The following is a 44,403-nucleotide window of genomic DNA, read 5'->3' as shown; positions in this document are numbered from 1 at the left end:
AGGAGAGCGGGGTCGCGAGGAACGAGCGGCCTCGTTCGACGAGGGAAGGAGCCGGGCAAGAGCGGCCTCACCGCGACGCGCGGCGTCGCCTTCAGCCCGTGAGGCCGCGCCGGGGACTGGACCGAGGAGAGCGGGGTCGCGAGGAACGAGCGGCCTCGTTCGACGAGGGAAGGAGCCGGGCAAGAGCGGCCTCACCGCGACGCGCGGCGTCGCCTTCAGCGTCGCCTTCAGTACTGAAAGTCGCCGGCGGCCACGCGGAGGGTTCTGAACAGGTCGAACATCTGGTCCAGCTTCGTCTCGTCGTACATGGGCATGGCGAAGTCGGCCTCCATCAGGTCGGCGGTCGCCCGGCGGACGGTCTCGCGGCCCCGGTCGGTGATCTCGGCGAGCACGCCCCGGCCGTCGCGGGGGTTGGGCATGCGCCGCACCAGACCGGCACGTTCCAGGCGGCTCACGGTGTTGGTCACGCTCGTGGGGTGGACCATCAGGCGCTCGCCGATCTTGGAGAGCGGCAGCGCCCCCGTCTTGCTGAAGGTCAGCAGCACCAGCGCCTCGTACCGGGCGAAGGTCAAGTCATGCGGTTTGAGCAGCGTGTCCAGTTGCGACAGCAGGATCTGGTGCGCTCTCATGATCGATGTGACGGCGGCCATGGCCGAGGAGGGCCCGAAGTGAACGCGCCACGTCTCCGCGGCACGTTCGATGGGGTCAAACGGGAGATTCAGCTGACCTGTAACCACAGGGCTACGGTAGCGCGGCCTCATCCCGATTCGCCCATATACGTAGAGTCACCGAACTGATGGCTTCACCAAGAACCCGGACGCCAAACGTCACGCTCCGTTATGGTTCCCACATCGAATGGTGAGGCCGTGGCCAAGTGGCCACGATGACTCAGTCCGGCCTGCGGGGGACGCGAGCCGGACCGGCGCCGAGGGGACCGGCATCCGCACATTCACGGCACGGGGGGTGCTTGATGAACGACAACTTGACGGCGTTCGGACGCCGGACGGACTTCGGTTACACCGGCACGGCGTGGGTTCCCACCACGCCGGCCGGTGCGTGAGCACAGGGGCGTTTCACGCGAGGAACTCCAGCAGAGCGGACTGATGGCCGTCGCCATCCTGCTCGTGCTCGGGGTGGTCGCGGCGTGGAGCGTCCTGGTTCCCGGTGTCAGCGCGTGGGAGAACATCGTCGTCGCGGTGATCGGCTCGCTCCGGCTGACCGGTCCGGTGGCGGCCGCGTTCGCCGCCTGGGTGGCGGTGCGCAGGCGGCGCGGGACACGCGGGCGGTCGATGACGCCGTGGCAGGCGGTACGGGCGCCACTCGCGATCCTGGTGGTGTCGGGAGGCGCGTTCACCGCCACCGTCGTGGTCCTGGCGGTCAGAACCATGATCACGGAGCAGGCCGGGCGGCTGCTGCCCAGCGGCCTGGTGATGGGCGCGGCCGGGCTGGCGCTGTACGTCGTCATCGGCTGGGTGATCGGCTGGCTGCTGCCGTGGACGATCACCCCGGTCCTGGCCGGGCTCGGCTGCTACAGCCTGTTCACCTGGCTGTGCCAGGGGCCCGCCTGGGGCGACCGGCTCGCCCCCGCGACGCGGGAGCCGTACGACCCGTTCCAGGGGCTGAACGCGGCGGCGTTCACCGACCAGACGCTCTGGCTGGTGGGGATCAGCTCGGCGCTGCTGCTCGGCTGGGCGGCGGTCGTGACGCGCCAGGCCCTGGTGCTGGCCGCCGCGCTGATCGCGGTGCTGGCCGCGGGGACCGGCATGGCCAGGCTGTTCACCGAGCAGCAGCCGGTCTCGGCCCAGCAGGTCGTCTACAGCTGCCAGGAATGGCCGATCATGGTCTGCGTGCACCCGGGGATGCGCGCCGGCCTGCCCGAGCTGAGCGCGGAGTTCGTCAAGATCGCGTCCCGGCTGGCGGGGACGCCCGGGGAGTTCTCCCGGGTGGAGCAGCACCCCCGGCGCGACACCACCCCGGTCGCCGCGGGCGTGATCGCGATTCACGTCGACGACCTGGCGGCCGGGTTCGCCGAGAAGGCGGCCGACGAGTTCGTCGGCGACCTGGCCGCCCGGTGCGACGCCACCCCCGCGGCGGGCTACCGCGACATCGTGGCCGCGTGGCTGCGTGGCGAGCCGCTGCCCGGCGGGCCGCTCCCGGAACACCGGTACGCCGCGGCGTGGTTCTCCGGCCTCACGGACGTCCAGCGGCGCGACTGGCTCCGGCTCTACTACGCCGATTTCACCGGTTGCCGGCTACAAAGCACTCACTTCGGGGGCCAGGCCGAGCAGACCCCTCAGACAGGGCAGGCCGGGCAGGGGGCGGGGGGCGCCTCGACCGGTCCCGAACCCCGGCCCGGCACCGGCCACCAGGCACCCGGCGGACCCCCGTCCCCGGGAGCGGGCACCCCGGGCGGCCCCCGGCGCGGCCCCTTCGCCGAAGGCGGCGCGCTCCCGTCGCCACGGGGATAGGAAGATCGGCATAGGCTCCGCGTGAGAAGGTCACCGTCCGGGGAAGGAGAGCGCTGTGAAAGCCTCCCAAGAAGCTCCGCCCGCGGCGCCCCAGGCGGCCCGTCGCGGGCGCGGCTGGCGTTTCCTCGCCGGGCTGCTCGTCGTCGTCGTCCTTCTCGTCGTGGGTGCCCGCCTCACCTGGTCGTGGCTGAACCCGTTCGGCGAGGAGACGGTCGACCGCAGCCAGCCCGTGCTGCTGGAGTCCATCCACAACCTCAGCCGCTTCGAGGCCGCCACCGGCAACTTCCAGGTCGTGGTCGACCTGGAGAAGGACGCGGCCTTCCTGCCCGACGCGGTCAAGGGAAGCCGGACGCTCTTCGTCGGAGCCGGCGGCGTCGACGCCTACGTCGACTTCGCCGGCATCGCCGGCAACGCCCTGACGGTCTCCCCCGACCGTACCGAGGTCACGGTGAAGCTGCCCCGCGCCCAGCTGGAGAAGCCGAACCTCGACAACAAGCGCTCGTACGTCTACGCCCAGCAACGCGGTCTCTTCGACCGGGTCGAGGACCTGCTGTCCTCCTCCCCCGCCGACCAGCGCGAGCTCTACATGCTGGCCGAGAGGAAGATCGCCGAGGCCGCCCAGGCCAGCGACCTGCGCAACCGGGCCGACCAGAACACCAAGATCATGCTTGAGGGCCTGCTGAAGGGTCTCGGCTTCGAGAAGGTCACCGTCAAGTTCGCCGACGAGACCTGAGCCCGGTGTCCGCGCCCCGGCACGCGGGCTCGGACACCGGGACCCGGGTACGCGGCCCGGGCACCGGCATCACGAAGTCCGGCGCCACGGCATCACGAAGTCCGGCGGCCCGGACACGCGGCGCGGGCGCCGCGGCACGTGAGCCGCGGCGACCGGGCCCGGTGCCGGAGGCGCGTGAGCCCCGTCAGCCCGCGGCGGCCAGGAGCTCGTCCGCCGCGGTGTAGGGGTCGAGTCCCGCGTCCAGGACGCGGGTGGCGAGCGCGTCGAGGCGCCGGTCGCCGTGCAGGTGGGCGAAGCGGGAGCGCAGGGTGGTGAGGGCGATCGCCTCGATCTCGTCCCTCGCCCTGGCGTGGCGGCGCCGGACGAGCTCGCCCGACGCCTCCAGGTAGGCCAGGTGGTCGCCAAGGGCGTCGACCACCTCCTCACCCCCCTCGCCCCGGTAGGCCACGGTCTGCACGATCGGCGGCCTCCAGGGCCGCTCGACCAGGGCGATCATGTTGCGGAGCTCGCGCACGGTGGCCTGGGTGCCCTCGCGGTCGGCCTTGTTCACCACGAACACGTCGGCGATCTCCAGGATGCCCGCCTTGGCCGCCTGGATGCCGTCGCCCATCCCGGGGGCGAGCAGCACGACGGTGGTGTCGGCCATCGAGGCGATGTCCACCTCCGCCTGGCCGACCCCGACGGTCTCGACGAGGATGACCTCGCAGCCGGCCGCCTCCAGGACGCGCAAAGCCTGGGGCGTGGCCCACGACAGCCCTCCCAGGTGCCCCCGGCTCGCCATCGACCTGATGAACACGTCCGGGTCGGTGGCGTGGTCCTGCATCCGGACCCGGTCGCCCAGCAGCGCCCCGCCGGTGAACGGCGAGGACGGGTCGACGGCGAGCACGCCGACCCTCATGTCCCGCTTGCGGAACGCGTGGACCAGCATCCCGGTCGAGGTGGACTTGCCGACGCCGGGAGAGCCGGTGAGCCCGATGATCCGGGCCCGGTGCGGCCGGTCCGCGCAGAGCAGGCCGGTGATCTCCCGCAGTCGCGGGGAGCCGTTCTCGACCATGGAGATCAGCCGGGCCACGGCCCGCGGCCTTCCCTCCCTGGCCATCGCGACCAGGTCGGAGACCTCCGCGGTCATGCCGAGGGGACGCGGATGATCAGGGCGTCGCCCTGCCCGCCACCACCGCAGAGACCGGCAGCGCCGAGGCCGCCGCCCCTGCGCCTGAGCTCGTGGGCGAGGGTGAGCACGATGCGGGCGCCCGAGGCGCCGATCGGGTGGCCGACGGCGATGCCGCCGCCGTTGACGTTGACCCTGTCGAGGGAGACGCCGAGCTCCTTGGCCGACTGGAGGACGACCTGTGCGAAGGCCTCGTTGATCTCCAGCAGGTCGAGGTCGCCGACCGAGAGGCCCTGCTTGCCGAGGGCGTGCTTGATCGCGTTGGCGGGCTGCGACTGGAGCGAGTTGTCGGGTCCGGCGACGTTGCCGTGGGCGCCGATCTCGGCCAGCCAGTCGAGGCCGAGCTCCTCGGCCTTGGCCCTGGACATCACGACCACCGCGCAGGCGCCGTCGGAGATCTGCGAGGCCGACCCGGCGGTGATCGTGCCGTCCTTGGCGAACGCGGGCCGCAGCCGCGACAGGACCTCGGCGGTGGTGTCCCCGCGCACGCCCTCGTCGGCGGAGAAGACCACCGGCTCGCCCTTGCGCTGCGGGATGGCCACCGGCACGATCTCGTCCTCGAGCGTCCCGTTCTTGATCGCGGCCGCGGCGAGCTCGTGGGAGCGGGCGGAGTACTCGTCCTGCTCCTCGCGGGTGAGGCCGAGGCGCGCGTTGTGCCGCTCGGTGGACTCGCCCATGGCCACCTGGTCGTAGGCGTCGGTGAGGCCGTCGAAGGCCATCGAGTCGACGATGCCTGCGGAGCCGTACTTCACGCCCCTGCGCAGGCCGGGCAGCAGGTGCGGCGCGTTCGACATGGACTCCATGCCGCCCGCGACCACGATGTCGAACTCGCCGGCGCGGATGAGCTGGTCGGCCAGGGCGATGGCGTCCAGGCCCGAGAGGCAGACCTTGTTGATCGTCAGGGACGGCACGGTCATCGGGATGCCCGCCTTGACGGCGGCCTGGCGGGAGGGGATCTGACCGGCGCCCGCCTGGAGCACCTGCCCCATGATCACGTACTGCACCGCCTCGGGGGCGACGCCGGAACGCTCCAGCGCGGCCTTGATGGCGATGCCGCCGAGTTCGGCGGCCGACAGGCCGGACAGCGAGCCGAGCAGTCTTCCGATGGGCGTACGAGCTCCGGCGACGATGACGGAACCAGACATAAGTGGAGCCTCCCTGGCGGGCTTGGGGCGACTTTGCCACCATACCCATGAGTACATCAGCGATCGCCATGGAGGATGTCCCTATGTTCATGCGCATCGATCATGTGGGAATCGCCTGCCACGACCTCGAGGAGAAGATCGCTCTCTTCGAGCGGATCTTCGAGCTCAAGGTGGTGGCGCGCGAGGTGAACACCGAGCAGGGAGTGAAGGAGGCCATGCTGCACATCGCCGACGGCGAGGGCGGTGGATCTTATATCCAGCTCCTCGAACCCCTCGGTCCCGACACGCCGGTCGGTAAATTTCTCGCCAAGCGCGGGGAAGGTGTTCACCATGTCGCCTTCGGCGTCCCGGATGTCGTGCAGGCGCTGGAGAAGATCGACGACAGGGGTGTCCGCCTCCTCGACAAGCAGCCGCGCCACGGCTCCCTGGGCTCCTCGATCGCCTTTCTTCATCCCAAAGACGTCGGGGGAATGCTCACCGAACTCGTGCAGGCCGCGGAAAGGCAAGCCGAGGTCACGCCGAATGCAAGAAACGCTGATACGTAACAAGTCACGCATAAAGCCGGACGAGACCGCCAACTCGGCACCAGCGGAGTACGCTGGCGTACCACCGGACGTGGATCCCGCCCCGGCTCCCGCTTCGGATGCCTGAAACCCCCGTCCGGCCCGTGTAGCCGTCTCGACAACCCAGGATCGAGCCTCCATGCAGTCCGACATCGACGCCCAGCTCAACAACTTCTTTGAAGACGCCCCCGCTCGGGAATTCGACGTGGTGCTCCGTGGCTATGACCGGCACCAGGTCCACGACCACCTGAAGCAGCTCGACGGCGAGCTCCGGCAGTCCCGGGAGCAGGTTCAGGGCCTGCAGCGGGATCTGTCCGACTCCCAGCGCCAGCTTCAGGAGCAGGAGCGCCCGACCTACTCCGGGCTCGGCGCCCGCATCGAGCAACTGCTCCGCCTGGCGGAGGAGCAGGCGACCGAGCTGGTCCAGGCGGCCAGGTCCGAGGCGAACGAGATCAAGGCGGCGTCCAAGGTCGAGGCCGCCGACCTGCGCGCCGCCGCCGAGAACGAGGCGGCCGAGAAGCGCGCCCTCGCCACCCGCGAGGTCGACGAGATGCGCACCAGCGCGGAGCGCGAGGCCGAGGAGATCCGCTCGACGGCCCGCCGCGAGGCCGACGAGCTGACCGCCACCACCGAGCGCGAGGTCTCCAAGCTGCGCGCCACCGCCGACCACGAGGTGGCCGAGAAGCGCGCCGACTCCGAGCGCGAGATCGCCAAGCTGCGCACCACCACCGAGCGCGAGGTGGCCCAGCTGCGCGCCTCGACCAAGCGTGAGCGCGACGAGGTCCTCACCACCGCCAAGCGCCAGGCCGACGAGATGCGCGCCCAGGCCCAGCGGGTGCTCGAGGAGTCCGAGGCCAAGCGGGCCCAGGACGAGGCGGAGTTCGAGATCCAGCTCGCCGCCAGGCGCGAGGAGGCCGAGCGCCAGGAGGCCGAGCGTCACGCCAACGCGCAGGCCGCGGCACAGCAGCTGACGGCCACCGCCGAGCAGCGGGCGGCCACCGCCGAGCAGCGGGCCACCAAGGCCACGCAGCAGGCCGAGCAGACCCGCCGCGAGGCCGACACGCACGCCAAGCAGCTGCTGGCCAACGCGCGCAAGAACGCCGACCAGGTCGTCTCCGAGGCCAAGGCGAGCGCCGAGTCCATCGTCTCCGAGGCGAAGGCCGAGTCCGAGCGCAGCCGCTCGGTCGCCCAGCGCCAGGTCGACGAGTTGACCCGTCAGCGCGACAGCATCACCAGCCACCTCGCGCAGCTGCGCCAGCTGCTCGGTGGCGCGCCGCTCCCGGCCGCCGAGCCGGAGCCCGCGATCGCCGCGGCACCGCCGAAGCCGGCCATCCCCGCCGCCGCCAACGGCGCCGAGAAGCCGGTTCCCGCGCCCGCCAGGGCCGAGGCGAAGGACGACGACGCGGAGTGGTGGCAGGAATAGGCGGCCGCTGACTCCGGGGCGTTGGCGACGGCTACCAGAGAGCCTGGCGACCTTCACGGTCGCCAGGCTCTCTTCCTGTCCTTCCTGTCCTTCCTGTCCCGCTTCCTGTCTCGCCGTCCCCCGCCGGGGTCTCGCCGTCCCCCGCCGGGTCGGCCCGGACTGCCCCCACCAGGTCGTCCCGGCCTGTGGCGCCGTCGCCGCTCACCCGCGAGGTGGCGCTCCCCCGGCAAGCTCGGCGACGAAGCCGGACACCGCCCGGTTGAACGCCTCGGGCTGCTCGACCGCGCTGAGGTGACCGGCCTTCTCGATCACGGCGAGCCTCCCGTCGGGCACGGCCTCGACCATCGCCCCCGCCTCGGCGGGCGAGGCGATCTCGTCCTCCTCACCCACGATCACCAGGACGGGCGTCTTGAGCGCCCGCAGCGTGTCGAAGGAGTCGGGGCGGCCGGCCATGGCCCGCTGCGCCCAGGCGACGGCCGTCGGCGGGGCCGACTGGACCAGCCCGCGCACCCGGCCGAACACCATCGCCCTGCGCTGCACGGTGGTCTGCCCGACCAGTCCGGGAAGCACCTCCCGCAGCAGGACGGACGTGCCCTCCTCCAGCACCGCGGCGGCGATCCGCTCGCGGTTGGACCTGGCGGCCTCCGGGTCGGCCCCCGCCTTGGTGTCGGCGAGGATCACCCCCAGCAGCCGGTCGGGGTGACGGCGGCACAGCGCCATCGTCACGTAGCCGCCCATGGACAGCCCGCCGACGACCGCGCGGTCCACGCCCTCGCGGTCCAGCAGGCGTACGACGTCGTCGGCCATCACGTCGAGGGAGGGCTCGTCCTCGCCCAGCACCGAGCCGCCGAAACCGCGCAGGTCGGGAGTGATGACCTTGCAGACGGTCGACAGCCCCTCCCGCTGGGCCAGCCACATGGCCGACGAGAGGGGGAACGCGTGAAGGAGGACGACCGGAAGCCCTTCTCCCGCCGACCGCGTGTACAGCTGCACGCCGTCCACCGTATTCCCGGGGTCCCCTCCTGGCACCCCCGCTTCCACAACCGTTTATGACGTTGTGGTAACTCCGTCGCCGGCGAACGGGACCCGCCCGGCGATACGGCGACGAAGATCCTGTGAGAGGTCCGAACCGGACAGGCTCCTAGGCGTCCGGGACTTCGGTGGGCAGGGGGTGGGCGGCCGGATTCACCCGCAGGACGATCCGGTCGAGGACGATGCGCACGTACGGCTCGCCGACCCACAGGTGCTTGGCGTCGTCCACCCCGACGACCTCGGCCTGGGGCACCCTGGCGAAGCGCTCGCGGGCCTGCTCGGGACGCAGGTAGTCGTCGAACTCCGGGATCATCGCGGTCAGCGGCCGGCCGAACTCCGCCCACGCGTCGAGGTCGGCGTCGGTGGCCCGGTGCAGCGGCGGGGAGAGCAGGATCGCGCCCTCCACCAGCGGGTCGCGGCCCCACTTGAGCGCCAGCTCGGTGCCGAAGGACCAGCCGAGCAGCCAGACCCGGGGCAGGTCGTTGAAGTCGGCGTACTCCAGGGCGGCGGCGACGTCCAGGCGCTCGTCCTCGCCCCCGCCGAAGGCGCCCTGGGAGGTGCCCCGCTCCGAGGTGGTGCCGCGCGTGTTGAACCGCAGCACGGCCAGGTCGGCGAGGGCGGGCAGCCGGTTGGCCGCCTTCTTGTAGACGTGGCTGTCCATCATGCCGCCGTGGGTGGGCAGCGGGTGCAGGCAGACCAGCGTGGCCACCGGGGGCCGGTCGGCGGGAAGGGCCAGCTCGCCGACGAGCGTCAGGCCGTCGCCGGTGTGCAGCTCGACCGGCTCCCTGCGCGCGGGCAGCACCGTAGAGGCCCGAATCTCCATGTCTCTCCTCGAATCCGCTTCGGCCGGCCGACGTCAGCGCCGGTCGTGGCCAGTCGTGCCGGTCGTGGCCGGCCGGTCAGTATCTGCTTCGGCCGGGACCGCGCCTGACCCGGTTGCGCCAGCACGCGGTGTGCCAGTGCCTGCGCTCGTCCTCCCCGCCCTGCCAGGCGGGCCAGCTGACCAGGTGCGGCAGGCCGGGCCTGATCTCCTGGTCGCAGCCGGGGCAGCGGTAGACCTTGTCCGCCGCGCCGCCGGTGACCCGGCGCACCTGCCAGTCGCCGTCGGGCCACTCCTCGGTACGGTCGACGCCGGGCACGAAGCCGCCGACGGGACGGGCGTGGCCCCGGTTGCCGCCTCGGTCGAAGGGGTCGGCGCGGCGGGCCTTGCGGGGGCTCACGGCAGGTCTCGGATGCTCCGGACCCACGCCGCGCCGAGGCCGTCCGTCCCGGTCCTCCCGGGCGTCCCGGTCACCTCGACCGCCTCAAAAGTGCTCGTCATCGTTCTCCCACCCTGCCCGCCGGGTCCGCCCCACGTGGCGGACCGCCCTTTCCGGCATCGCAACAGTCTCCCAGAGAGGTACCGGCTACCCCAAAAGCCGGTCGGGTAGCCGAAGAGCGGACAGAAAGTACTTGAACGGGAGTTGAGTAGTAATTACCATTTGAGAATGTGAGCGGAGGAGGAGACATGAAGGACGAGCTGACACCGGAGGAGGCCCTGCGGCGGATCGCCGAGGTCGACCGGCGGACCAGGCGGCCGGCGCGCGTCGTCGGCCTGCTCTACGCGGTCGTCGGCCTGGGCACGATCGTCTACTGGCCCGTCATGTTCCTCGGCCCGGCCTGGTCGCAGGTCACGGCCGGGGTGGCGTGGATCCTCCTGACCGTCCTGTTCGTCGGATACCTCGGCGGCATGAGGGTCCAGGACCCGGAGGTCACCTGGGCCAACAGGTCGACCGGTCCCGTGACGATCTCGTACGTCGTCCTGGTCGTGATCGTGTTCGTGTTCGGCGCGTTCTTCCGTCCCGGCGACCCGGGCGGCGGCTGGAGCGCGGCGCTGATCGCGCTGTCGCTCTGCGCGAGCGTCCCGCCCTTCTACGCGGCGTGGCGCGTGCTGCTGGCGGAGCGGTGAGCGTGGCGAACGACGCGAACGGCGACACTGACGGCGCGGAGGAGGCGGGCCGCACGCGTCGTACGGGCGGTGGCGCGGGCCGGGCGGCGCGCGACACGGGGAGCGCCGGGGGTGGCACGGGCTCGCACCCCCGGCACGACCTCGACGACGTCATCCACGCACCCGTCCGGTTGTCGATCATGGCCGCCCTCTCGGCCACCGACAAGGCCGAGTTCCGCTTCCTGCGCGACACAATCGAGATCAGCGACTCGCTGCTCTCCAAGCACGTCATCACCCTGGAGGAGGCCGGCTACGTGCACGTGGAGAAGGCCTTCGTGGGTAAGCGTCCACGCACCTGGCTGGCCATGACCGACGAGGGCCGCCGGGCGTTCCATGACTACGTCTCCGTGTTGAGGCGCCTCACCGAGGGATCCCCCCAATGATCGAGATAGACGACCTGCACAAACGGTACGGCGACAAGGTCGCCCTGGACGGTGTGACGTTCTCCGTGAAACCGGGCGAGATGTTCGGCTTCGTCGGAGCGAACGGCGCGGGCAAGACCACCACGATGCGCATCCTGATGGGCGTGCTCACCGCCGACTCGGGCTCGGTGCGCCGCGACGGCAAGGCTCTGACGTTCGACGACCGGCGCCGGTTCGGCTACATGCCGGAGGAGCGCGGCCTCTACCAGAAGATGAGGGTCGCCGAGCAGGTCGAGTACTTCGGCAGGCTCAGCGGCCTGAGCGCGGGCGGGGCCAGGAAGGCCACCGCCGACCTGCTCGAACGGCTCTCGCTCACCGAGCGCGTCAACGACGCGGTGGACGCGCTCTCCCTGGGCAACCAGCAGCGCGTGCAGCTCGCGGTGGCGCTGGTGCACGATCCCGAGGCGCTCATCCTGGACGAGCCCTTCTCCGGGCTGGACCCGCTCGCCGTCGACGCGCTGGCCGAGGTGCTCGCCGAGCGCCGCGCCGCGGGCGTGCCGGTGCTCTTCTCCAGCCACCAGCTGGACCTCGTCGAGCGGCTCTGCGACTCGGTCGGCATCATCTCCGCCGGCCGCGTGGTGGCCAGCGGCACGGTCGAGGAGTTGCGCGAGCGGGAGGGACGCGGCCGGCTCAGGGTGGTCGTCAGGAACGCCTCCCCCGGCTGGGCCTCGTCCCTGCCGGGAGAGGTCACCGAGAAGGGCGACGAGGTCCTCGTCGCGGGCGTCGACGGCGACGGCCAGGAGATCCTGAGCCTCGCGGTCAAGGCCGGAAGGGTCGAGCACTTCGGCTGGCAGCGCCCCACGCTCACCGAGATCTTCAGGGAGGCCGTCGCGTGAGCGGACTGTGGCTGGTCGCGCGGCGGGAGATCGTCACGCGCGGCCGTACGAAGGCGTTCGTCATCGGCCTCGTGGTCAGCGCCGTCCTGGTCGCGGCGCTGGCGTTCCTGCCCAGGCTCTTCTCCGGGCCCGACTCCTACACCGTGGGACTCGCAGGAGCGCAGGCGCAGGCGCTGGAACCGGCCCTGACCGCCGCGGCCAAGGACGTGAAGCTCACCATCAGGAAGTTCCCCGACGAGGGGGCCGCGGTCAGCGCGATCAGCCTCGACGAGGTGGACGCCGCCGTGGTGGACCGCAACAGGGTGCTCGCCGACGGCGAGGTGGACGACAAGCTCGGACTGCTGCTGGAGACCGCGAACCAGACCACCCAGACCCAGCGGCAGCTGTCCGAGGCGGGCCTCGATCCGGCCAAGGTGGCCGCCGCCATGCGGGTAGCCCCCCTGGAGCAGGTCTCCATCGGCGCCGACGCCCGCTACGCGGGCGTGCGGGTGGGCATCGCGTCCCTGCTGGTCATGGTGCTGTTCTTCCTGCTCATCTACTCCTCCATGTACGTCGCCATGGGCGTGGTCGAGGAGAAGGGCAGCCGGATCGTGGAGATCCTGCTGACCTCGGTCCGCCCCTGGCAGCTGCTCGGCGGCAAGCTCGTGGGACTGGGCGCGCTCGCGCTGGCCAACATGGTCGTGATCATCGTGGCCGGTCTCGGCGCGGCGGCGGCGACCGGCCTCGCGGCCGACCTGCCCCCGGGGATGACGGGCATCGTGGTCAGCGCCCTGTTCTGGTTCATTCTCGGATACGCGTTCTTCGCCGCGATGGCGGCGGCGCTCGGGTCGCTGGTGTCCAGGCAGGAGGACGCGAACAGCGTCCTGACCCCGATGACGATGCTCATGATGATCACCTACCTGGTGGCCTACTTCGCGGCGGTCCAGCCGGGCAGCCCGGTGGCCAGGATCCTGTCGCTGGTGCCGCCGTTCTCCTCGATGGTCATGCCGGTCAGGATGGCCGGGGGCGAGGTGTTCGCCTGGGAGATCGCCGTGGCGGCGGTCCTGATGCTCCTGGCGACGGCGGGCACCCTCATGCTGGGCGCCCGCATCTACAGCCGCGCGGTCCTGCGTACCGGCGCCCGGGTGAAGCTCTCCGAGGCGATGCGCTGACCCGGGGGACGCGGTTCCGGCTCCCCGGCCGTACGGCCGGGGAGCCACGTCTCCGCTCACCGGGCCGCCATCGGGCCACCCGGCCGTCAGAGCACCGGGCCACCAGGTCACCGGGCAGCCGGGCCACCAGGCCGTCAGGTCATCAGGCCGTCAGGTCATCAGGCCGTCAGGTCATCAGGCCGTCAGGCCGTCAGGCCGTCAGGCCGGATCACGGGGATCCGGGCCCCGTCCGGCCGGTAGGGTTCGGTCATGCGTCTGGTCATAGCGCGGTGCAGCGTTGATTACGTCGGGAAGCTCACCGCCCATCTTCCGATGGCGCCCCGGCTCATCCTCATCAAGGCCGACAGCAGCGTCTCCATCCACGCCGACGACCGGGCCTTCAAACCGCTGAACTGGATGAACCCGCCGTGCAAGCTCCGCGAGGAGGAGGGCACCTGGACGGTGACCCACGGCAAGACCGGCGAGAAGCTCGTCCTCACCATGGAGGAGATCATCCACGACACCAGCCACGAGCTGGGCGTGGACCCGGGCCTGATCAAGGACGGGGTCGAGGCCCACCTGCAGGAGCTGCTCGCCGAGCACATCACCACCCTGGGCGCGGGCTGGACGCTCGTCCGCCGCGAGTACATGACGGCCATCGGCCCCGTCGACATCCTCTGCCGCGACCACACGGGCGCGTCCGTCGCCGTGGAGCTCAAGCGCCGCGCGGGCATCGACGCCGTGGAACAGCTCACCCGCTACCTGGAGCTGATGAACCGCGACCCCCTGCTCGCCCCGGTCGGCGGCATCCTGGCCGCCCAGAGCATCGCACCCCAGGCCAAGACCCTCGCCGAGGACCGCGGCATCCGCTGCGTCACCCTCGACTACGACGAGCTGCGCGGCATCGAGCGCAACGACACCCTGTTCTGAGTTCCGGCGCACCGGCGGCCCGCCTTCCGGCGGGGACGTCCACGACGCGGCCCCGCGGGAACTCCCGCCCCAGGGCCGCGGCGGCACGCCCGCTCCGTCAGTCACGCTCCGTCAGTCACGCTCCGTCAGTCACGCTCCCCGGCCGGCTTCCCGTTTCCTGGCGCCAGGTGCGGGGTGTACGTCCTGACCGCTTCGAGCAGCCGGGCCTTCGACGGGTTCACCATCGCCTTCCCTGCCACGGTCACCGTCGGTACGGTCTCGTTCCCGTCCGCGACCGAGCGGACGAACGCCGCCGCCTCGGGATCTTTCCAGATGTCGACCTCGCTGTAGCGCAGCCGCGTGAAACGCAGGCGCGTGCGCAACTTCATGCAGTACGTGCAACCGGGCCGCCAGTAGACGACCACGCCGCCGTGGTCCGCGTTCTCGTACGACGTCGCCCGGCCTCGGCGGGGCAGGTTCGTGACGACGAGCAACGCGACGGCGAGAACAAGGAGCGCGAAGGACACCGGGGACATGGGGGAAGTATCTCAAGCCGCTCGTGACCCGACGGCGTGGGCCTCACCGACCTCACCACCCGGCGCTTCGCGCGAACCAAGCTCGGGCTGTGCCTTCCGGGGCGCCGCCCCGGACCCCGGGCGAAGGGCCTTCCGGCCCCTCGCGCTCCCCGGTCGTTCTGCGGTTCCCCTGACGACGGCCCCTTTACAACGGGAACCCAGCCGATCGTGCGACGGTGACGAAGGCCCCAGCCCGGACACTGCCAAAGCCCGGACGAGATCCCTGAAACGGAGTCCGACGACCGTTACGGCGTGCCGAACTCGCCGTCCAGCACTCCACCAAGGAACGCCGGCCACTCCGCGGGCGTGAAGACCAGGGCGTGGCCCGCTGCTCGTCGAGTTGATGTGCCGCAGCTGGGGTTACCGGTGGCCGGCCACCGGCGGCAAGGTCGTCTGGTGCGTGATCGCGGGCGATCCCGACCACGCGTTCGGTGGCGGAAGACCCGTTCCAGGGTCGCGCGCCGAGGGATGACGAGACCCCGTGTCCTCCGTTCGGTGGACACGGGGCTCCATCGAACGTTGGTGCCGCGCGAAACGCCTGAACGCGACGCTTGGGACATGGACACAGCGGTGAGAGTGAGAGGCCTGACCAAGCGCTACGGCGACGTCCAGGCCGTCGGGGGGATCGATCTCGACATCCACGCGGGCGAGGTGTTCGCGATCCTGGGCCCGAACGGGGCCGGGAAGTCCACCACGGTGGAGATCATGGAGGGGCACCGCACCCGGGACGCCGGGGAGGTCAGCGTCCTGGGCGTCGACCCCGGCAGGCCCACCCGCGCGTGGCGTTCGCGGATCGGCATCGTGCTGCAGACGGCCGACGACGCGGCCGAGGCGACCGTACGGGAGACCGTGCGGCACTTTGCGGGCTACTACCCCGGGGGCAAGGACCCGGACGAGGTGATCGAGCAGGTCGGGCTCGCGGAGAAGGCGGACCAGCGCATCCGGAAGCTCTCGGGCGGCCAGCGGCGCCGGGTGGACGTCGCGCTGGGGGTGATCGGCGACCCGGAGCTGCTCTTCCTGGACGAGCCGACCACCGGGTTCGACCCGGAGGCCCGCAGGCGGTTCTGGGAGCTGATCGAGGGCCTGGCCCGCGACGGCACCACGATCGTGCTGACCACCCACTACCTGGACGAGGCCGAGGCGCTGGCCGACCGGGTGGCCGTGGTCGCCGGGGGGCGGATCGTGGCCGAGGGCGAGCCTGCGACCCTGGGCGGCAGGGCCACCGCCAAGGCCCTGGTGAGCTGGTCCGACGCGGGTGAGCGCCGCTCCCTGGAGACGGACACGCCGACCAGGACGGTCCTGGAGCTGACCGCCCGCTTCGACGGCGAGGTCCCGGAGTTGGCCGTGACCCGCCCCACCCTGGAGGACGTCTACCTCCGCCTGATCGAGACCCCCGCCTGATCGTCTCCCGTACGAACGTCGACCGATCCCCCGAGGTGATCAGCCAGATGAGCCAGACCCTTGCCCGGCCTTCCGCCCCGGCCGTCCGAGCGGGGCAACCCTCCGTGATGCGACTGGGGCTGTCACGGACGGTCGTCGAGAACAGGATGTTCTTCCGCGAGCGGGACGCGGTGATCTTCACCTTCGCCTTCCCGATCATCATGCTGGTGCTCTTCGGCTCGATCTTCGCCGGCGAGATGGAGGGGACCGGCCTGACCGTTTCCCAGCTCTACGTGGCCGGGCTGATCGGGACCGCCGCGATGACGGGGTTCCAGAACCTCGGCATCAACGTCGCGATGGACCGCGACGACGGCACCCTCAAACGGCTGGCGGGCACCCCGCTGCCCCGTACCTCCTACTTCATCGGCAAGGCCCTCAACACCCTGTTCGTCTCCTTCCTGCAGGTCGTCGTCCTGCTGGCCATCGGGGTCGCGCTGTTCGGCCTGGAACTGCCGTCGGAGGCGTCCCGGTGGGTGACCTTCACCTGGGTGTTCGTGCTCGGCGTGATCGGCTCGTCCCTGCTCGGGGTCGCGATCAGCAGCCTGCCCCGGTCGGCCAAGAGCGCCAGCGCGGTGATCGCGATGCCGTTCGTGGTGCTGCAGTTCATCTCCGGGGTGTTCATCCCCATCGGGCAGCTGCCGTCCTGGCTGGTGAACATCGCCTCGATCTTCCCGCTCAAGTGGATGTGCCAGGGATTCCGGTCGGTCTTCCTGGGTGACGCCGGCGCCACGCTCGAGGTCGCGAACTCGTACGAACTCGACCGGGTCGCCCTGATTCTGGGAGCCTGGGCGATCGGAGGACTGCTGCTGTGCCTGCTGACGTTCCGCTGGAAAAGCCGCCGCGACGGGTGAGCCCCGCCGTCTACACCGAGCCCCCCGCCCGGGGGGCCGGTGCCCACGCCTGGAAGTCCCTGAGCATCTGGGAGATGCTCCTGGTCCTCGGGCTCATCCCGCCCGTCTGGATCGCACTCACCGTCGACGCGCCCATGGCCGAGAAGGTGATCGTGGCGGGCTGCCTGGCCGCGATCCTGCCGCTCTACGTCCTGCTGGGCCGCCCGGCGATCGTCGCCGGCGACCGGCTGCGGGGGGCGATCTACATCGCTCTGCTGATCGCGCTGTTCACGCCCCCGGGCCTCATCACGTCGTACACGACATTCGCCCTGTTCGGCCTGTGCCCGCAGTGCTTCATCGTCTTCCGCGTCAAGCGGGCGATAGTCGCCATGATCGCACTGAACCTCTCCCCGATGATCCGCTACCTGTTCCTGCAGGAGAATCCGGAGCCGTTCAACTTCCTGGTGGTCGTCATGACCATCGTCCTCTTCTCCTCCACGTTCGGCATCTGGATCGAGCGGATCACCACGCAGAGCGAGGAGCGGGCCGCGCTCATCGAGGAGCTGGAGAGCAGCCGGGCCGAGATCGCCAGGCTCTCGGCCGAGCGCGGGGCGCAGGCCGAGCGCGAGCGGCTCGCCGGGGAGATCCACGACACCCTGGCGCAGGGCTTCACCAGCATCATCATGCTGATCCAGGCGGCCGAGGCGCAGCCGGACCCGTCCCGTCACCTGGCGCTGGCCGTCCAGACGGCACGGGAGAACCTGACCGAGGCCCGCCTGCTGGTCACCACGCTGAGCCCGGCCCCCCTGAACGACTCGACGCTGGACGAGGCCCTGCGGCGGCTGACGAACCGGCTCGGCGAGGAGACGGACCTGTCCGGCGGGTTCGAGGTGCACGGGAAGTCCCGGCCGCTGAGCGCTCCGGTCGAGGTGGTGCTCGTCCGCGCCGCCCAGGAGGGCCTGGCCAACGTGCGCAAGCACGCGGCCGCGGGGTCCGTCACGGTCTCGATCGCCTACGGCGACGACTCCGTGCGGCTGGAGGTACGCGACGACGGACGCGGCTTCGAGCCGTCCGGCGGCCAGGGGTACGGCCTGCGGGGCATGCGCGCCCGCGTGGAGCAGGTGGGCGGGACCCTCACGGTGACGGGACTCCCCGGCGGGGGGACGGTACTCGAAGTGACCGTCCCCACCGGCCGGCCCGCCCTCCCCGCCGACGACCCCCCAGACCTGCCCGGCGCCGCCGGCGACCGGACCGACCAGCCCGCTCGGAGGGTGTGACACATGCTTCGCGTGATGATCGTCGATGATCACCCGGTGGTCCGCGAGGGCCTTCGGGGCATGCTGGAGGCCGACCCCGGGATCACGGTGGTGGGTGAGGCGGCGTCCGGGGACGAGGCCGTCGTGCGGGCCGGGGAGCTCGCACCGGACGTGATCCTGATGGACCTGCGCATGCCGGACGGGGACGGGGTGAGCGCCACCTCGCGCATCCTCACCGGACGGCCGGAGAGCCGGGTGGTCGTGCTGACCACCTACGAGACCGACGCCGACATCGTACGAGCGGTCGAGGCCGGGGCGGCGGGGTATCTGCTGAAGGACACCTCCAGGGCCGACCTGCTGGCCGCGATCCGCTCGGCGGCGCGCGGGGAGACCGTGCTGTCGCCGTCGGTGGCGACCAGGCTGGTCACCCGGATGCGGGCTCCGACGGCCGAGTCGCTGTCGCCACGCGAGACGGAGGTGCTCTCCCTCGTGGCCAGAGGGCTGACCAACGCGGAGATCGGCAGGGCCCTCTTCATCAGCGAGACCACGGTGAAGACCCATCTGCTGCGCGTCTTCGGCAAGCTCGGCGTCTCCGACCGCACCGCCGCCGTGACCACGGCCCTGGACCGGGGCCTGCTCACCCGCTAGTGCGGTGACCGCACGCGTTCACCGGTCCGGCCCGGTCGGGCGCGCCGGCACGCGGTCACTCCTTGAGGTGCAGGGCGAGCTGGATCCGGTCACGGAGGCCCAGCTTGCGCAGCACGCTGGAGACGTGGTTCTTGACCGTGCCCTCGGTGATGAACAGCCGGGCCGCGATCTCCCGGTTGGCGGCCCCCTGAGCGACCATCCTGGCCACCTCGACCTCGCGGGCGGAGAGCAGGTCCTGCCCGCGGAAGCCGGCGGGGAGCAGGTCCTCCGCCCGCGATCCGCCGCCCGCCGCGGATGCGTGCCGGAGCTCGGCGACCAGCCTGGCGGCCACCGGGGCGCCGAGCACCGTCTCCCCCCGGCCGACCCGGTGGACCGCCGAGACCAGCTCCTCGGGCGAGCAGTCCTTGAGCAGGTAGCCCAGGGCGCCGCCGCGCAGCGCGCCGAAGATGTAGTCGTCCTCGTCGAAGGTGCTGAGCACGATCGCGGCCACCCTCGGGTGCTCCGCGGCGAGCCGGACGATCAGCTCCACCCCGTCCATCCCGGGCATCCGCGCGTCCACGAGGGCCACGTCCGGGCCGGTCTCCGCCACCACCCGCAGCGCCTCCCGGCCGTCGGCCGCCTCCCCCACCACCTCGATCCCGGGCTCGACCTCCAGCAGCTTGCGCAACCCCTGGCGCATCAGCACCTGGTCGTCGACCAGGATGATCCTGATCGAGCTCATGACCGCCTCCCCACCCCGGCCGGAGCGACCGGCAGCTCGGCCCGTAACGCGAACCCGCCCTCCGGGGCGTTGCCGCCGGTCAGCGTACCTCCGAGGGCCCGGGCCCGCTCGGTCAGCGACGTCAGCCCGAAACCCCGCCGGGAGCGCTCGCCGGCGCCCCTGCCGTCGTCGGCGACCACGAGCACGGTCCGCGCCTCGCCGAAGACGAGCCTGACCCTCACGTGCAGCGCCTCGGCGTGCCTGAGCGCGTTGGTCAGCCCCTCTTGCAGCACCCGGTACAGCACCAGCTCGGCGTCGGCGTCCAGCCGGTGCTCGGTGCCCTCCACCTCGAAGGTGACCGTGATGCCCGTGCCGTCGAACGAGGCGGCCAGCCGTTCCAGCGCCGCGCTGCCCACCCGGCCGTCCAGCGCGAGCGGGCGCAGCGCGCGCACCCATCGCCGGGCGTCGGCCAGCGCCTCGACGGTCAGCTCCTTGGCCTGGCGCACCTCGTCCCAGGCGGCGTCCGGGCGGCGCTCGCGGAAACGTTCGGCGTTCTCCAGGTCCATCTTGATCACGGTCAGGTGGTGCCCGATCGAGTCGTGCATCTCCGCGGCCATCCTCGCCCGTTCCTCCGCGACCGCGAGCTCCCTGATCCGCCCCAGCAGGCGCCGCGTCTCCTCGCGGCTGCGGCGCGCCTCCAGGGTGGACGAGGCCATCCCCAGCACGAACGCGGAGAGCATCGCCATCTCCCCGACCTGGGCCAGCCCGTCGAGGACGGACTTGCCGAAGAGCAGCGGAACGGCCGCGAACAGGAACACCGCCAGCGACGTCAGGATGACCGACGCGGCGCGCATGCCGTACAGGAAGGCGAGGTTGGCGACGGCGATGAGGGGGAGCAGCGTGTGGGTGCCCCTGGAACCGGTGGCCCCCAGCAGCAGGGTGGCCACCAGGAACATCGGGGCCACGAAGCGGCGGCCTCGCGACAGGTCCCACGGCAGCACCAGCCACAGGCCCGCGACCAGCGCGAGGTTCAGCCCGGTCAGCACGCGGGCGAGCGGGCCGCTGGGAGAGAGGACGTGGACGACGGCGGTGGCGATGAGCACGCCCCAGAACAGGACGCTGAACAGGAACGGCCGGTCGGCGTCGCGCAACCAGTCCAAACGCAGCATGCCACGACCTTAGGCCGCCGGACTCCCGGCGGTGATCCCCCCACAGTCACAATGACGATGGTCATGGTCGTTTCTATCCGCCGCTCGATGTGCCGTGCGGCGCCCGTTTCTAGTGTTGCCGTCCATGAGAGCCACTCGCCCCGTCTGGGCCGTACTGATAACCATGGCCGCCATGTTCGTCCAGATCCTGGTCGGAACGTTGCCCGTCGTGTTGCTGATGGACCGGGGGGATCCGCTCTACAGGCCGTTGGGCGTGCTCGGCACCACGATCGCCTCGATCGCCCTGGTGTACGCGATCCGCCGTTACCTTGGCCACCAGAGCTGGTCAGGGGTGCGGCTGACGTGGTCCCGGTCGGCCGCGTGGCATGTGCCGGTCGGCCTGCTCGTCGGCGCCGTGCCGGTGATCGCCGGGAACGCGCTCTCGGTGGTCCTGGGCGTGGCCACCTGGGCCTCGTGGGAGCAGGGGGTGGCGCCCACGCTGCCCTACCTGGCGCTCGCGATCGCGATCATCGTGCTCGGCCAGGCGTTCCCCGAGGAGTTGCTCTGGCGGGGGCACCTGTTCGACACGCTCTCGGACCGCCTGTCACCGCGCATGGTCCTGTTCGTCGTGTCGGCGGGCTTCGGCGTCATGCACATCGTCTCCCAGAGCCCGGCCGACGACCTCACCGAGAAACTGCTCTACGTCGTGCTCGCGACCGCCCTGGGCTTCGCCTGCACGGCGGCGCGGGTGCGCAGCGGCGCGGTCTGGATGGCGGTCGGCGTGCACACCGGCTTCCACGTCGGCAACCTGCTGACGCCCACCAAGGATCTCCGCTACGACGTGCAACTCATCTTGCTGACCTGCGCTCTCTTCCTGGCCGGGCTGGCCGTCCTGCCCCGGTCGGGCAGGAGCCCGCACCCCGCCGACGCGGAGCTCCACTCCCGCCTGTGACGACCGTCCGGCCTCTGCGCCGCCCGCCGGGGACGAGCCGGGGACGAGCGGAGCCGAAAACCAGCGGGGGCCGGTGATCGGCGGGACCGTGTTTTTCCCGCTCCGGCCGGAATGAGGCACACCTCGTTCGCGCGAACGGCAGGACCTTGACCGACTACTCAGACTTGTCACCTTCTTGCACCAGGGATGTAAGTAATAACACAACAGCCCTTCCACAAAAAGGATCTTGCACCCATAATGGTTGATTCCGGGGGCCAGAACCATGAGGTGGAAGTGATAAAGCGAGTATCTGTCAACCTCGCGCTGACCTGCGGGAGCTTGACATGAATGGACGGTCCTACCGGGGAATGTCAGCGGAGGAGCGGCTGGCGGAACGCCGGGAGCGCCTCGTCTCCGCGGCGTACACCCTTTACGCCGATCCCGGATTCCCGGAAACGACGATCGAGAGATTGTGCGCCGCGGCACGCATCTCCAACCGCGCCTTCTACGAGTGTTTCTCGGGTCGCGACGAGCTGATGCAGACCGTGTACGACCGGTGCGTGCGCGAGACGCTGGAGGAGATGTCGAAGGCCATCGACCAGGCCCCCGACACCCTGGCCTCCCGGGTCAAGACAGGGGTCACCAGTTACATCAACTTCGTCACCGGCGACAGGCGCCGCGCGCGGATCATGCATCTGGAGGTGCGCCGGGCGGGCGACTGCCTCACCACCTCCAGGCAGTCGGCCGTCGCGGCCTTCATCAAGACGATCGAGTCGAACGTCGCCGACCTGCCGGAGGCCACGAAGGCCAACCAGCGCCTCCTCGCGCTGGGCATGATCGGAGCGGTCCAGGAGCTGCTCATCGAGTGGGTCCTGGCCGACGACCCGCCTCCGGTCGGCAAGCTGATCGACACCGCCACGCACATCTTCCACAGGTCCTTCGTGACCTGACATCGGCGGGAGACTCTTGCACAGGTCCTTCGTGACCTGACACCGGCGGGAGACGAGGACGGGTCCGCCGGGCCCGTCCTCCGACGTGTTCCGGCGCCGCCGTCGCCCCCGAGCTCCGGCGGCCGTCCGGATCAGGCCACCGCGGCCACGGGGAGTTCCACGGTGAGGACCCGGTTGAGCCGGGTCACCGCCAGCACCCGCATGACCCTCGGCGGCACCCCCCTCAGAATGAGGCGGCGTTCCGCGCCCACAGCGCGTCGATGCGTGCCCACCAGCACCCCGAGACCGGTGGCATCGATCATTTCCAGCCTGGAAAGATCTACGATCAGGTCGCCGTGCCCGGAGTCGACCGCCTCGTGCAGCCGCGGGCGCACGCGGGCGACGGTTCCCACGTCGAGACGATTCCCGACGCCGACCACTTGTGCCCGGGGGTTACCAGGGACGCGCATACCTCCTCCTCACGCCTGGCCGCCGAGGAGCAACGGCCCGGCACAACGGCGGTGCGTCGCCACGGCCACCCGGTCACGCACCGCGCTCGTAAGATGTCAAAGCGTACAAGAAGGTGCGAACCTCCCTCGCTCCCGGCATCGACCTTCTGGCGAACATGTGGGTTCCTTGCCCGAATCAAGCGAGAAAACGCGGTTTAAAGCCAACCTTTTTGTTGAGCCGACCGGATCGCAGTGATCCGGTTGGTCGCGCCCAGTTTGGTGATGGCGCTGGACAGGTAGTTGCGCACGGTGCCCTGGGTGAGGTGGAGCGCGGCGGCGATCTCGGCGACCGAGGCCCCCTGAGCGGCCAGTTCCAGGGCGCCGCGCTCGCGTTCGGTGAGGGGGCTCTCCCCCGCCATCATCGCCGAGGCGGCCATCTCCGGGTCGAGGTAGCGCCCGCCCGCGTGGACCTTGCGGATCGCCGTCGCCAGCTCGTCGGCGGAGGCGTCCTTGGGGATGAAGCCGCGCACCCCGGCCGCGAGTGCCCGCCTCAGGTGTCCCGGCCGGCCGAAGCTGGTCAGTATCAGCACCGCGTGGCCCGGCAGCGTCTCGGCGACGCTCAGCCCGTCCATCCCCGGCATCTCGATGTCCAGCACGACCACGTCGGGCCGGTGCTCCAGCACGGCCGCCGCCACCAGGTCCCCCCTGGCCACCTCGGCCACCACCTCGACATCCGGCTCCAGGTCGAGCAGGGTGGCGATCGCCTTCCTGACCAGGTGCTCGTCGTCGGCCAGCAGTACCCGGATCACCGTGCCACCCCCACCGGACCGCTCGCCCCGGCCGGAGGGCCCGGCACCGCGGTCATCGTCTGGACCATCATCCTCCCCCAAGCGGAACCGTCGCCCGCAGCCTGAACTCCCCGGGGCCTCCGGGGCCCGCCGTGACGGTTCCGCCGATGGCGGCGACCCGCTCCGACAGCCCGACGAGGCCGGTACCGCCTCGGCCCTCCACCCCTTCCACCCCGTCGTTCGTCATCGTCAGCACGACACTTCCGTCGCGGACGGTCATCACCGTACGACACTCGGTCGCGAAGCTGTGCCGCAGCACGTTGGTGGTGCCCTCCCTGACCACCCAGGCCAGCAGGGTGGCCACCCCCTCGGGCACCTGGTCGCGCGGCATCTGCAGCGTGCAGCGAATGCCGCCCGCCTCCAGCACCGCGGTCATCGCGCGCAGCTCTGCGGCGAGGTCGACCGTGCGGTAGCCGCGCACCGCCGTGCGGATCTCCTTGAGCGTCTGCCGCGCCAGGATCCGTACCTCGTCCATCTCCCCCGCCGCCCGCGCGGCGTCCACCCCCGACAGCTTGGCGGCCACCTCGCTCTTGACGGCGATCGCGGAGAGGCTGTGGCCGACCAGGTCGTGCAGGTCGCGGGAGAAGCGCAGCCGCTCCTCGGTGACGGCCAGCCGGGCCTGCGCCTCCTTGCCCTCCTCCGCCGCCCTCACCACCTGCCAGAACCGGAGCTGGAGCCGGTTGGCCCACGGTGCCGTCGCGGACACCCCGACGTAGGCGCCGAGGACGGGAAGGATTCCGTCCCGGTGCGGCGACAGGAACACGTCGGCGAACCCGGGACCGGGACCGACGCCCGGAAACGTGAGAAGCAGGCTGACGGCGATCGCCGCGGCGGTGGTGGCGATCGCGGCGGACCTGCCCAGCAGCAGCACGGCACCCGACGCCCAGGCCGGGCCGAGCAGCCCCCAGGACCAGGGGTGACCGTCCTGGGTCAGCAGGAGGATCACCGCGACCACGGCCGAGGCGGCGATCTCGCCTCTCGCGCCGGTCCCGGCCACGGCCGCCTGGAGGATTCGCACGTACAGAACGCTGAAGATCAGCAGGCCCGGCACCCCGACCGCCAGCAGCGAGAGCCGGGACTGCCCGTCCGGGTCCCCCAGCGTGCTGAGAGGGCCGACCCAGGCCAGAACGAGGCCCAGGGTCAGGGAGAACACGGTCATCCGGCGGAGCCCCTGCATGGGGGACCGCTGCCTCCTCCGGGAAAGCACGGAGGAGATGAGGCGCGCGAGGCGCCTCATCCCTTTTTCACCACTGTCGACTGACATTTCGTGATGAAGGCTAACCGTGCCGGGGTTCCCAGCGGAACAGCCACCGGGCCAGCACCCCGGCCACCGCGATCCAGACCAGCAGGATCGCGAAGGAGGGCAGCGCGGCCGCCCACTGCCCGCCCATGCTCAGCGCCGCCCCGCCCCCGGAGATGTGATCCCCGCCCAGGAAGGCGGTGCGCGCGATCTCCACGACCGGAGTCGCGGGGAGCAGGGCCGAGATCTCGCTCAGCCCGCCCGGCAGCGTGTCGCCGGGGAACGCGATCGGGGCGCCGACCAGCACGAACAGGAGCACCGGGAGCACCGTGATCTGGGCGAGCTCGGCGTTGGGCGTGAGGCCGGAGAAGGCGGCGGCGAGCAGGCCGAACAGCGCGACCCCCAGGACGGCGACGATCACGAGCATCGGCACGTTGGCCACCGTGACCCCCTCGGACCGCCACATCCAGACGGCCAGGAGCGCCACCTGGGCGAGATAGAGCGCGAGCGCCCCGAGGGCGCTGCCGGCGAGAATCGCCGGACCCGATGGCTGGCCCGCCCGCAGCCGCTTGAGCACCAGTTCCTCGCGCCGGGCGGTGAAGGAGTTCACCAGGTTGACGAAGACCGCGAACACCAGCAGCAACCCCGGCAACCCGGCCAGCACGAAAAGCTTCCCGGCCACGCCGTCGACCTTCTCGGCTCCGACGGCCTGGGTGTACAGCCAGGCCATCAGGAGCGGCAGCAGGAGCACGTTGAACAGGACCGTGGTGTTCCTGCCCACCAGGGTCAGGTCGACTCTCGCGAGCCTCATCGCGTGCAGCACGTCGGTTCCCATGATCATTCGCCCCTTCTCGCCGGTCCTGCCGCCACCGCTCCGTCGCCGGTCCCCCGGATCGCTCCGGCCGCCCCGGCCCCTTCCCCGTCCGACGTCTCCCCGGCCACGCGCATGAAGGCGTCCTCCAGGGTCCCCCGGCGGACGGCCAGCCGTTCCAGGGTCTCGCCGCGCGTGTCGGCCCAGGCCAGGAGCTGCCGCACCGCCGTGTGCGCGCGGGCCTCGGCCCGTGCTCCGGTCAGGGTGTAGGCGACCTCCGTGTCACCGCCGTAGGTCAGCACGGGGGCCACGCCGTCCAGCGCGGGAAGATCACCGAAGGCCCAGGAGATGCCGGGAAGGCGGAAGGAGATCCGGTCGCCCGACCCGGCCACCACCTCCTCGACGGTCCCCTGAAGGTGGATCCGGCCCTCGTGCATGATGGCCAGCCGGTTGGCGAGGCGCTCGGCCTCCTCCAGGTAGTGGGTGGTGAGCAACACCGTGGTGCCGCCCGCCCGCAGGTCCTCGATCACCTTCCAGGTGGCGCGGCGCGCCTCGGGGTCCATGCCGGTGGTCGGCTCGTCCAGGAAGAGCACCTCCGGCCGGGAGATCACCGCCAGCGCGAGGTCGAGCCTGCGCCGCTGGCCGCCGGAGAGCTGCCGCACCCTGGTCCTGGCCTTTTTGCCCAGTCCCGCCGTCTCCAGGGCGTCCGCGGTCCCCGGATCCGTGCCCCTGTGCCGGCCGAGGAAGGAGGACGCCCCGGAGAGGCGGGCGGGGGTGTCCCCGCGGCCCGCGTCCTGGCTCAGCCCCTTCCACAGGCCGACGGTCTCGGCGACCGTGAGGTCACCGAGGAAACCCCCTTCCTGCAGCATGATCCCCACGCGGGGCCGCAGCCGTCGCCGCTGCCGGACCGGGTCGAGCCCGAGCACGCGGACGCTGCCGCCGGTGGGGGCCCGGAAACCCTCCAGGACCTCCACGGTGGTGGTCTTGCCGGCGCCGTTCGTGCCGAGCAGGGCGAACAGCTCGCCCCTCGGGACCGCGAAGGAGACGCCGCGCACCGCCTCGAAGTCGCCGTACGCCTGCCGGAGCCCGCCGACCTCGATCACGTTGTCGAGGCCGGCGGTCGCGGCGCCGGCCGGATCCGTCACCTGTGGTGTTCTCATGGGGACAATCGTCGTCGCCCCGCGTTCGACCAGGTAGTCGTCGATATCACCGGAAAGGCAGTGATCTCTAATGCGTTCCGGATGACAAATGTCAACTACGGGCGGGGCGGCAGCGCGGGACGCCGGCGGGACGGCCGGGTGGCGGGGTCGGGCGGGGTCGCCGCCGGACGCTCGTCCAGCGCGGCCAGCGCGAGCCGTACCGCCTCCTCGATCTGCGGGTCCCTGCCCTCCGCCCAGTCGCCGGGGGCGATGTCGACCTCGACGTCCGGATCGACGCCGTAGTTCTCCACGCCCCAGCCCAGCTCCTCGAACCAGAAGGAGTACTTGGGCACGGTGATGCGCGTGCCGTCGACCAGGCGGTGGGCGTCCTCGATGCCGATGACGCCTCCCCAGGTCCGGGTGCCCACCACGGGCCCGAGCTTGTGGATCTTGAAGGCCGCGGTGACGATGTCGCCGTCGGATCCGGCGTTCTGGTCGGTGATCGCGACCAGCGGGCCGCGCGGCGCGTCCTCGGGGTAGGTGATCGGCGTCATGCCCCGGGGCAGGTCCCAGGCGATGACCCGGCGGATCAGCTTCTCGATGACCAGCTCGGAGGTGTGGCCGCCCCGGTTCCCCCGTACGTCCACCACGAGCCCCTCGAAGGTCATCTCCCTGCGCAGGTCGCGGTGGAACTGTGCCCAGCCCTCGGCCACCATGTCCGGGATGTGCAGGTAGCCGAGGCGCCCGCCGCCGAACTCCCTGACGCGCGCCCGGTTCCCGGCCACCCAGTGCTGGTAGCGCAGGCGCCGGTCGTCGTGGAGCGGCGTGACGACCACCCGCCGGCCACCGTCCAGGGTGAGCTCGACCGGCTTGTCGGCGGCGCCGACCAGCAACCGCGCGGGCCCCTCGGGCGGCACCGGGCGGCCGTCGACCGCGAGCAGCGCCTCTCCCGGCTGCACGCTCGCCCCCGGCCCGGCCAGCGGCGAGCGGGCGTGCACGTCGGAGGACTCGGCGGGCAGCACCCGGTCCACCCGCCAGCGGCCGTCGTCGCCCCTGGAGAGGTCGGCACCGAGCAGCCCGATCGGCTCGGAGGCCGGGTGGCCCCAGGGAGCGGCGTCGACGTAGGCGTGCGAGCTGCCCAGCTCGCCCGCGACCTCCCAGAGCAGGTCGGCGAAGTCGTCGGCGGTGGCGACCCGGTCCACCAGCGGCCGGTACTCCTCCAGCACGGTCTCCCACTCGACGTCGGCCATGTCCTCGACCCAGAAGTCGGCGCGCATCCGGCGGCCCAGCTGGGCGTAGGCGTGCCGCCGCAGCGCCCGGGGGTCGGCGGTGATCCGGATCCTGGACAGGTCGACGGTCGTGTCGTCGCCGTTCTTGCCTCCCTGCTTGCCCCCGGCCGGGCGGACCGTGAGCGTGTTCTTGTCGCTGACGACGAGCTGCGTGCCGTCACCGCTCACCCGGTACCAGTCGAGCTTGTCGACCACTTCCTCCCACTTGCGCTTGACCAGGTCGTAGCGGTCCAGCGCCGGGCGGGGCGCCTCGCCCCCCACCTCGTCCCTGTCCTCGCCGAGCTCCCCGGCCAGCGGCTCCCGCAACCAGACGAATCCGCCCTTGACCGCCCGCAGGTCCGAGTAGCGCCCCTCGGGCACCGGCACCTGCACGACCCTGGCGGCGATGCCCTCCAGGTCCACGGTGATCGAGCCGTCGTCCTTCTCGCCGTCGCCGTCGCCGGAGCCCGAGCCCGAGTCGGCGGCCCGCCCCGCGGAGCTGGGCGCGAACGGGGACGGCGTGGACGCGGACAGCGGCACCAGGTAGGGCCGGTAGCCGAAGGGGAAGGACATGTCGAAGGAGTGCGCGTCGTAGACCGGGTCGAAGCCGCGCCGCGACAGGAACGCCAGGTACTCCCCCGCGAACGCGGGTGAGACGTCCACGAACCGGCCGTCGGTGACGTCGGTCACGCTCCGGTCCGCCACCCTGGCCAGCCTGATCCTGCGCAGCTGCGGGCCGTCCGGGTGCGACCAGGCCAGCCAGGCCGAGTCGGACGACCAGGTGAGGCCGTTGATCTCCCCGTCGGCCCTGGACAGCTCCACGGCCTCGCCCGAGGCCACGTCGACCAGGAGCAGCCGCCCGTTCCTGCTGGTCACCGCGATCGTGTTCCCGTCGGGCGCGACGGCGAGGTCCCCGACCTCGCCCAGCGCGCCCACGGCGATCCTGCGGCTCTCCCCGCCCCCCGCCGGGGCGATCTCCAGTCCCTGCGTCTCGCCGTCGTCGAAGACCCACACCACGCGGTCGTCACCGAGGATGCGGGGCCGCCCCGCCGACAGGCCGTCGCTGAGCTGCCGCGCCGGGCCGTCCCGGTGGGTCACCCAGTGCACCGAGCCCTGGACCTCCACCGCGCTGGCCCGCCCGGTCGCGTCCACGGCCAGGTCGTGCAGCCGCCTGCCGGCGTTGACCTGGTACGGCTGCCGCCCGCGCAGCGGCGAGCCCAGGGTGACGTCGAGTTTGCGGGCCTCGGCGTCGAGATCGTCCAGGAGATAGAGGTCTCCGGCGTTCTGGTAGACGATCCGGGTCCCGTCGGTGGTGGCGTGCCGGGCGTAGAAGACATCGTGGTCGGTGTGGCGGCGCAGGCCGCCACCGTCCGGCTCGCAGGAGTAGAGGTTGCCGACGCCCTCGTGGTCGGAGACGAAGACGAGCCGCCCCCCGACGAGCATCGGGTTGGCGAGATGGCCGTTGAGGTCGGCCAGGATCCGGGTGAAGTCACCGTCACCGCGCCGCACCCACAGCCGGCCCGCCGTGCCGCCCCGGTAGCGCTTCCAGGTCGCCGGGTCGCGGGGAAGCCCCCCGGTGAGCAGCGCCACCGTGTCTTCCGGGTCCCCCGCGACCGACAGGTCGTTGACCGGACCGTACGGCAACCGCTCGACGCGCCCCTCCCCGAGCACGTAGGCCCAGGTCTGCGAGACGAACGGCCGGCCGGTCGCGCTGATCGCGAGAATCTCGCCGTCCGGCGTCCAGCCGCGGGTACGGGTCCGCGCGTCTCCCCAGTAGGTCAGCCGCTCCGCCGAACCGGATTCCAGATCCGCCAGGTGGACCTCGGGAGCGCCGTCGCGGACGCTGGTCCAGGCGACCTTGGTGCCGTCGGGTGAGAGGCGGGGATGACCCGCGGGGGCCCGGTCCGAGGAGAGGCGCCACGCCCGGCCGCCGTCCGCCGGGGCCGCCCAGACGTCGTCGTCGGCGACGAAGGTCAGCGTCTCGTGGGAGATGTGGGGGAATCGCAGGTAGAAACCAGAAACCATCGACAAATCATATTGTCCACTATCGGGTTGATCGGGAGAGTTTTTTGGCCGATACGCTGAGCCACATGACGCGAGCTGACAGAGACAAGCCGGTGGTGCTCTCGAAGATCTACACCCGCACCGGGGACGACGGCACGACCGCGCTCGGCGACATGAGCCGCACCCGTAAGACCGATCCGCGCCTGGCCGCCTACGCGGACGTCGAGGAGGCCAACGCGGCGATCGGCGTGGCCCTCGCCGCGGGAACCCTGGAGGCGGACGTCACCGCCGTCCTCAGCCGGATCCAGAACGAGCTGTTCGACGTCGGGGCCGACCTGTGCGCCCCGCTCGTGGAGAACCCCGAGTTCCCGCCGCTGCGGGTCGAGCCCTCCTACGTCGACTGGCTGGAGGCCCGGTGCGACGAGTTCAACGAGCGTCTCACGCCGTTGCGCAGCTTCATCCTGCCCGGCGGCACCCCTGCCGTGGCCGCGCTCCACGTCGCCAGGACCGTGGTCCGGCGGGCCGAACGGACCGTCTGGTCTGCGCTGGAGGCCCACGACGACGTCAACCCGCTGACCGCGAGGTATCTCAACCGGCTGAGCGACCTGATGTTCATCCTCTGCCGGGTGGCCGCGGGCGGCGACGAGATCCTCTGGAAGCCCGGCGGCACCCGCTGAGGACGAGGCTCCTAAGCCCGGCGGCACCCCCGAGGACGAAGCTCCTAAACCCGGCGGCCACCCGCCGAGGACGAGACTCCGAAGCCCGGCGGCCACCCGCCGAGGACGAGTTCCGGAAACAGTTCCGGAAACGCGGCGGAACCCGCTGAGGAAGAGGACTCCCGGAGGTCCGGCGCGCCCGCCGGGAAGGTGAGGAGAGCTCAGGCGACGTCGAGGTAGGCGCTGGGCGGGGCGGACTCCAGCCAGGCGACGAAACCGGTCAGCGCGCGGTATCCCATGGCGAGCTCGAAGGCGTCCTGCCCGTTGCGGCACTCGATCGCCGTCACACCCTCGATGAACCCGAAGAACTCACCGGACCCGACCCTGCGACGCCCGGAAACGACAAGGCCGCGCCTCACGATGACGTGGCGCGGCCTTGGAAGCAGACCTATGAGCGGGATCCAGTTGAGGTGGCCGTCGGCGTAGCGGGCCACCCCGACCCGCCAGCCTCGCTCCTTCGACAGGGAGCGCAGGCAACAGAGCACCGATCCCCGGGAGCGGGTCAGTATCAGAACCCGGAGTCCCAGGAGGGCGACGAGCAGCCCCAGCACGATGAGAACATCCACCACCATGTCTGCTCGCCCCCCAAAAGCGCGTACAGCCTAAGAAGCAGAATTTATCCGACTTCTTCCCCAGCCGCGCGCAACCGGGCCCTGGCACGCTTGGCCTCCGCGACCGCGTCCGCGTTCTCCTGGTCGGACTCGACCGAGGCCTGAGCCCGCTCCAGCGCGGTCTTCGCGCGGGCGACGTCGACCTCGGAGCCCAGCTCGGCCAGCTCGGCCAGGATGGACACCTCGTCGTCGGCCACCGAGAGGAATCCTCCGTGGACGGCGGCGACGAGGTCGGATTCTCCGTCGCCTCGCTTGATCGTCAGCAGGCCGCCCTCGACGAGAACGCCGAGCACGGGCGCGTGCTTAGGCATGATACCGATCTCGCCGTCGACGGTCTTGGCAATCACCATGTCGGCCTCACCGGACCAGATCTCACGCTCCGGGGAGACGACGCCTACTCGCAGCTTCGCCACTTTCTCTCCAGTTCCTTATCGAACCAGGCGCCGGTACGGCCGCGTGACCGTACCGGCGCCGAAGGCGACTAGCGGGCGAGTTCCTTGGCCTTGGCCACGGCCTGGTCGATGCCGCCGACCATGAAGAACGCCTGCTCGGGCAGGTGGTCGTAGTCGCCGGCGCACAGGCCCTTGAACGAGGCGATGGTCTCGTCCAGCGGGACGTTCTCACCGGGCTGGCCGGTGAACGCCTCGGCGGCGTACATCGGGTGCGACAGGAAGCGCTCGATGCGACGGGCCCGGTTGACGGTGACCTTGTCCTCTTCCGAGAGCTCGTCGATACCGAGGATCGCGATGATGTCCTGCAGCTCCTTGTACTTCTGCAGGATCCGCTTGGTCTCCTGGGCCACGCGGTAGTGCTCCTCGCCGACGATCAGCGGGTCGAGGATCCGCGAGGTGGAGTCGAGCGGGTCCACCGCGGGGTAGATGCCCTTCTCCGAGATCGGCCGCGACAGAACGGTCTGCGCGTCGAGGTGCGCGAACGCGTTGTGCGGGGCCGGGTCGGTGATGTCGTCCGCGGGGACGTAGATCGCCTGCATGGAGGTGATCGAGTGACCGCGGGTCGAGGTGATGCGCTCCTGGAGGACACCCATCTCGTCGGCCAGGGTCGGCTGGTAACCCACCGCGGACGGCATGCGGCCGAGCAGGGTGGAGACCTCGGAACCGGCCTGGGTGAACCGGAAGATGTTGTCGATGAACAGCAGCACGTCCTGCTTCTGGACGTCACGGAAGTACTCCGCCATGGTCAGGGCGGAGAGCGCGACGCGCAGACGGGTGCCCGGGGGCTCGTCCATCTGGCCGAAGACGAGGGCGGTGTCCTTGAGGACGTTCGCCTCCTCCATCTCCAGCCACAGGTCGTTGCCCTCACGGGTGCGCTCGCCGACGCCGGCGAACACCGAGGTGCCACCGAAGTTGCGGGCGACCCGGCGGATCATCTCCTGGATCAGAACGGTCTTGCCCACGCCCGCGCCGCCGAACAGGCCGATCTTGCCGCCCTGCACGTACGGGGTGAGCAGGTCGATGACCTTGATGCCGGTGGTCAGCATCTCGGTGCGCGACTCGAGGGTGTCGAAGGCGGGCGACGGGCGGTGGATGCCCCAGCGCTCGTTGATCTGGAGCGAGGAGGTCTCGACGTCCAGCGACTCGCCGAGGGTGCTCCACACGTGGCCCTTGACGACGTCGCCGACGGGGACCGAGATGGCCGCGCCGGTGTCGGTCACCGGGGCGCCACGGGTGAGGCCGTCGGTGGGCTGCATGGAGATCGCGCGGACGAGGTTGTCACCCAGGTGCTGGGCGACCTCCAGGGTGAGGACCTTGGCCTCACCCTGGAGCTCGACGTTCACCTTGAGGGCGTTGTAGATCTCGGGCATCGCCTCGACGGGGAACTCCACGTCGACGACGGGACCGGTGACCCGCGCGACGCGGCCCACGCCGGTCTCAACAGTCTGTGCAGTCATTTCACTCTTTCCCCGCTGCGGAGTCAGCCAGCGCGTTCGCGCCGCCGACGATCTCGCTGATTTCCTGGGTGATCTCGGCCTGGCGGACCTGGTTCATCTGCTGGGTGAACACGCGGATGAGCTCGTTGGCGTTGTCGGTGGCCGACTTCATGGCCCGGCGGCGCGAGGCTTCCTCGGAGGCCGCCGACTGGAGCAGCGCGGTGAAGATGCGCGACTCCACGTAACGCGGCAGCAGCGAGTCGAGGACCTCGCCCGCGGTGGGCTCGAACTCGAAGTACGGCAGCGGCGTGTCGGACGGGTCCTCGGCGGTCTCCTCGACCTCCAGCGGAAGGATCCGCTTGACCACGACCTCCTGCGTCAGCATCGAGACGAACTCGGTGGAGACGATGTGGATCTCGTCCACCCCGTCCTCTGCCGAGAAGGCCTCGATGAGCGCGCCCGCGACCTCCTTGGCGTCGGAGTAGGCGGGCTTACGGGAGAACCCCGTCCACTGCCCGCCCATCTCACGGTTGCGGAAGGTGTGCCAGGCGACGCCCTTGCGACCCGTCACGTAGGGCACGGGCTCGACGCCCCTGTCCCTGAGCAGGTTGCCGAGCGCCTCCGCCTCACGCAGGATGTTGGCGTTGAAGCCGCCGCAGAAACCGCTGTCGCTGGTGACGATCAGGACGGCGGCCCTGGCGGGCTGCTCCTTGGCCACCGTCAGCGGATGGTCGGTGCTGGAGGTGTTGCTGACCACGCCCGTGACGGCGCGGGTGATCTCGCGCTCGTACGGCACGGCGGCCTGCATCCGCTGCTGCGCCTTGACGATGCGGGACGAGGCGATGAGCTCCTGGGCGCGGGTGATCTTCGCCGTGGACTTGACCGACTTGATCCGCCGCCGCAGCAGTCTTAGCTGGGCACCCATCGGCTACTTCTTCTCTGCCGTGCGGACTCGCTTCGTGATCTTCTCCTGGCCGACCTCGCCCTCGCCGAGCGCGGCGACCGGCTCGTCGTTGACCAGGTACTCACCGGAGGAGGTCTCGAAGCTCTTCTTGAACTCGGTGATGGCGTCCTTGAGGGCGACCACCGCGTCGTCGGGCAGCTGCTTGGTCTCGCGGATGCCGTCGAAGATGCCCTTGTGCTCGCGGCCCAGGTAGTCGAGGAACTCCGTCTCGAAGCGGCGGATGTCCTCGACCGGGACCTCGTCGAGCTCGCCCGTGGTGCCGGCCCACACCGAGACGACCTGCTTCTCGACCGGGAACGGGCTGTACTGGGCCTGCTTGAGCAGCTCGACCAGACGCTGGCCGCGCTCCAGCTGGGCGCGGGAGGCCGCGTCCAGGTCGGAGGCGAAGGAGGCGAACGCCTCCAGGTCACGGAACTGCGACAGCGACAGGCGCAGCGTGCCGGCGACCTGCTTCATCGCCTTGATCTGCGCGGAGCCGCCGACTCGGGAGACGGAGACACCGACGTTGATGGCCGGACGCACACCCGCGTTGAACAGGTCGGTCTCGAGGAAGCACTGGCCGTCGGTGATGGAGATGACGTTGGTGGGGATGAACGCCGAGACGTCGTTGCCCTTCGTCTCGATGATCGGCAGACCGGTCATCGAGCCGGAACCCATGTCCTTGGACAGCTTCGCGCAGCGCTCGAGGAGGCGGGAGTGCAAGTAGAAGACGTCGCCGGGGAACGCCTCGCGGCCCGGCGGGCGGCGCAGCAGCAGGGAGACGGCGCGGTAGGCGTCGGCCTGCTTGGTCAGGTCGTCGAAGACGATGAGGACGTGCTTGCCCTGGTACATCCAGTGCTGGCCGATGGCCGAGCCGGTGTAGGGCGCGAGGTACTTGTAACCGGCCGGGTCGGACGCCGGAGCGGCGACGATGGTGGTGTACTCCATCGCGCCCGCCTCCTCGAGGCGGCCCTTGACCTGGGCGATCGTGGAACCCTTCTGGCCGACCGCGACGTAGACGCAGAGAACCTGCTTGTCGGGGTCGCCGGAGAGCCAGTTCTCCCGCTGGTTGAGGATGGTGTCCACGGCGACGGCGGTCTTGCCCGTGCCACGGTCACCGATGATCAGCTGGCGCTGGCCGCGGCCGATCGGCGTCATGGCGTCGACCGCCTTGAGACCGGTCTGCAGCGGCTCCTTCACCGGCTGGCGCTGGACCACCGAGGGGGCCTGGAGCTCGAGGGCGCGCAGGCCCTCGGACTCGATGGGACCCTTGCCGTCCAGGGGGACGCCCAGCGGGTCGACCACCCGGCCGAGGAAGCCGTCGCCGACCGGCACGGACAGGACCTCGCCCGTCCGGCGGACCGACTGGCCCTCCTCGATCTTGCTGAAGTCGCCCAGAACAACGACACCGATCTCCCGGACGTCCAGGTTCAGTGCCAGGCCACGCGTGCCGTCCTCGAACTCAAGCAGCTCGTTCGCCATCGCCGAGGGAAGGCCGGAGACATGGGCGATACCGTCGCCGCAGTCGACGACGGTCCCGATCTCCTCGCGCGCGGCACCTTCCGGCTCGTACGCCTGGACGAAGCGCTCAAGTGCGTCCCGGATCTCGTCCGGCCGGATCGTAAGCTCCGCCATCTCTCTTCAGTCTCCCTATTCGCCTAGCCGGCCAACCGGCGGCGGACTTCTTCGATTCGTCCCGCGATGGTGGTGTCGATGAGATCGTCCCCGATGTGAACCGAGAACCCTCCCAGCACCCGCGGATCCACCTCGACGTTCAGATGAACGTCGCGGCCGTACGAGGTGCGCAGCCACGTGGCGAGACGCTGCTTCTGCCCCTCTGAAAGCACGACGGCGCTGCGCACCACCGCGACGAGGCGCTGCCGCTGGGCGGCGACCAGCTTGCCGAACTCCTCAAGCCCACCGTCCAGGCTACGTCCTCGCGGATGCAGCACGAGCTGGGTGACCAGCCGCAGGGTGGTGGGGGCGACCTTCGAGGCCAGAAGGGAGCCCAGAAGCTCCCGCTTGGCCGACTCGGGGGCCGCCGGCGCCGTCAGGGTCCGGTGAAGCTCCAGGTTCGAGGCGGCGATGCGCCCGAACCGGAACAGCTCGTCCTCGACGTCGTCGAGCCTGCCCTGCGCCTCCGCCTCGGCCGAGGCCGCGACGACGCCGAGCCGCTCCAGGGAGTCGGCCAGGTCGCCCGAGCGCGCCCACCTGGCGGACACGGCCGCGGCGACCGTCTCCAGCGCGGCGTCGCTGATCTTGCCCTCCAGCAGCACCCGGACGATCTGCGCCTTCTGGGCCGCGGGACTGGCCGGGTCGGAGAGGTTGCGGCGGAGCCCGTGTTCGCGGTCGAACAGGGCGGCGACCGAGAAAAGCTCGTCGGCCAGCGTGCCGAGGTCCGCGCTTCCCGCGACGGCGTTGAAGCGCTCTTCGACCTCGGCGAGCGAGGCCCTGCTCAGGCCCCTCATCAGCCGCTCACCGACACTCGCGCGTCACGCCTGGTTCGCCGTGTCATCAGCGGACCGCCGCGTTGCTCGACTCGAGCTCCTCGAGGAACCTGTCGACGGTACGGCGCTGGCGCGCCTCGTCTTCCAGGGACTCCCCGACGATGCGACCGGCCAGCTCGATCGACAGGCGGCCGAGCTCCGTGCGGAGCTGGGCGAACGCCTGCTGGCGGTCGGCCTCGATCTGCAGATGGGCGGCCTCGACCAGGCGGCGGGCCTCGGCCTGAGCCTCCTCGCGGAGCTCGGCCTTGATCTGCGCACCCTGCTCACGGGCCTCCTCACGCAGCCGCGAGGCTTCGTGACGGGCTTCGGAGAGCTGGTCCTTGTACTGCTTGAGCAGCGCCTGGGCCTCGGCCTGCGCGTCCTCGGCTCGCTTGATGCCGCCTTCGATCGCATCGGTCCGCTCGACCAGGGTCTTCTGGATGCGCGGAGTGAGGATCTTACCGACGACGAAGAGGACGACGAAGAAGGCGAAGCCGCCGACGACAAGCTCGTAGGTGTGCGGGAGCAGGGGGTTAGCCCCCTCCTCCGCCGCCAGGAGCGAAGCTGCCTGAATCATTTGTGCAGCCTTCCGTCAGAGGTTTTCCTGCGTCTTACTGACCGAACATGAACGGCGCGACAAGGCCGATGAGGGCCAGCGCCTCGGTGAGAACGAAGCCGAGCAGCATGTTCTGGCGGATCAGGCCGTAGGCCTCGGGCTGGCGGGCGATGGCCTGCACACCCTGACCGAAGATGATGCCGACGCCGATGCCGGGGCCGATGGCGGCGAGGCCGTAACCGATGGAACCGAGGGAGCCGGTGACCTCAGCGAGGATTCCCATTGCCATGGTGTTGTGTTTCCTTTACAGGTCGGCCGGTGAAGGCTCACCGGTCTGGATATTCGAGGGAGGTCTGTGTGCCTAGTGGTCGGCGTGGAGCGAGTTGCCGATGTACATCGCGGCGAGCATCGCGAAGAGGAACGCCTGCAGGAACTGAATGAACATCTCGAAGCCCGTCATCGCGATCGTCATGATCACGCCGACCGCGCCGAGCGGGGCGCCGAACACGGTGAGCTTCTCGAAGAGGAACCAGAAGCCGACGAGGCTGAAGAAGGCCAGGATGATGTGGCCGGCGAACATGTTGGCGAACAGTCGCACCGCGTGCGTGAAGGGCGCGATGATCATGTTGGACAGGAGCTCGATCGGGGCCAGCAGCACGTAGATCGGCTTGGGCAGCCCCGGGGGGAACATCATGTTCTTGAAGTAGCCGATCGCGCCCTGGTGCTTGACACCCAGGTAGATCTTCAGGATGTAGACGCTGAGGGCGAGCACGATCGGGAAGGCGATGTGCGAGGCGACCGGGAACTGCAGGAACGGGATGACGCCCATCAGGTTCCAGACCCAGACCAGGAAGAACATGCTGAGCAACAGGCCCATCCACCGGTCGGCGTCCTTGCCGAGGAACGGCCGGGCGACCTGGTCGCGGACGAACATGTAGCCCATCTCGCCGATGTTCTGCACGCCCCGCGGCACCAGCTTCGGGTTGCCGAAGGCCGACCAGCAGAAGCCGATGACGAGGATCGAGCTCAGCAGGGCCAGCAGCACCGGCTTCGTGAGCCAGGCGACGCCCGAGACGATCGGGGCGGCGTCGAAGAGTTCGAGTCCCGGAGGCGTGAACTCGTCCCCGGGAGCGAGGAGCGTCAGCGTGCTCACGCGGCGTTCCCTTCAGCGTGGTAGGTGATCGAAATGGCTTCGTCAGCGAAGCGACCGCCGCCGAAGGCTAGCGACCGTACTTCCGGTAGACCAGGTAGACGGATAGAGCGACCCCGAGAATCAATCCGATCGGGGTGAAGGCGACCACGCCAGTCCACTTGGACAGCAACCAGCCCCCACCGCCGTACAGGATCATCCCGGAGAGGAGATAGCTGGGGATCGACCAGGCGGCGTTGGCGAAGTCGCGGCCGTCGTCTTCGGGCCGGATTTTCTTTTCGCTCATCGCGGGCATGACGATAGCAGTCGCGGTGAGGACTAGTCATATCGGGCAGGGTCCAGGCCGCCAGCGAGATGATACGCCTCATCGCGGATCGCCCTGACCTGGAATCCGGCCATCGGGGTCGACGTAGAGCATTTTGAGTTTCATGAAGCCGCGCATCTCGCCGACCGTCCAGGCGATCGTGCACGCGATGGCCGCCCAGCCGAAGGCCTTGGGCTCGAACGCGGTGGCGTCCTCGAAGGTCTTGAGCAGAGCCATGATCACGAGAATCTTCACCGCGTAGCTCAGCACCGCGGCGGTCATCATCATCATGGGCGACACCCGGCTCGCGTACGAGACGGCCATGATGCCGAGAGTGAAGAAGACGCCGACGACCACGGTCCCGATCGCGGCGCCGAGCGCTCCCTTGGCTCCGGCCAGCAACGCCGCGACGAGGATCACGACCAGCCCCACCAGCACCGTGGGTATCGCAGCCCCCTTCAGAAGGCGCACGTCGTTGGCGAGCATCGGCACTCCAAGTGACTGTTATCAAGCGAGCGATTGCTACCTTGCAGGTCTAGGTAGGTTCACCATCTGCTAGTGAAAGCTATCACAAGCTCACGGAAGAGCGCCTTTACCTGCCGTTTCAAGTGAACGATCAAGGAGCCGGGGAAAGCGCCTCAAAGCGGCGTCTCAGGGTTTGAGAAACCCTGACGGGGAGCGCTGAGTGACAGGTCGGGCCGCGCCGGCAGGGTGGCCGTCTCGTCGCCGGTGGCGGCCGGACGGTGCCCCGGCGCCTCCGCGGGATACGGATGGGGCCTGACCCGGCCCGGCTGCTGCTCGCCGGGGAGCGCGTGCCGCCCGGCCCCCTCCGCGGGACCGCCGGGACCCGTGGGACCGGTGGGATCGAGCGGGTCGCGCCCGTCGCCGCGTCCGTCGCCGCGCCCGTCGCCGCGCCCGTCACCATGGCCCTCGGCCCCGCCGAGGTCACGGCGGGCGCGCAGGCGGGGCAGCGCCATCATCACCAGCACGCCGATGGCGAGCAGCACCGTCAGCGGGAACAGGATGAGCGGGACGCCCTCGATGGACAGCGCCACGACCGCGAAGGCGAACAGGAAGGTCCACGCGTACATGATCATGACGCTGCGGCGGTGCGAGTGGCCGATGTCCAGCAGACGGTGGTGCAGATGCCCCCGGTCGGGCGAGAACGGCGACAGGCCGTTGGACGTGCGCCGGATCACCGCCATGATCAGGTCCAGCAGCGGGAGCACCAGGATCGCGACCGGCACCAGGAGCGGGAGGATGACGGGGAAGCGGTTGATGCTGCTGGAGTCGAGCGGTGTGACCAGGATCATCGTGGAGGCGAGGACCAGACCGATCAGCATCGCCCCCGTGTCGCCCATGAAGATCTTCGCCGGGTGGAAGTTGTGCGGCAGGAAGCCCAGGCAGATCCCGATCAGCACCGAGGCGATGACCGCCGTCGCGTTGATGCTGGTGTCGCCGTAGTCCTTCGACAGGGCCACCGAGTACGTCCACGTGGCCATCGCGGCGATGCCGACGATCCCCGCGGCCAGCCCGTCGAGCCCGTCGACGAAGTTGACGGCGTTGATCATGACGACCACGATCAGGATCGTGATCAGCGGGCTCAGCGTCGAGTCGAGGATGGTCTGCCCGCCCAGCGCGGTCGGCAGCGGGAGCCACGGCAGGCTGACGCCGAAGGTGACGAGCACCCCGGCGGCGCCGATCTGCCCGGCGAGCTTGACGAGGGCGTCCATCCCCAGCCAGTCGTCCAGGAAGCCGGTCAGCGTGATCAGGCCGCCCGCGGCGATCAGCGCGATCACGATCTTTCCCTGGCCCTCGGCCAGCTTGCCCCCGGCGTAGGGCAGCTCGGCGGCGATCAGCAGACCGGCGACGAGACCGCCGTACATCGCCAGACCGCCCAGCCTGGGCGTCGGCGTGGTGTGCACGTCACGATCGCGGACCTCGGGCATGGCCCCGATGCGAACGGCGAAAACGCGGATCAGCGGAACCAGCAGATACGTCACCGCGGCCGCGACGAGCGCCATGAGTAGATATTCGCGCACGGAACCAGTTTCGCGGATAGTCCGGCCACCTGTGACCGGAAAACGACACAGAACAGCTCATAGTTCGCTGGGATATATCCGGTGGGTCCTCGTCAGCACCGCGACGCGCTCCCGTATCTCGTCCGTCGCGTCGGGGTTGCGGATGACCTGCGCCACCATCGAGGCCACCTCCTTCATCTCCTCGGGCCCCATCCCCTGGGTCGTGACGCAGGGGGTGCCGACCCGGATCCCGGACGTCACCGTGGGCGGCTCCGGATCGTAGGGGATCGCGTTGCGGTTCAGCGTGATCCCGGCCGCGTGACAGCGCTGCTCGGCCACCGCGCCGGAGATCCCGACGTCGCGCAGGTCGATCAGCGCCAGATGGCTGTCGGTGCCCCCGGAGACGGGCCGCATGCCCTCGGCGGCCAGCGCGTCGGCCAGCACCTGGGCGTTGGCCACCACCCGCCGCGCGTACTCCGCGAACTCCGGCCGCAGCGCCTCGCCGAACGCCACCGCCTTGGCCGCCACCGCGTGCATGAGCGGGCCGCCCTGCACGAACGGGAAGACCGCACGGTCGATCCTGGGGCCCAGCTCCCGCGTGCACATGATCCCGCCGCCCCTCGGACCGCGCAGCGCCTTGTGCGTGGTGAAGGTCACCACGTCCGCGTACGGCACGGCGGAGGGCAGCGCCCGCCCGGCCATCAGGCCGACGGTGTGCGCGACGTCGGCGAGCAGCCAGGCGCCCACCTCGTCCGCGATGCCCCGGAAGGCGGCGAAGTCGATCTCCCGGGGATAGGCCGTGGCGCCACAGATGATCATCTTGGGCTGGTGCCGCAGCGCCAGCTCCCTGACCTCGTCGTAGTCGATCAGCTCGGTGTCCCTGCGCACGCCGTACGCCACGACGTCGAACCAGCGTCCCGAGAAGTTGACCTTGGAGCCGTGCGTGAGATGGCCGCCGTGCGACAGCTCCATCGCCAGCATCGTGTCGCCCGGCTGGAGCAGGGCCGCGTAGGCCGCCAGGTTCGCCGAGGCGCCGGAGTGGGGCTGCACGTTGACGTGCTCGGCGCCGAACAGCCGCTTGGCCCGGTCGATCGCGAGCCGCTCGGCCCGGTCGACGACCTCGCACCCGGCGTAGTAACGCCTGCCGGGGTAGCCCTCGGCGTACTTGTTGGTGAGCGTCGAGCCGAGCGCGGCGAGCACGGCGGGCGAGGTGAAGTTCTCACTCGCGATCAGCTGGACGCCTCCGCGGAGCCGGTCGAGCTCGTCGAGCAGCACGCTCGCGATCTCCGGGTCCTCGCGCTGCAGGAGACCGAAATCCGGCCCGTAGTACGGTTCTGCGCCCATGGCTCACACCCCGAAGACGACGACTCACCCCCACTGTAAGCCCGCCCTCCCCGGTTATCCCACGTCAGGGACGTGCCGCCCCGGGACAGCGTGTCGCGGAGGACCGCCGCCGCCGGGAGGCCGCCTCACGAGAACGCGTGCGGGGCTCCGGCCTTGACCGGCACCCACCTCGGCGTGTCGGCCGCCTGGTCGCTGATCGACGTCAGGATCGCCTGCCGGTAGAGGCTCAGACGGGTGCGCCACTCCGTCATGTCCTCGACGTAGCGGCCGGAGACGGGGGCGTCCCAGACGTCCCTGCTCCTGGCGAGCTGGTAGGCCTTGTCCAGGCTGGCGGTCAGCGTGTCGAGCACGGGGAGCACCTGCCTCCACATCATGACCAGCCGCTGGTAGTCGGGGTTGAACTCCCACGACGTGACGGCGTCCGGGGACGGCAGCCCGTTGTTGGCCGAGGCCGGCGGGGTCTCCCCCGGCTGCAGCGGCTGCGGTGCGGGTGGATCCACGAACATCACAGGCTCCTCACCCTCGCTGACACGCTCCCTGCCTCCTGCTCACTCACCGTTACTCGGTGCCCCGTGCCCATCCGCCCGCAGCCCCGTGCCTCACCACCCGGCGCCCACCGCTTCGCGCTCACGGCAGCTCACGGCGCTCACGGCCTCGCGCCCGCGTTCCGGTGATCACCGGCCACCGCCCGGGGGCGGGATCGGCCGCAGCGGGTCTCCCGGTTCCACGTCGCCCGCCGGGCCGTCGGGCCGGATGTCCATGGGCGCCCAGGCCCCCTCGCCCCAGGTCTCCCCGTCGGGCACGCTCACGCCCGGCATCTCCAGCGGTTCGATCTCGCGGGCGTTGTCGGCGAGCGTCTTGAGCGCGTCGAGATCGAGGGGTCTCGCCTCGGCGGTGACGACGTCGCTGCCGTCGTTCGCCCACCGGGCGGCTGAACCCTCGCCGCCCTCGCCGCCCACGCCGCCCACGCCGCCCACGCCCGGCTGCGCGGCCACCCCGCCGGGCGCCGCCCCCGCCGCCTGCCCGGACGTGCCCTCGGCACCGCGCGCCTCACCGGAGACCGCGTCGCCGATGGACGGCCCCGGCCCCCCGGCGGGCAGCGTGGCCGCCTCGCCCGAGGTCGTGCCCGCCGTCTGGATCGCGGGCTCACCGGAGGCCGTCCCGGCGGGCCGGGGCGCGGCGGGCTCTCCGGAGGTCGTACCGGTGGACTGGGGGGTGGTGTCGCCACCGGTGCCCGGCGGCTGGACGGTCTGGTCCGTGGCCGGGCCCGCGGTGTCGAGGAGCGGGTACGCGGGCTTGGCGGAATCGAGCGGCTCGTGGGGCTCGACCCAGCCGGGCTGCCCCGCGGTGCCGGAGACGCCGTCGATCGTGGGCATCTCCAGCGGCGGGATGTCCTCGATGTTCTTCAACAGCTCGTCGACCTCGGCCGCCGTGGGCGCGTCGAGCGGGATCTGGAGCACCTTCACCCCGTCGACCTCCACGATCTTCGCCTTGGAGTCGCCGCTCTGGTCGATGTCGTCGGGGTGGTCCTTCCTGGGGGTGTCGAGGACGGTGTCGCCGGAGGAGCCGCCCTCCTCCCTCGGCGAGCGCTCGTCGCCCTTGGAACCGGCGTCGCCCTTGGCGTCGGGATCGTTCGCGGGCGGGTTGCCGGTGGAATCCCCGCGCGGGGTCGTCTCGTCGCCCTTCGAACCCGTGTCGCCCTTGGCCTCGGAGTCGTTCACGGGCGCGTTGCCGGTCGGATCCTGCCCGCGCGGCGTCGTGTCGTCCGCGTTGACGATCTCCGGCCGGGTGTCGTCGGCCCTGGGCGGCTCCGGCGCGGGCGCGGACTCCCCCTGCGGCGTCCCGGGCCCGGTGTCCGGGGTGGAGGTCTCGGGCGTACGCGGGACGTCGGGCGCCTCGCGCGGCGCGGTGTCGACCGGCGGCCCCCCACCCTGCGGGTTCTCCCCCGGCCCGGGGACCGCGGGCTTCAGGTCCTCGACCCTCGGCGTCTCCGGCCGCGCGTCGTCGGCCCTCGGGACGTCGGGCGCGGGCGCGGAGTCCTGCCTGGGCGCCTCCGGCACGGGCGCGCCCTGGGCGTCAGGCGTCCCCGGCACGGGCGCGCCCTGGGCGTTGGGCACCTCCGGGACGCGATCCGGCGCGGGCGCCTCGGGCCGGGTGTCCTCGGCCCTCGGCGCGTCCGGCAGGGACGGGGAATCCGGGGTGTAGGCCTCCGGCGGGGGCGCGGAGTCGCCCTTCGGGACCTCAGGTACGGGATCCGGAGCAGGAGGCTCGGGACGCGGCTCCTCGGCTCTCGGAGGCTCCGGCGCGGGATCGGGCCTGGGCGGCTCGGGACGCGGCTCCTCGGCCCTGGGA

Annotated in this window: 45 protein-coding genes and 1 pseudogene; 16 read left to right on the top strand and 30 right to left on the bottom strand. The window is 70.9% G+C overall.

Going from position 1 to position 44,403, the window contains the following annotated elements; genetic code table 11:
* Positions 1-227 precede the first annotated feature (227 nt).
* Complete coding sequence (locus AB0F88_RS10285) at positions 228-761, bottom strand: MarR family transcriptional regulator (protein ID WP_362680016.1); 534 nt, start codon at positions 759-761, stop codon at positions 228-230.
* A 291-nt stretch (positions 762-1,052) separates the two neighbouring features.
* On the opposite strand from AB0F88_RS10285, the gene AB0F88_RS10280 reads away from it, so the two are divergent.
* Together AB0F88_RS10280 and AB0F88_RS10275 are read left to right on the top strand one after the other, a co-directional pair.
* On the top strand, positions 1,053-2,468 hold the full coding sequence (locus AB0F88_RS10280; protein WP_362680013.1) for a hypothetical protein: 1,416 nt from the start codon (positions 1,053-1,055) through the stop codon (positions 2,466-2,468).
* A 55-nt stretch (positions 2,469-2,523) separates the two neighbouring features.
* A complete protein-coding gene (locus tag AB0F88_RS10275) occupies positions 2,524-3,201 on the top strand; it encodes a DUF4230 domain-containing protein (RefSeq protein WP_362680010.1) in 678 nt (225 codons plus the stop codon).
* A 184-nt stretch (positions 3,202-3,385) separates the two neighbouring features.
* On the opposite strand, the gene meaB is transcribed toward AB0F88_RS10275, so the two are convergent.
* Both meaB and AB0F88_RS10265 read right to left on the bottom strand, forming a co-directional pair.
* Entirely contained in the window at positions 3,386-4,330 is a 945-nt protein-coding gene (meaB, locus tag AB0F88_RS10270; protein WP_362680007.1) for a methylmalonyl Co-A mutase-associated GTPase MeaB, read from the bottom strand.
* On the bottom strand, positions 4,327-5,514 hold the full coding sequence (locus tag AB0F88_RS10265; RefSeq protein WP_362680003.1) for an acetyl-CoA C-acetyltransferase: 1,188 nt from the start codon (positions 5,512-5,514) through the stop codon (positions 4,327-4,329). Before AB0F88_RS10265 ends, meaB begins: the two co-directional genes overlap by 4 nt.
* 83 nt (positions 5,515-5,597) lie before the next feature.
* Between AB0F88_RS10265 and mce the strand changes: the two genes are divergently transcribed.
* Positions 5,598-6,059: a methylmalonyl-CoA epimerase gene (mce, locus tag AB0F88_RS10260; protein ID WP_362680000.1), complete on the top strand. Its 462-nt coding sequence runs from the start codon at positions 5,598-5,600 to the stop codon at positions 6,057-6,059.
* A 157-nt stretch (positions 6,060-6,216) separates the two neighbouring features.
* Positions 6,217-7,500, top strand: a complete 1,284-nt coding sequence (locus AB0F88_RS10255) for a DivIVA domain-containing protein (protein WP_362679997.1) — start codon at positions 6,217-6,219, stop codon at positions 7,498-7,500.
* A gap of 201 nt (positions 7,501-7,701) precedes the next feature.
* Here the strand turns inward: AB0F88_RS10255 and AB0F88_RS10250 are convergent, their stop codons facing one another.
* The 3 genes from AB0F88_RS10250 to AB0F88_RS10240 all read right to left on the bottom strand — a co-directional run bounded on the left by AB0F88_RS10250 (position 7,702) and on the right by AB0F88_RS10240 (position 9,752).
* Positions 7,702-8,493 (bottom strand): alpha/beta fold hydrolase, encoded by a 792-nt coding sequence (locus AB0F88_RS10250; RefSeq protein WP_362679994.1) that lies wholly within the window; start codon positions 8,491-8,493, stop codon positions 7,702-7,704.
* A 148-nt stretch (positions 8,494-8,641) separates the two neighbouring features.
* Positions 8,642-9,355, bottom strand: a complete 714-nt coding sequence (locus AB0F88_RS10245; protein WP_362679991.1) for an alpha/beta hydrolase — start codon at positions 9,353-9,355, stop codon at positions 8,642-8,644.
* Positions 9,356-9,431: 76 nt separating this feature from the next.
* Positions 9,432-9,752, bottom strand: coding sequence for an ATP/GTP-binding protein (locus AB0F88_RS10240; RefSeq protein WP_362679989.1), 321 nt, complete (start codon positions 9,750-9,752; stop codon positions 9,432-9,434).
* Positions 9,753-10,039: 287 nt separating this feature from the next.
* Here AB0F88_RS10240 and AB0F88_RS10235 point away from each other — a divergent pair, with 287 nt between their 5' ends.
* The 5 genes from AB0F88_RS10235 to nucS all read left to right on the top strand — a co-directional run bounded on the left by AB0F88_RS10235 (position 10,040) and on the right by nucS (position 13,837).
* Entirely contained in the window at positions 10,040-10,480 is a 441-nt protein-coding gene (locus tag AB0F88_RS10235; protein WP_362679986.1) for a hypothetical protein, read from the top strand.
* 2 nt (positions 10,481-10,482) lie between these two features.
* Positions 10,483-10,902: a transcriptional regulator gene (locus AB0F88_RS10230; protein ID WP_362679983.1), complete on the top strand. Its 420-nt coding sequence runs from the start codon at positions 10,483-10,485 to the stop codon at positions 10,900-10,902.
* Positions 10,899-11,777: an ATP-binding cassette domain-containing protein gene (locus AB0F88_RS10225; RefSeq protein ID WP_362679979.1), complete on the top strand. Its 879-nt coding sequence runs from the start codon at positions 10,899-10,901 to the stop codon at positions 11,775-11,777. Before AB0F88_RS10230 ends, AB0F88_RS10225 begins: the two co-directional genes overlap by 4 nt.
* On the top strand, positions 11,774-12,928 hold the full coding sequence (locus AB0F88_RS10220; protein WP_362679976.1) for an ABC transporter permease: 1,155 nt from the start codon (positions 11,774-11,776) through the stop codon (positions 12,926-12,928). The genes AB0F88_RS10225 and AB0F88_RS10220 overlap by 4 nt, the downstream gene beginning before the upstream one ends.
* A gap of 249 nt (positions 12,929-13,177) precedes the next feature.
* Positions 13,178-13,837: an endonuclease NucS gene (gene nucS, locus AB0F88_RS10215; protein ID WP_362679973.1), complete on the top strand. Its 660-nt coding sequence runs from the start codon at positions 13,178-13,180 to the stop codon at positions 13,835-13,837.
* Between the two features lie 125 nt (positions 13,838-13,962).
* Here nucS and AB0F88_RS10210 read toward each other — a convergent pair whose 3' ends face one another.
* Positions 13,963-14,352 (bottom strand): glutaredoxin domain-containing protein, encoded by a 390-nt coding sequence (locus tag AB0F88_RS10210; protein ID WP_362679970.1) that lies wholly within the window; start codon positions 14,350-14,352, stop codon positions 13,963-13,965.
* A gap of 597 nt (positions 14,353-14,949) precedes the next feature.
* Here AB0F88_RS10210 and AB0F88_RS10205 point away from each other — a divergent pair.
* The 4 genes from AB0F88_RS10205 (at position 14,950) to AB0F88_RS10190 (ending at position 18,565) form a co-directional block, all read left to right on the top strand.
* A complete protein-coding gene (locus tag AB0F88_RS10205) occupies positions 14,950-15,792 on the top strand; it encodes an ABC transporter ATP-binding protein (RefSeq protein ID WP_362679967.1) in 843 nt (280 codons plus the stop codon).
* 107 nt (positions 15,793-15,899) lie between these two features.
* Positions 15,900-16,682, top strand: coding sequence for an ABC transporter permease (locus AB0F88_RS10200; RefSeq protein ID WP_362679964.1), 783 nt, complete (start codon positions 15,900-15,902; stop codon positions 16,680-16,682).
* Positions 16,640-17,938: a sensor histidine kinase gene (locus AB0F88_RS10195; protein ID WP_362679961.1), complete on the top strand. Its 1,299-nt coding sequence runs from the start codon at positions 16,640-16,642 to the stop codon at positions 17,936-17,938. The genes AB0F88_RS10200 and AB0F88_RS10195 overlap by 43 nt, the downstream gene beginning before the upstream one ends.
* A gap of 3 nt (positions 17,939-17,941) precedes the next feature.
* Complete coding sequence (locus AB0F88_RS10190) at positions 17,942-18,565, top strand: response regulator transcription factor (RefSeq protein ID WP_362679958.1); 624 nt, start codon at positions 17,942-17,944, stop codon at positions 18,563-18,565.
* Positions 18,566-18,620: 55 nt separating this feature from the next.
* Here AB0F88_RS10190 and AB0F88_RS10185 read toward each other — a convergent pair whose 3' ends face one another.
* Together AB0F88_RS10185 and AB0F88_RS10180 are read right to left on the bottom strand one after the other, a co-directional pair.
* Entirely contained in the window at positions 18,621-19,286 is a 666-nt protein-coding gene (locus AB0F88_RS10185) for a response regulator transcription factor (RefSeq protein ID WP_362679955.1), read from the bottom strand.
* Positions 19,283-20,434: a sensor histidine kinase gene (locus AB0F88_RS10180; protein ID WP_362679952.1), complete on the bottom strand. Its 1,152-nt coding sequence runs from the start codon at positions 20,432-20,434 to the stop codon at positions 19,283-19,285. The genes AB0F88_RS10185 and AB0F88_RS10180 overlap by 4 nt, the downstream gene beginning before the upstream one ends.
* 124 nt (positions 20,435-20,558) lie before the next feature.
* Between AB0F88_RS10180 and AB0F88_RS10175 the strand changes: the two genes are divergently transcribed.
* Together AB0F88_RS10175 and AB0F88_RS10170 are read left to right on the top strand one after the other, a co-directional pair.
* Positions 20,559-21,365, top strand: coding sequence for a type II CAAX endopeptidase family protein (locus AB0F88_RS10175; RefSeq protein WP_362679949.1), 807 nt, complete (start codon positions 20,559-20,561; stop codon positions 21,363-21,365).
* Between the two features lie 323 nt (positions 21,366-21,688).
* Entirely contained in the window at positions 21,689-22,294 is a 606-nt protein-coding gene (locus AB0F88_RS10170) for a TetR/AcrR family transcriptional regulator (protein ID WP_362679946.1), read from the top strand.
* Between the two features lie 131 nt (positions 22,295-22,425).
* Here AB0F88_RS10170 and AB0F88_RS10165 read toward each other — a convergent pair whose 3' ends face one another.
* From AB0F88_RS10165 to AB0F88_RS10140, 6 genes are all read right to left on the bottom strand, one after another.
* Complete coding sequence (locus tag AB0F88_RS10165) at positions 22,426-22,743, bottom strand: STAS domain-containing protein (RefSeq protein ID WP_362679943.1); 318 nt, start codon at positions 22,741-22,743, stop codon at positions 22,426-22,428.
* A gap of 194 nt (positions 22,744-22,937) precedes the next feature.
* The gene (locus AB0F88_RS10160) at positions 22,938-23,531 is read right to left on the bottom strand and encodes a response regulator transcription factor (protein WP_362679940.1); all 594 of its coding nucleotides are present in this window, start codon (positions 23,529-23,531) and stop codon (positions 22,938-22,940) included.
* 67 nt (positions 23,532-23,598) lie between these two features.
* Positions 23,599-24,747: a histidine kinase gene (locus AB0F88_RS10155; protein WP_362679937.1), complete on the bottom strand. Its 1,149-nt coding sequence runs from the start codon at positions 24,745-24,747 to the stop codon at positions 23,599-23,601.
* A gap of 100 nt (positions 24,748-24,847) precedes the next feature.
* Positions 24,848-25,651 (bottom strand): ABC transporter permease, encoded by an 804-nt coding sequence (locus AB0F88_RS10150; RefSeq protein WP_362679933.1) that lies wholly within the window; start codon positions 25,649-25,651, stop codon positions 24,848-24,850.
* Complete coding sequence (locus tag AB0F88_RS10145) at positions 25,648-26,781, bottom strand: ABC transporter ATP-binding protein (RefSeq protein ID WP_362679930.1); 1,134 nt, start codon at positions 26,779-26,781, stop codon at positions 25,648-25,650. The genes AB0F88_RS10150 and AB0F88_RS10145 overlap by 4 nt, the downstream gene beginning before the upstream one ends.
* 95 nt (positions 26,782-26,876) lie before the next feature.
* Positions 26,877-30,053: a S41 family peptidase gene (locus AB0F88_RS10140; protein WP_362679927.1), complete on the bottom strand. Its 3,177-nt coding sequence runs from the start codon at positions 30,051-30,053 to the stop codon at positions 26,877-26,879.
* Between the two features lie 65 nt (positions 30,054-30,118).
* Here AB0F88_RS10140 and AB0F88_RS10135 point away from each other — a divergent pair, with 65 nt between their 5' ends.
* Entirely contained in the window at positions 30,119-30,709 is a 591-nt protein-coding gene (locus tag AB0F88_RS10135) for a cob(I)yrinic acid a,c-diamide adenosyltransferase (RefSeq protein WP_362679924.1), read from the top strand.
* A 200-nt stretch (positions 30,710-30,909) separates the two neighbouring features.
* Here the strand turns inward: AB0F88_RS10135 and AB0F88_RS10130 are convergent, their stop codons facing one another.
* The 15 genes and pseudogenes from AB0F88_RS10130 to AB0F88_RS10060 all read right to left on the bottom strand — a co-directional run.
* A complete protein-coding gene (locus tag AB0F88_RS10130) occupies positions 30,910-31,320 on the bottom strand; it encodes a DUF2550 domain-containing protein (protein WP_344744681.1) in 411 nt (136 codons plus the stop codon).
* A 44-nt stretch (positions 31,321-31,364) separates the two neighbouring features.
* Complete coding sequence (locus tag AB0F88_RS10125) at positions 31,365-31,772, bottom strand: F0F1 ATP synthase subunit epsilon (protein WP_362679921.1); 408 nt, start codon at positions 31,770-31,772, stop codon at positions 31,365-31,367.
* A gap of 68 nt (positions 31,773-31,840) precedes the next feature.
* On the bottom strand, positions 31,841-33,268 hold the full coding sequence (atpD, locus tag AB0F88_RS10120; protein ID WP_362679918.1) for a F0F1 ATP synthase subunit beta: 1,428 nt from the start codon (positions 33,266-33,268) through the stop codon (positions 31,841-31,843).
* 1 nt (position 33,269) lies between these two features.
* The gene (locus tag AB0F88_RS10115; protein WP_362679915.1) at positions 33,270-34,172 is read right to left on the bottom strand and encodes a F0F1 ATP synthase subunit gamma; all 903 of its coding nucleotides are present in this window, start codon (positions 34,170-34,172) and stop codon (positions 33,270-33,272) included.
* A 3-nt stretch (positions 34,173-34,175) separates the two neighbouring features.
* Positions 34,176-35,825 (bottom strand): F0F1 ATP synthase subunit alpha, encoded by a 1,650-nt coding sequence (atpA, locus tag AB0F88_RS10110; protein WP_362679912.1) that lies wholly within the window; start codon positions 35,823-35,825, stop codon positions 34,176-34,178.
* A gap of 23 nt (positions 35,826-35,848) precedes the next feature.
* Positions 35,849-36,658, bottom strand: a complete 810-nt coding sequence (locus AB0F88_RS10105) for a F0F1 ATP synthase subunit delta (protein ID WP_362679909.1) — start codon at positions 36,656-36,658, stop codon at positions 35,849-35,851.
* 46 nt (positions 36,659-36,704) lie between these two features.
* Positions 36,705-37,253 carry a F0F1 ATP synthase subunit B gene (locus AB0F88_RS10100; protein WP_362679906.1) on the bottom strand — a complete coding sequence of 183 codons (549 nt, stop codon included), beginning with the start codon at positions 37,251-37,253 and terminating at the stop codon, positions 36,705-36,707.
* 34 nt (positions 37,254-37,287) lie between these two features.
* Positions 37,288-37,515, bottom strand: a complete 228-nt coding sequence (gene atpE / locus AB0F88_RS10095) for an ATP synthase F0 subunit C (protein ID WP_030906562.1) — start codon at positions 37,513-37,515, stop codon at positions 37,288-37,290.
* A 78-nt stretch (positions 37,516-37,593) separates the two neighbouring features.
* Positions 37,594-38,385, bottom strand: a complete 792-nt coding sequence (gene atpB, locus AB0F88_RS10090) for a F0F1 ATP synthase subunit A (protein WP_362679904.1) — start codon at positions 38,383-38,385, stop codon at positions 37,594-37,596.
* Positions 38,386-38,452: 67 nt separating this feature from the next.
* Positions 38,453-38,668: an AtpZ/AtpI family protein gene (locus AB0F88_RS10085; RefSeq protein WP_362679901.1), complete on the bottom strand. Its 216-nt coding sequence runs from the start codon at positions 38,666-38,668 to the stop codon at positions 38,453-38,455.
* Between the two features lie 78 nt (positions 38,669-38,746).
* Positions 38,747-39,172 (bottom strand): hypothetical protein, encoded by a 426-nt coding sequence (locus tag AB0F88_RS10080; RefSeq protein WP_362679898.1) that lies wholly within the window; start codon positions 39,170-39,172, stop codon positions 38,747-38,749.
* Between the two features lie 152 nt (positions 39,173-39,324).
* Entirely contained in the window at positions 39,325-40,728 is a 1,404-nt protein-coding gene (locus AB0F88_RS10075; protein ID WP_362679895.1) for an MraY family glycosyltransferase, read from the bottom strand.
* Between the two features lie 57 nt (positions 40,729-40,785).
* Positions 40,786-42,051: a serine hydroxymethyltransferase gene (glyA, locus tag AB0F88_RS10070; protein WP_362679892.1), complete on the bottom strand. Its 1,266-nt coding sequence runs from the start codon at positions 42,049-42,051 to the stop codon at positions 40,786-40,788.
* A gap of 125 nt (positions 42,052-42,176) precedes the next feature.
* Complete coding sequence (locus AB0F88_RS10065) at positions 42,177-42,557, bottom strand: hypothetical protein (protein ID WP_362679889.1); 381 nt, start codon at positions 42,555-42,557, stop codon at positions 42,177-42,179.
* A 168-nt stretch (positions 42,558-42,725) separates the two neighbouring features.
* Positions 42,726-44,403, bottom strand: a pseudogene (locus AB0F88_RS10060) (hypothetical protein); the annotation flags it as partial.

Origin of the sequence: Streptosporangium sp. NPDC023963, from assembly GCF_040639135.1 — a bacterium.
Lineage (GTDB): Bacteria > Actinomycetota > Actinomycetes > Streptosporangiales > Streptosporangiaceae > Streptosporangium.
Note: the sequence above shows the minus strand (reverse complement) of the source record. Positions and strands in the feature narration are given on the sequence as shown.

What these genes read in the sequence shown, in the direction of transcription:
- AB0F88_RS10265 (WP_362680003.1), bottom strand. Translation starts at nt 5,514, where the DNA reads ATGTCTGGTTCCGTCATCGTCGCCGGAGCTCGTACGCCCATCGGAAGA.
- atpA (WP_362679912.1), bottom strand. Translation starts at nt 35,825, where the DNA reads ATGGCGGAGCTTACGATCCGGCCGGACGAGATCCGGGACGCACTTGAG.
- AB0F88_RS10200 (WP_362679964.1), top strand. Translation starts at nt 15,900, where the DNA reads ATGCGACTGGGGCTGTCACGGACGGTCGTCGAGAACAGGATGTTCTTC.
- AB0F88_RS10205 (WP_362679967.1), top strand. Translation starts at nt 14,950, where the DNA reads ATGGACACAGCGGTGAGAGTGAGAGGCCTGACCAAGCGCTACGGCGAC.
- AB0F88_RS10175 (WP_362679949.1), top strand. Translation starts at nt 20,559, where the DNA reads ATGAGAGCCACTCGCCCCGTCTGGGCCGTACTGATAACCATGGCCGCC.
- AB0F88_RS10210 (WP_362679970.1), bottom strand. Translation starts at nt 14,352, where the DNA reads ATGTCCCCGGTGTCCTTCGCGCTCCTTGTTCTCGCCGTCGCGTTGCTC.
- AB0F88_RS10135 (WP_362679924.1), top strand. Translation starts at nt 30,119, where the DNA reads ATGACGCGAGCTGACAGAGACAAGCCGGTGGTGCTCTCGAAGATCTAC.
- AB0F88_RS10155 (WP_362679937.1), bottom strand. Translation starts at nt 24,747, where the DNA reads ATGCAGGGGCTCCGCCGGATGACCGTGTTCTCCCTGACCCTGGGCCTC.
- AB0F88_RS10105 (WP_362679909.1), bottom strand. Translation starts at nt 36,658, where the DNA reads ATGAGGGGCCTGAGCAGGGCCTCGCTCGCCGAGGTCGAAGAGCGCTTC.
- mce (WP_362680000.1), top strand. Translation starts at nt 5,598, where the DNA reads ATGTTCATGCGCATCGATCATGTGGGAATCGCCTGCCACGACCTCGAG.
- AB0F88_RS10130 (WP_344744681.1), bottom strand. Translation starts at nt 31,320, where the DNA reads ATGGTGGTGGATGTTCTCATCGTGCTGGGGCTGCTCGTCGCCCTCCTG.
- atpD (WP_362679918.1), bottom strand. Translation starts at nt 33,268, where the DNA reads ATGACTGCACAGACTGTTGAGACCGGCGTGGGCCGCGTCGCGCGGGTC.
- glyA (WP_362679892.1), bottom strand. Translation starts at nt 42,051, where the DNA reads ATGGGCGCAGAACCGTACTACGGGCCGGATTTCGGTCTCCTGCAGCGC.
- atpE (WP_030906562.1), bottom strand. Translation starts at nt 37,515, where the DNA reads ATGGGAATCCTCGCTGAGGTCACCGGCTCCCTCGGTTCCATCGGTTAC.
- AB0F88_RS10145 (WP_362679930.1), bottom strand. Translation starts at nt 26,781, where the DNA reads ATGAGAACACCACAGGTGACGGATCCGGCCGGCGCCGCGACCGCCGGC.
- AB0F88_RS10285 (WP_362680016.1), bottom strand. Translation starts at nt 761, where the DNA reads ATGAGGCCGCGCTACCGTAGCCCTGTGGTTACAGGTCAGCTGAATCTC.
- AB0F88_RS10235 (WP_362679986.1), top strand. Translation starts at nt 10,040, where the DNA reads ATGAAGGACGAGCTGACACCGGAGGAGGCCCTGCGGCGGATCGCCGAG.
- AB0F88_RS10065 (WP_362679889.1), bottom strand. Translation starts at nt 42,557, where the DNA reads ATGTTCGTGGATCCACCCGCACCGCAGCCGCTGCAGCCGGGGGAGACC.
- AB0F88_RS10140 (WP_362679927.1), bottom strand. Translation starts at nt 30,053, where the DNA reads ATGGTTTCTGGTTTCTACCTGCGATTCCCCCACATCTCCCACGAGACG.
- AB0F88_RS10185 (WP_362679955.1), bottom strand. Translation starts at nt 19,286, where the DNA reads ATGAGCTCGATCAGGATCATCCTGGTCGACGACCAGGTGCTGATGCGC.
- AB0F88_RS10085 (WP_362679901.1), bottom strand. Translation starts at nt 38,668, where the DNA reads ATGAGCGAAAAGAAAATCCGGCCCGAAGACGACGGCCGCGACTTCGCC.
- meaB (WP_362680007.1), bottom strand. Translation starts at nt 4,330, where the DNA reads ATGACCGCGGAGGTCTCCGACCTGGTCGCGATGGCCAGGGAGGGAAGG.
- AB0F88_RS10180 (WP_362679952.1), bottom strand. Translation starts at nt 20,434, where the DNA reads ATGCTGCGTTTGGACTGGTTGCGCGACGCCGACCGGCCGTTCCTGTTC.
- AB0F88_RS10115 (WP_362679915.1), bottom strand. Translation starts at nt 34,172, where the DNA reads ATGGGTGCCCAGCTAAGACTGCTGCGGCGGCGGATCAAGTCGGTCAAG.
- AB0F88_RS10190 (WP_362679958.1), top strand. Translation starts at nt 17,942, where the DNA reads ATGCTTCGCGTGATGATCGTCGATGATCACCCGGTGGTCCGCGAGGGC.
- AB0F88_RS10245 (WP_362679991.1), bottom strand. Translation starts at nt 9,355, where the DNA reads ATGGAGATTCGGGCCTCTACGGTGCTGCCCGCGCGCAGGGAGCCGGTC.
- AB0F88_RS10225 (WP_362679979.1), top strand. Translation starts at nt 10,899, where the DNA reads ATGATCGAGATAGACGACCTGCACAAACGGTACGGCGACAAGGTCGCC.
- AB0F88_RS10100 (WP_362679906.1), bottom strand. Translation starts at nt 37,253, where the DNA reads ATGATTCAGGCAGCTTCGCTCCTGGCGGCGGAGGAGGGGGCTAACCCC.
- AB0F88_RS10165 (WP_362679943.1), bottom strand. Translation starts at nt 22,743, where the DNA reads ATGCGCGTCCCTGGTAACCCCCGGGCACAAGTGGTCGGCGTCGGGAAT.
- AB0F88_RS10170 (WP_362679946.1), top strand. Translation starts at nt 21,689, where the DNA reads ATGAATGGACGGTCCTACCGGGGAATGTCAGCGGAGGAGCGGCTGGCG.
- AB0F88_RS10255 (WP_362679997.1), top strand. Translation starts at nt 6,217, where the DNA reads ATGCAGTCCGACATCGACGCCCAGCTCAACAACTTCTTTGAAGACGCC.
- AB0F88_RS10150 (WP_362679933.1), bottom strand. Translation starts at nt 25,651, where the DNA reads ATGATCATGGGAACCGACGTGCTGCACGCGATGAGGCTCGCGAGAGTC.
- AB0F88_RS10080 (WP_362679898.1), bottom strand. Translation starts at nt 39,172, where the DNA reads ATGCTCGCCAACGACGTGCGCCTTCTGAAGGGGGCTGCGATACCCACG.
- nucS (WP_362679973.1), top strand. Translation starts at nt 13,178, where the DNA reads ATGCGTCTGGTCATAGCGCGGTGCAGCGTTGATTACGTCGGGAAGCTC.